Annotated in this window: 39 protein-coding genes and 2 pseudogenes; 25 read left to right on the top strand and 16 right to left on the bottom strand. The window is 74.4% G+C overall.

All coding sequences use genetic code 11. The features are described from left to right. Positions 1-363: pseudogene (locus tag FVA95_RS15685) on the top strand (DNA polymerase Y family protein); the annotation flags it as partial. A gap of 88 nt (positions 364-451) precedes the next feature. On the opposite strand, the gene FVA95_RS15680 reads toward FVA95_RS15685, so the two are convergent. After that, positions 452-1963 (bottom strand): M28 family peptidase, encoded by a 1512-nt coding sequence (locus FVA95_RS15680; protein WP_149664896.1) that lies wholly within the window; start codon positions 1961-1963, stop codon positions 452-454. Positions 1964-2451: 488 nt separating this feature from the next. On the opposite strand from FVA95_RS15680, the gene FVA95_RS15675 reads away from it, so the two are divergent. Continuing rightward, positions 2452-5793 carry an error-prone DNA polymerase gene (locus tag FVA95_RS15675; protein WP_149664895.1) on the top strand — a complete coding sequence of 1114 codons (3342 nt, stop codon included), beginning with the start codon at positions 2452-2454 and terminating at the stop codon, positions 5791-5793. 89 nt (positions 5794-5882) lie between these two features. On the opposite strand, the gene FVA95_RS15670 is transcribed toward FVA95_RS15675, so the two are convergent. Continuing rightward, on the bottom strand, positions 5883-6551 hold the full coding sequence (locus tag FVA95_RS15670) for a GPR1/FUN34/YaaH family transporter (protein ID WP_149664894.1): 669 nt from the start codon (positions 6549-6551) through the stop codon (positions 5883-5885). Between the two features lie 229 nt (positions 6552-6780). Between FVA95_RS15670 and FVA95_RS15665 the strand changes: the two genes are divergently transcribed. Beyond that, entirely contained in the window at positions 6781-7635 is an 855-nt protein-coding gene (locus tag FVA95_RS15665; RefSeq protein WP_149664893.1) for a bifunctional methylenetetrahydrofolate dehydrogenase/methenyltetrahydrofolate cyclohydrolase, read from the top strand. Between the two features lie 82 nt (positions 7636-7717). After that, a complete protein-coding gene (locus tag FVA95_RS15660) occupies positions 7718-8026 on the top strand; it encodes a DUF3017 domain-containing protein (protein WP_043276732.1) in 309 nt (102 codons plus the stop codon). 24 nt (positions 8027-8050) lie between these two features. Here the strand turns inward: FVA95_RS15660 and FVA95_RS15655 are convergent, their stop codons facing one another. Both FVA95_RS15655 and FVA95_RS15650 read right to left on the bottom strand, forming a co-directional pair. Beyond that, positions 8051-8245, bottom strand: coding sequence for a hypothetical protein (locus FVA95_RS15655; RefSeq protein ID WP_149664892.1), 195 nt, complete (start codon positions 8243-8245; stop codon positions 8051-8053). A gap of 232 nt (positions 8246-8477) precedes the next feature. After that, positions 8478-10706, bottom strand: coding sequence for an NADP-dependent isocitrate dehydrogenase (locus tag FVA95_RS15650; RefSeq protein WP_149664891.1), 2229 nt, complete (start codon positions 10704-10706; stop codon positions 8478-8480). 258 nt (positions 10707-10964) lie between these two features. Here FVA95_RS15650 and FVA95_RS15645 point away from each other — a divergent pair, with 258 nt between their 5' ends. The 9 genes from FVA95_RS15645 to yhjD all read left to right on the top strand — a co-directional run bounded on the left by FVA95_RS15645 (position 10965) and on the right by yhjD (position 19786). After that, a complete protein-coding gene (locus FVA95_RS15645) occupies positions 10965-11294 on the top strand; it encodes a hypothetical protein (protein ID WP_139318925.1) in 330 nt (109 codons plus the stop codon). Between the two features lie 43 nt (positions 11295-11337). After that, a complete protein-coding gene (locus FVA95_RS15640) occupies positions 11338-12180 on the top strand; it encodes an exodeoxyribonuclease III (protein ID WP_149664890.1) in 843 nt (280 codons plus the stop codon). Next, positions 12177-12989, top strand: a complete 813-nt coding sequence (locus FVA95_RS15635) for a protein kinase (RefSeq protein ID WP_149664889.1) — start codon at positions 12177-12179, stop codon at positions 12987-12989. Before FVA95_RS15640 ends, FVA95_RS15635 begins: the two co-directional genes overlap by 4 nt. A gap of 47 nt (positions 12990-13036) precedes the next feature. Continuing rightward, on the top strand, positions 13037-13549 hold the full coding sequence (locus FVA95_RS15630; protein ID WP_149664888.1) for a YbaK/EbsC family protein: 513 nt from the start codon (positions 13037-13039) through the stop codon (positions 13547-13549). 82 nt (positions 13550-13631) lie between these two features. After that, entirely contained in the window at positions 13632-16271 is a 2640-nt protein-coding gene (locus tag FVA95_RS15625) for a bifunctional FO biosynthesis protein CofGH (RefSeq protein WP_149664887.1), read from the top strand. A 93-nt stretch (positions 16272-16364) separates the two neighbouring features. Next, the gene (locus FVA95_RS30860) at positions 16365-16538 is read left to right on the top strand and encodes a hypothetical protein (RefSeq protein ID WP_161992322.1); all 174 of its coding nucleotides are present in this window, start codon (positions 16365-16367) and stop codon (positions 16536-16538) included. A gap of 198 nt (positions 16539-16736) precedes the next feature. Beyond that, entirely contained in the window at positions 16737-17639 is a 903-nt protein-coding gene (locus FVA95_RS15620; protein ID WP_149664886.1) for a helix-turn-helix domain-containing protein, read from the top strand. 25 nt (positions 17640-17664) lie between these two features. After that, positions 17665-18678 (top strand): tryptophan--tRNA ligase, encoded by a 1014-nt coding sequence (gene trpS / locus FVA95_RS15615; protein ID WP_075310254.1) that lies wholly within the window; start codon positions 17665-17667, stop codon positions 18676-18678. 43 nt (positions 18679-18721) lie between these two features. Further along, a complete protein-coding gene (gene yhjD, locus FVA95_RS15610; protein ID WP_149664885.1) occupies positions 18722-19786 on the top strand; it encodes an inner membrane protein YhjD in 1065 nt (354 codons plus the stop codon). Positions 19787-20165: 379 nt separating this feature from the next. Here the strand turns inward: yhjD and FVA95_RS15605 are convergent, their stop codons facing one another. Both FVA95_RS15605 and FVA95_RS15600 read right to left on the bottom strand, forming a co-directional pair. Continuing rightward, positions 20166-21575: a D-alanyl-D-alanine carboxypeptidase family protein gene (locus FVA95_RS15605; protein ID WP_240051528.1), complete on the bottom strand. Its 1410-nt coding sequence runs from the start codon at positions 21573-21575 to the stop codon at positions 20166-20168. A gap of 171 nt (positions 21576-21746) precedes the next feature. After that, positions 21747-22196: an SRPBCC family protein gene (locus FVA95_RS15600; protein ID WP_149664884.1), complete on the bottom strand. Its 450-nt coding sequence runs from the start codon at positions 22194-22196 to the stop codon at positions 21747-21749. Positions 22197-22389: 193 nt separating this feature from the next. Between FVA95_RS15600 and FVA95_RS15595 the strand changes: the two genes are divergently transcribed. The 6 genes and pseudogenes from FVA95_RS15595 (at position 22390) to FVA95_RS15570 (ending at position 29078) form a co-directional block, all read left to right on the top strand. Continuing rightward, positions 22390-23538 (top strand): BMP family protein, encoded by a 1149-nt coding sequence (locus FVA95_RS15595; protein WP_149664883.1) that lies wholly within the window; start codon positions 22390-22392, stop codon positions 23536-23538. Further along, positions 23450-25046 (top strand): annotated as a pseudogene (locus tag FVA95_RS15590) (ABC transporter ATP-binding protein). Before FVA95_RS15595 ends, FVA95_RS15590 begins: the two are co-directional and overlap by 89 nt. Continuing rightward, positions 25043-26122 (top strand): ABC transporter permease, encoded by a 1080-nt coding sequence (locus FVA95_RS15585; protein WP_149664882.1) that lies wholly within the window; start codon positions 25043-25045, stop codon positions 26120-26122. Before FVA95_RS15590 ends, FVA95_RS15585 begins: the two are co-directional and overlap by 4 nt. Further along, positions 26119-27354, top strand: a complete 1236-nt coding sequence (locus FVA95_RS15580) for an ABC transporter permease (protein ID WP_149664881.1) — start codon at positions 26119-26121, stop codon at positions 27352-27354. The genes FVA95_RS15585 and FVA95_RS15580 overlap by 4 nt, the downstream gene beginning before the upstream one ends. 39 nt (positions 27355-27393) lie before the next feature. Next, a complete protein-coding gene (locus tag FVA95_RS15575; RefSeq protein ID WP_060714343.1) occupies positions 27394-27795 on the top strand; it encodes a cytidine deaminase in 402 nt (133 codons plus the stop codon). Then, positions 27792-29078, top strand: coding sequence for a thymidine phosphorylase (locus FVA95_RS15570; protein ID WP_149664880.1), 1287 nt, complete (start codon positions 27792-27794; stop codon positions 29076-29078). The genes FVA95_RS15575 and FVA95_RS15570 overlap by 4 nt, the downstream gene beginning before the upstream one ends. 59 nt (positions 29079-29137) lie before the next feature. Here FVA95_RS15570 and FVA95_RS15565 read toward each other — a convergent pair whose 3' ends face one another. Beyond that, complete coding sequence (locus FVA95_RS15565) at positions 29138-29965, bottom strand: enoyl-CoA hydratase/isomerase family protein (protein ID WP_149664879.1); 828 nt, start codon at positions 29963-29965, stop codon at positions 29138-29140. Between the two features lie 238 nt (positions 29966-30203). Here FVA95_RS15565 and murJ point away from each other — a divergent pair, with 238 nt between their 5' ends. Beyond that, on the top strand, positions 30204-32048 hold the full coding sequence (gene murJ / locus FVA95_RS15560) for a murein biosynthesis integral membrane protein MurJ (protein WP_240051526.1): 1845 nt from the start codon (positions 30204-30206) through the stop codon (positions 32046-32048). A 293-nt stretch (positions 32049-32341) separates the two neighbouring features. Here the strand turns inward: murJ and FVA95_RS15555 are convergent, their stop codons facing one another. Then, positions 32342-33667: a PA containing protein gene (locus FVA95_RS15555; RefSeq protein WP_149664878.1), complete on the bottom strand. Its 1326-nt coding sequence runs from the start codon at positions 33665-33667 to the stop codon at positions 32342-32344. Positions 33668-33853: 186 nt separating this feature from the next. Here FVA95_RS15555 and FVA95_RS15550 point away from each other — a divergent pair, with 186 nt between their 5' ends. Continuing rightward, entirely contained in the window at positions 33854-34957 is a 1104-nt protein-coding gene (locus FVA95_RS15550) for an adenosine deaminase (protein ID WP_149664877.1), read from the top strand. On the opposite strand, the gene FVA95_RS15545 is transcribed toward FVA95_RS15550, so the two are convergent. Beyond that, a complete protein-coding gene (locus FVA95_RS15545) occupies positions 34954-36216 on the bottom strand; it encodes a primosomal protein (protein ID WP_149664876.1) in 1263 nt (420 codons plus the stop codon). The genes FVA95_RS15550 and FVA95_RS15545 overlap by 4 nt on opposite strands. 85 nt (positions 36217-36301) lie before the next feature. Continuing rightward, positions 36302-36538 carry a hypothetical protein gene (locus tag FVA95_RS15540; RefSeq protein WP_010230125.1) on the bottom strand — a complete coding sequence of 79 codons (237 nt, stop codon included), beginning with the start codon at positions 36536-36538 and terminating at the stop codon, positions 36302-36304. A gap of 523 nt (positions 36539-37061) precedes the next feature. Between FVA95_RS15540 and upp the strand changes: the two genes are divergently transcribed. Next, positions 37062-37685, top strand: a complete 624-nt coding sequence (gene upp / locus FVA95_RS15535) for a uracil phosphoribosyltransferase (RefSeq protein ID WP_020625437.1) — start codon at positions 37062-37064, stop codon at positions 37683-37685. A 50-nt stretch (positions 37686-37735) separates the two neighbouring features. Next, on the top strand, positions 37736-38443 hold the full coding sequence (locus FVA95_RS15530) for a GDSL-type esterase/lipase family protein (RefSeq protein WP_149664875.1): 708 nt from the start codon (positions 37736-37738) through the stop codon (positions 38441-38443). Positions 38444-38449: 6 nt separating this feature from the next. On the opposite strand, the gene FVA95_RS15525 is transcribed toward FVA95_RS15530, so the two are convergent. The 4 genes from FVA95_RS15525 to FVA95_RS33705 are packed head-to-tail and all read right to left on the bottom strand — an operon-like array spanning position 38450 to position 43044. Next, complete coding sequence (locus tag FVA95_RS15525; RefSeq protein WP_149664874.1) at positions 38450-38911, bottom strand: flavodoxin family protein; 462 nt, start codon at positions 38909-38911, stop codon at positions 38450-38452. Then, positions 38908-40527, bottom strand: coding sequence for a phospho-sugar mutase (locus tag FVA95_RS15520; RefSeq protein ID WP_149664873.1), 1620 nt, complete (start codon positions 40525-40527; stop codon positions 38908-38910). Before FVA95_RS15520 ends, FVA95_RS15525 begins: the two co-directional genes overlap by 4 nt. After that, positions 40527-41330 carry a purine-nucleoside phosphorylase gene (locus tag FVA95_RS15515; RefSeq protein WP_149664872.1) on the bottom strand — a complete coding sequence of 268 codons (804 nt, stop codon included), beginning with the start codon at positions 41328-41330 and terminating at the stop codon, positions 40527-40529. Before FVA95_RS15515 ends, FVA95_RS15520 begins: the two co-directional genes overlap by 1 nt. Positions 41331-41367: 37 nt before the next feature. Then, positions 41368-43044, bottom strand: a complete 1677-nt coding sequence (locus FVA95_RS33705) for a serine/threonine-protein kinase (RefSeq protein WP_304627183.1) — start codon at positions 43042-43044, stop codon at positions 41368-41370. Positions 43045-43525: 481 nt separating this feature from the next. Between FVA95_RS33705 and FVA95_RS15505 the strand changes: the two genes are divergently transcribed. Further along, a complete protein-coding gene (locus tag FVA95_RS15505) occupies positions 43526-44773 on the top strand; it encodes an amidohydrolase (protein WP_149664871.1) in 1248 nt (415 codons plus the stop codon). Between the two features lie 104 nt (positions 44774-44877). Here FVA95_RS15505 and FVA95_RS15500 read toward each other — a convergent pair whose 3' ends face one another. Further along, positions 44878-45342 (bottom strand): gamma-glutamylcyclotransferase, encoded by a 465-nt coding sequence (locus FVA95_RS15500; RefSeq protein WP_020624005.1) that lies wholly within the window; start codon positions 45340-45342, stop codon positions 44878-44880. 143 nt (positions 45343-45485) lie between these two features. Between FVA95_RS15500 and FVA95_RS15495 the strand changes: the two genes are divergently transcribed. After that, on the top strand, positions 45486-46889 hold the full coding sequence (locus FVA95_RS15495) for an NAD(P)H-quinone dehydrogenase (RefSeq protein ID WP_020624004.1): 1404 nt from the start codon (positions 45486-45488) through the stop codon (positions 46887-46889). Here FVA95_RS15495 and FVA95_RS15490 read toward each other — a convergent pair. Further along, positions 46864-47643, bottom strand: coding sequence for an ESX secretion-associated protein EspG (locus tag FVA95_RS15490; RefSeq protein WP_149664870.1), 780 nt, complete (start codon positions 47641-47643; stop codon positions 46864-46866). The genes FVA95_RS15495 and FVA95_RS15490 overlap by 26 nt on opposite strands. Between the last annotated feature and the right edge of the window lie 317 nt (positions 47644-47960).

The following is a 47960-nucleotide window of genomic DNA, read 5'->3' as shown; positions in this document are numbered from 1 at the left end:
CGCCTTAGTCGCGTGGGCTCGGAGTTGTGTATAAGAGACAGGACCTGGCCCGGCCGGCTCCCGGCACCGTCGCCGGCGACGGTGCCCCCGGACCCGGTCCCGGTCCGGTTGCTCGCCGCGGACGGCACCGAGGTGCACCCGGCCGCGCCGGACCTGCTCGACGGCATCCCGCACCGGGTCGCGGGCGGTGCCCCGGACCGGGAGGTCACCGGCTGGGCCGGGCCCTGGCCGGTGCACACCCGCTGGTGGGCCCCCGACGGCCCCGGGCCCGCGGTCCGGCTGCAGGTCGTGCTCGCCGACGGCGCGGCCCTGCTGCTCGTGCACCGCGGCGGCCGCTGGGAGGTGACCGGTGTCTACGACTGAGCCACCGGCCGCCGGCGGGCACCGTAGGCAGCACTGTCGTGCCGACAGCGCTGCCCACGCGGCCGGAGCGGGGCCCGGCGCGGGCGGGTCAGCGCTGCGGCACCCCGGTGAGGTCGACCGCGAACCGGCCGATCGCCGAGGCCATCGCCGTCACGTTCCGGTCCAGCGCGGTCCGGTCGATGTTGGTCAGCCGGTCACAGGGCGTGTGGTAGCAGGGGTCGTAGGACTGTCCCGCCGTGCCGCCCCACTTCTGCGCCTGCTCCGGGGTCTTCCGCTCCTCGGCCCCGGTGAACAGGCCACCGGCCGGGATGCCGGCCTCGATGAACGGTCCGTAGTCCGAGCGCCCGTCGAACGCGGTGCCCTCGGGGCCGTTCACGCCCGCCCCGACCAGCGCCTCGGTCAGGACGCGCTCCGCGGTGTCGGAACCGGGCGGGCCGGCCTCGCCGCCGAGGCCGTCGGAGTTGTCGCCGTCGTAGACGAGGTAGTCGGGGTTCGGCGAGCCGACCATGTCGAAGTTGAGGTACAGCGCGATCCGCGCGCGGTCGGCCTCGGACAGACCCTCGACGTACTTCGTGGAGCCGACCAGGCCGATCTCCTCGGCGCCCCACCACGCGAAGCGCACCTTCTGGCCGACCGGCGGGGAACCGCCGAGCTTCTGCGCGATCTCGAGCAGGGCGGCGCTGCCGCTGCCGTTGTCGTTGATCCCGGCGCCCTCGGGGACGCTGTCGAGGTGGGCCCCGGCGACCACGACCCTGGTCGGGTCACCGGTGGTGGTCTCGGCGATCACGTTCCGCGAGGTCTGCTGCCGGATCGTGGTGTCGAGCACGAGCGACGCCTGCTGGCCGTCGCGCAGGGCGGCCCCGGCGGACTTCGTCACGGACGCCGTCGGGACGACCCCCGGGGTGTCGCCGAGGGTGGCTGGCAGGGCCGCGTCCTCGGTGTTGATGACGATCACCGCTGCCGCACCCGCGGCCCCCGCGAGCCGGGACTTCTGGCCGAACTCGCAGGTCCCGCGCTCGACGACGGCGATGGCCCCGGCCGGCATCCCGGTGTAGTCGGCCGCCTCGCAGCCCGGTGTCGGGTCCTGCGGGGTGCGCGGGCGCAGCGACAGCGGCGCGGTCAGCCCGCCGGGCGGGGTGGCGGGGGAGAAGCCGAGCACCTCGGTCGTCACGGGGGCGCCGGCCACGGTCAGCCGCGCGTCGCCCGCGGAGAAGGTCCGCACCTCGAACGACGGCGTCGACACCGTGAACCCGCTCGCGCGCAGCGTCCCGACGACATGGTCGACGGCCGCGTCGTACCCGGGGGTGCCCACGGCGCGGTTGCCGGCGTTCGCGTCGGCGAGCTTCTCGAACTGCTGCAGGTGGGCGTAGGCGCCGTCGCCGCCGACCGCGGCCGCGAGCCGCTGCGGGAGGCCGGGGTCGCCCTGTGCGGCGGCCTGGCCCCCGCCGCCGGCGGCGCCGATCGTCGCGGAGCCCGGTGCCGCGGGGACGTCCGCGCAGGCCGCGAGCGCGACGACGGCCACCCCGGCCGCCGCGACCCTGACCAGCCGGTTCCCCAGCCGCGGCCGGTACCGGCCCCCCGTCGTGCTCGCCCGTCCCATGGAGCCACCCCTGTCGTCCGGCCCGGTGCCGGGCCTCGTCCGCGCCGGGTGTTCGGCGCTGCTCGGTGCGTGCGCGGCACCGGTCGGATGCCGCGGCGTCGGACCAGCATCCGTCATCGGGCGTGGTCGTGCGGTGAACCGACGATCACGACATGGCGTCACGAACACGACGGTACGGCCCGGCGCGACCCGGGCCGCGGTGATCCTCGGTCGATCCACACCGGGGTCTCAGTCGTTCCACAGGTTCGACTGGTGGACTCGGAGATGTCGGCGGGGCGGTCCACGAACCACCTGCCGGCACCGGATGGGTACGTCCGGGTGGCCCGCGGGCCGGCGCTGGGGAGCGGCCGGTGTGCCGCGCCGGAGCCCGGATCCGCCGTGCGGGGCCGACCGGCGCTGGGGAGCAGCCGGCCGGCCCGCACGGCGACGCCCGTCCGCGGAACCCGACACGCTCGACGTTCGAACTCATGTTCGAGTACCGTGCACGGATGGGCTGGCAGAACCCGGACGTCCCCTGGGCGGAGCTGGAGCGCGCGCTGTCGGGTCGGTCCCTGCGCGACGGCGCGAGCCTGCGCGGCGGTCCGGAGGTCGACGGCGGGGACGCCCCCGCGTGGTCCGTCCACCGCGACCCCTACGAGCCGCCCGAGGACCTGCGCCCGGCAGGGCCCGGCGTCGTGCCGTACGCGGAGCTGCACTGTCATTCGCACTTCAGCTTCCTCGACGGTGCGAGCGCTCCGGAGGAGCTGGTCGAACGCGCCGCTGAGCTGGGGCTGGAGGCGGTCGCACTCACCGACCACGACGGCATGTACGGGGTCGTGCGGTTCGCCGAGGCGGCCCGCGCGCTCGGGGTGCGCACGGTGTTCGGAGCCGAGCTGAGCACCGGGCTGACCGCGCCGCAGAACGGCGTCGCCGACCCCGAGGGCGAGCACCTGCTGCTGCTGGCCCGCGGCCCCGACGGGTACCGCGCGCTGTGTCGCACCATCTCCACCGCGCAGATGCGGGGCGGGGAGAAGGGCCGGCCGGTCTACGACCCGGACGAGGTCGTCGCCGACACCGCGGGGAAGGTCGTCGTGCTCACCGGCTGCCGCAAGGGCGCGGTGCGCCGGGCCCTGGACCGCTCGGGCCCGGCGGCCGCCGCGGCGGAGCTGGACCGGCTGGTCGCGTGCTTCGGTGCGGAGAACGTGCGGGTCGAGCTGACCGTGTACGGCGAGCCCGGCGACACCGAGCGCAACGACGCGCTGGCCGCGCTGGCCGAGCGGGCCGGGGTCGCGACGGTGGCGACGACCGGTGCGCACTACGCCACCCCCGACCGGGCCCCGCTGGCCGCGACCGTCGCCGCGGTCCGGGCCCGGCGCAGCCTCGACGAGATCGATCCCTGGCTGCCCGCGGCGGGCACCGCCCACCTGCGGTCCGGGCGGGAGATGGCCCTGCGGTTCGACGAGCGCCACCCCGGCGCGGTGGAACGCGCGGCGGAGCTGGGCCGGGAGCTGGCGTTCGAGCTGCACCTGGTGGCACCGGACCTGCCGCCGTTCGACGTCCCGGCCGGGCACACCGAGACGACGTGGCTGCGGGTGCTGACCGAACGCGGCCGGATGGAGCGTTATGGCAGCTATGACGAGAACCCGTTCGCGGCGTACACCGTGCAGCGCGAGCTGGAGATCATCGAGGCGAAGAACTTCCCCGGCTACTTCCTGATCGTCCACGGCATCGTCGACTTCTGCCGCCGGTCGGACATCTTCTGCCAGGGCCGGGGCTCGGCCACGAACTCGGCGGTCTGCTACGCGCTGGGCATCACCAACGTCGACGCCGTCCGGCACGGGCTGCTGTTCGAGCGGTTCCTGTCCCCGGAGCGCGACGGCTACCCCGACATCGACCTCGACATCGAGTCCGGTCGCCGGGAGGAGGCGATCCAGTACGTCTACCGTCGCTACGGCCGGCTGTTCGCCGCGCAGGTCGCGAACGTCATCACCTACCGGCCGCGGTCGGCGATCCGGGACACCGCCCGCGCGCTCGGGTTCTCACCCGGCCAGCAGGACGCCTGGAGCAGACGCGTCGAACGCTGGCACGCCCTGGAGGCGAGCGAGCTCCCGCAGGAGATGCCGCCGCTGCTGCTGGACCTCGCCGGGCAGCTGTTGGGCGCGCCCCGGCACCTGGGCATCCACTCCGGCGGCATGGTCATCTGTGACCGGCCGGTGTCCGAGGTCGTGCCGGTGGAGTGGGCGCGGATGGCCGACCGGACCGTCGTGCAGTGGGACAAGGAGGACTGCGCCGCGGCCGGGCTGGTGAAGTTCGACCTGCTCGGGCTGGGCATGCTCACCGCGCTGCACCTGATGGTGGACCTGGTCGAGACCGTCACCGGCGAGCGGATCGAGCTGCACGAGATCGGCGAGTCCGACCCGGAGGTCTACGCGATGCTGTCGCGCGCCGACTCGGTCGGGGTGTTCCAGGTGGAGTCCCGCGCCCAGATGGCCACCCTGCCGCGGCTGCGCCCACGCAAGTTCTACGACCTGGTCGTCGAGGTCGCGCTGATCCGGCCCGGCCCGATCCAGGGTGGCTCGGTGCATCCCTACATCCGGCGGCGCAACGAGCTCGAGACCTGGGACCACGACCATCCGCTGCTCAAGCCCGCGTTGCACAAGACCCTGGGCATTCCGCTGTTCCAGGAGCAGATGATGCAGATCGCCGTCGACGTCGCGGGGTTCACCGCGGCCGAGGCCGACGAGCTGCGCCGGGCGATGGGGTCCAAGCGGTCCACCGAGCGGATGGAGCGGCTGCGCGAGCGGTTCTACGACGGGATGGCCGCGAACGGGATCACCGGCGAGCTCGCCGAACGGATCTTCGCCAAGATGCTGGCCTTCGCGAACTTCGGGTTCCCGGAGAGCCACTCGATCAGCTTCGCCGCGCTCGTCTACTACTCGGCGTGGTTCAAGCTCTACCACCCGGCGGCGTTCTGCGCGGGCCTGCTCAACGCCCAGCCGATGGGCTTCTACTCGCCGCAGTCGCTGGTGGCCGACGCCCGCAGGCACGGCGTGCGGGTGCACCGGCCGGAGGTGAATGCCGGGCGGGCCGACGCCGTCCTCGAGCCCGACGACGACAGCACCGGCGGCCAGGCGGTCCGGCTGGGTCTGGCGGGCGTCCGCACCGTCGGTCCGGACCTCGCCGGGGTCATCGACGCCGAGCGCGACGCGGGCGGGCCGTTCGCGGACCTGCCCGATCTGGCCCGCCGGGTCCGGCTGACCGGCCCGCAGGCCGAGGCGCTGGCGACGGCCGGCGCGTTCGGCTGCTTCGGGGTGGAGCGGCGGGAGGCGCTGTGGGCGGCGGGCGTCGTCGCGGGGGTGCGGCCCGAGCACCTGCCGGGTACCGCCGTCGGGTTCGACGCGCCGGCGCTGCCGGGGATGACCGAGGCGGAGCTGACGGTCTCCGACGTCTGGGCCACCGGCGTCTCCCCGGACAGCCACCCGGTGCAACACCTGCGCGCGGACCTCGACGCGCTCGGTGCGGTCCGGATCGACCGGCTCGACGAGGTGGGCCGCCGCGCCGGCCCGGACACCCCGGCCCGGGTGCTGGTCGGGGGACTGGTCACCCACCGCCAGCGCCCGGCGACGGCAGGCGGGGTGACGTTCGTGAACCTCGAGGACGAGTCCGGGATGCTGAACGTGACCTGCTCGGAGGGGCTGTGGGCGCGCTACCGGTCGGTGGCGCTGGGGAGTGCCGCGCTGCTGGTCCGGGGCCGGCTCGAACGCAGCCCGGAGGGTGTGCTGAACCTGCTGGCCGACCGACTGCAGCGGATGCCGCTGGCGGTGAAGGTGGCGTCCCGGGACTTCCGCTGACCGTCCTGCCCGCGGCCGACACCGGGACCGGGCACACCGCGGGCCGCGCCGGAGGAACCGGCGGGGCCCGCGGGCGGGCCGCGACGGGGTCAGGACCTGACGAGCGGTCCGCCCATCGACATCGCGCGTCCGCCCAGGGTCTGGCCGAACGCGTCGAACAGGATGTAGGCGAACACGAGGCAGAACGCGAACGTCGCGATCCCGGCGATCGGGAACAGGCTCGCGTTGCCCGCGGTCACGCCGATGTAGGCCAGTACGAAGGTGATGTCGACGAGCACGAAGCCGATCGTGAACATCAGTGGCAGCCGCAGCGTCGCCAGCGTCAGCAGGACGAACACCAGGGTGAAGGAGAGCAGGTAGGTCGACTGGATCGACCCCACCTGCTCGGTGGACAGCGCCTGTCCGGTCCCGGCGTCGATGATCCAGCCGTTGTTCAGCGCCATGAGCAGCACGCCGAAGCTGGTCCAGAACGCGGAGAAGACGGCGAAGATCGCGGCGGTGACGCTGTCCCCGACGCGCAGTGCGGCCATGGCCGACAGCAACAGGAACAGGCCCGCCGAGAAGGTCAGGATCGGGATCATGCCGCCGGGCAGCGCGGTGGTGTCCAGATAGCCCACGAACCACAGGCCCAGCGTGATGCCGGACGGCAGGAAGCAGATGAGGCCCATCAGGGCCGGGTTGCCTGCCGGGGCGGCTGCTGCCGGGGCGGGCGGGGCAGCAGCGGCCTGCGCCCCCGCGGTGTCGCTCTCCACGCTCATGGAAAACTCCTCGTCGAGTTCATGACCGGCCGTGCACCGGCAGTGTGATCCTCCTCTCATGGAGATCGCTTATCGCCCCTCCGTACGGTCAGACCCCGTCCTGTACCCCGGTTGCACGCAATCGGACCGTCGTCGCAGGTCGTGGTGTCGGCGTCCCCTACCCGCTCGGCACGCGGGCGTCCTCCGGTCAGGTTCGACCGGCCCGGGCGCTGCCTGAGAGGATGCCCGGGTGAGCGCACGCGTGATGGACGGCAAGGCGACGTTGGCGGAGCTGCTCGACGACCTGCGGGGCCGTGTCGAGAAGCTGACCGCCGCCGGGGTGACCCCCGGTCTGGGTACGGTGCTGGTCGGTGACGACCCCGGGTCACATGCCTACGTGCGCGGCAAGCACCGCGACTGCGCCAAGGTCGGGATGACCTCGCTGCAGCGTGAGCTCCCCGCCGACGCGAGCCAGGCGCAGGTCGAGGACACGATCGACGAGCTGAACGCCGACCCGACCTGCACGGGCTTCATCGTGCAGCTCCCGCTCCCGGACGGCCTCGACGCCGGCGCCGCCCTGGAGCGGGTCGACCCGGGCAAGGACGCCGACGGCCTGCACCCGACGAACCTGGGTCGGCTGGTCCTCGGCGAGCCGGGGCCGCTGCCGTGCACCCCGCGCGGCATCGTCGAGCTGTGCCGCCGGTTCAGTGTCGAGCTGGACGGGGCGCGGGTCGTCGTGGTGGGGCGTGGCGTGACCGTCGGCCGCCCGCTGGGGCTGCTGCTGACCCGCCGCTCGGAGAACGCGACCGTCACCCTGTGCCACACCGGTACCCGGGACCTGACGGCGCACCTGCGGGAGGCCGACGTCGTCGTCGCCGCCGCGGGGAGGGCCGGGCTCATCACCGCCGACCAGATCAAGCCGGGCGCCGCGGTGCTCGACGTCGGGGTGACCCGGACCGACCTGGGTCTGGTCGGCGACGTGGCCCCCGAGGTCGCCGAGGTCGCCGGGCTGCTGGCGCCGATGCCGGGTGGTGTGGGGCCGATGACCCGCGGGATGCTGCTGACGAACGTCGTCGAGGCAGCCGAACGGAGCTTGTCGGAGTGAGCGTCGGTACTGGACGCAGCTTGTCGGAGTGAGCATCGGTACCGACGCAGCTCGTCGGAGTGACGGACGGCAGGGGGCAGTGATGGTGGAGACCCGCTCCGGGCACGGTCTGCGGGCCCGGCTGCGGGCGCACTGGCCGCTGCTCGTCGTCCTCGGGGTGTCCCTGGTCGGTCTGCAGCGGGTGGTGACCGAGCACTGGCGCGAGGGGTCCGCGGCGTTGGCGGTGGCGATGCTGGTCGCCGCGGGCCTGCGGGTGGCGCTGCCGCCGGACCGGGTCGGGCTGCTCGCGATCCGCGGCCGCTACGCCGACGCGCTGGTGTACGGCGGGTTCGGCGTCGTCGTCCTGCTGCTCGCGCTGACGATCACGCAGGGCTCGCTGACGATCAGCTGACCCTGCCCCCGATCCGGGCCGGGTTCAGCTGCGGCTGCCGCCGGTCGTCTCGGGCCCGGCGGGACGCCTGGTGGGTGGCCGGCGCGGGCCGGCGGGGCGCTTGCTGCCCGGACGGCCGGGCCCGGTGCTCGTCGCCCGCGGTACTCGCACCGGAGCGCCCGACGGGGCGGGGGAGCGCGGCCCGGTCGGGATGGTGCGGGGCAGGGCGATGATGATCATAGCTAACGTAATTGTACCGGCGAGTACGGTCGGACCGTGACCGGGGTTGCGCCGGACGGGTCAGTGACGTCGCCCACGGCGCCGGTCGTGATCACTCGATGATCGCAACGATCACCCTCCGGCCACCCGGACGGCGGTGTGGTGCCGCGAACGGGTCCACGGATGGTGGTCGTCCGGACACGACGACGGCCCGCCCTCCCGGCAGCGGGGGGACGGGCCGTCGTCGGTGGGGCTACTTGCCGGCGAAGGCGTCGATCGCCGCGTTGAACGTGGCGCTCGGCCGCATGATCGCGTCGGTCTTCGCGCGGTCGACGTAGTAGTAGCCGCCCAGGTCGACCGGGTCTCCCTGGACCGCGTTCAGCTCGCCGACGATCGTGTCCTCGGCGGCGGCGAGCTTCTCGGCGAGCGGGGCGAAGATCGCGGCCAGCTCGGTGTCCTCGGTCTGCGCGGCGAGGGCCTGCGCCCAGTACAGCGCGATGTAGAAGTGGCTGCCGCGGTTGTCGAGCTCCCCGACCTTGCGCGACGGCGACTTCCCGTTCTCCAGCAGCCTGCCGGTGGCCTCGTCGAGGGTCTGGCCGAGCAGCTTCGCCCGCAGCGGCTCCTCGGTCTTCGACGCCAGCATCTCCAGCGAGACGGCCAGCGCGAGGAACTCGCCGAGGGAGTCCCACCGCAGGTGGTTCTCCTTCTGCAGCTGCTGCACGTGCTTCGGCGCGGACCCGCCGGCGCCGGTCTCGAACAGGCCGCCGCCGTTCATCAGCGGGACGATCGACAGCATCTTCGCCGAGGTGCCCAGCTCCATGATCGGGAACAGGTCGGTGAGGTAGTCGCGCAGCACGTTGCCGGTGACCGAGATGGTGTCCTTGCCCTTGCGGGTCCGCTCCAGGGTGTAGCGGGTGGCCTCGGCGATCGGGAGGATCTCGATGGTCAGGCCGTCGGTGTCGTGCTCGCCCAGGTACTTCTCGACCTTCGCGATCAGCTGCGCGTCGTGGGCGCGCGCGGAGTCCAGCCAGAAGACGGCGGGGGAGCCGGTGGCCCGGGCCCGTTCGACGGCCAGCCCGACCCAGTTGCGGATCGGGGCGTCCTTGGTCTGGCAGCCGCGCCAGATGTCACCCTCGCCGACCTCGTGCGAGAGCTTCTCCTCGCCCGTGGCCGCGTCGACGACGCGCACGGTGCCGGCGTAGGCGATCTCGAAGGTCTTGTCGTGGCTGCCGTACTCCTCGGCCTTCTGCGCCATCAGGCCGACGTTCGGGACGGTGCCCATCGTCGTCGGGTCGAAGGCGCCGTTGGCCTGGCAGTGCTTGACGGTCTCGTCGTAGAGCGGGGCGTAGGACGAGTCCGGGATGACGAACTTGGTGTCCTGCAGCGCGTCGTCGGCGTTCCACATCTTCCCGGAGGAGCGGATCGCGGCCGGCATCGAGGCGTCGATGATGACGTCGCTGGGGACGTGCAGGTTGGTGATGCCGCGCGAGGAGTCGACCTGGGCCAGGGCCGGGCCGGTCTCGTAGGCGGTGGTGATGGCCTTCTCGATCGCCTCTCGCTTGTCGGCGGGCAGCTTCTCCAGCGCGGTCAGGATCGAGGCGAGACCGTCGTCGGGGTCGGCACCGACGGCGGCGAGGTCGTCGCCGTAGGAGTCGAAGACGTCGGCGAAGTAGGCGCGGACGGCGTGCCCGAAGATGATCGGGTCGGAGACCTTCATCATCGTGGCCTTGAGGTGCACCGAGAACAGCACGCCCTTGGCCTTGGCGTCGGCGACCTGCTCGGCGAGGAAGGCCTGCAGCGCCTCGCGACGCATGACGGCGCCGTCGAACACCTCGCCGTCCAGCAGCGCGATCTTCTCCTTCAGCACCGTGACGGTGCCGTCGGCGGCGACGTGCTCGATGCGGACCGCGCCGTCACCGGCGGCGGTGAACGAGGTCTCGGAGTGGCGGAAGTCGCCCTCGTCCATGGTGGCGACGTGGCTGGTGGAGTCGGGGCTCCACGCGCCCATCGAGTGCGGGTGCTTGCGGGCGAAGTTCTTCACCGACAGCGGGGCGCGGCGGTCGGAGTTGCCCTCGCGCAGCACTGGGTTGACCGCGGAGCCCTTGACCGAGTCGTAGGCGGCGCGGGCGGCCTTCTCCTGCTCGGTCTGCGGGTTCTCCGGGTAGTCCGGTACGTCGTAGCCGGCACCCTGCAGCTCGGTGATGGCCGCCTTGAGCTGCGGGATCGACGCCGAGATGTTCGGCAGCTTGATGATGTTGGCGTCCGGGGTCTTCGCCAGCTCGCCCAGCTCGGCCAGCGAGTCCGGGACGCGCTGGGCCTCGGTCAGCCGGTCCGGGAACTTCGCCAGGATCCGGGCGGCGAGGGAGATGTCGCGGGTCTCCACGTCGACCCCGGCCTGTCCGGCGAAGGCCTCGATGACCGGCAGGAAGGAGTGGGTCGCCAGCGCCGGCGCCTCGTCGGTGTACGTGTAGGTGAGCTTCATCGCGTCCTCAGGCCTGCCTCGGCTCGTCGTGTGTGCTGCCGTGTCCAGCGAGCGGGCCGCGACGGCGCCGGCGGACGGGCCCGGGACGACCGGGCGGGTCCCCGGCGCGGCGACCCGCTGACTGGGCCACACGCTATCTGTTCACCGGCTCCGCACGCCCGTAGGAGTAACCGGTCCGACACCCCCGTGATGGTCGAGCCCGCGGCCGCGGACCGGCTACCGTGGTCGGCGGCAGCGTCCGACGGGAGGGGAACCACGGTGGCGAAGGTCTTCGGGCTCACCCGGAAGTCCCTCCTGAGGGGCTGGCCGCTGGTGGGGCTCATCGGTGTCGGCCTGACGGCCGTCGCGCTTGCCTACGGCGGTGTCACGGGCGATCTGGAGACGACCGGCTGCCGTGTCGTCGTGCAGGGCGAGCAGGTCACGGTGCGCGCGGCCCCCGGCAACTCGGCGGCGCCGGTCCGCACGCTGCCGGTCGGCACCGAGGTCGCGGCCGAGACGATCGTCGACGGCGGCTTCCGCAAGCTCACCGAGCAGAACCAGTGGGTCCCGGTGGACTCCGTCGCCGCGACCCCGGGCAGCCGGTGCTGAACCCGTCGCGCAGCGTGATCATGGGTGCGGCACAGTAGACGGCGTGAACGCCCTCGCCACGGTCAACGTCAACGGGGTCCGTGCCGCCACCACCAAGGGGCTGCTGGAGTGGCTGGCCGCGACCGACGCGCGGGCGGTCTGCCTGCAGGAGGTCCGGGCCCTGCCCGACGAGCTGCCGGCCGCCTTCCTGGCCGCGCTCGACGCGGGCGGCTGGCATCTGCGGCTGGCGCCCTCGCTGACGGCGAAGGGGCGCAACGGCGTCGCCGTGCTGAGTCGTGAGGAGCCGGAGGCCGTACGGGTCGGTCTCCCGAGCGGAGCCCGCGGAGCGAGCAACAGCACCGACCCCGCGACCGACCTCGACGGCCGCTATCTCGAGGTGGACCTGCCGGGCGGGCTCACCGTGGCCTCGCTGTACCTGCCCAAGGGGGAGGCGGGCACGCCGAAACAGGACGCCAAGGACGCGTTCTGTGCCGCGTTCGGCGACCACCTGCGCACCGCGTTCGACCGGTGCGCCGCCACCGGCCGGGAGATGGTCGTCGGCGGGGACTGGAACATCGCGCCCACCGAGCTGGACCTGCGCAACTGGCGCGGGAACCGGCGCAACTCCGGTTTCCTGCCGCACGAGCGGGAGTGGTTCGCGAAGCTGCTCGAACACGGCTGGCGCGACGTGGTGCGCGAACGGCACCCGGGCGTCGACGGGCCGTACTCGTGGTGGAGCTACCGCGGGCGGGCCTTCGACAACGACACCGGGTGGCGGATCGACCACCTGCTCACCACGCCCGGGCTCGCCGACGCGGCGTACGAGGCCGTCGTGGACCGGGCACCCGCGCACGACCGGCGCTTCTCCGACCACGCCCCCGTCGTCGTCCGGCTGGGGGCCGTGTGATCGCCGGACGGATGGTCGGCGGCCGCTACCTGCTGCTCGACGAGCTGGGCCGGCGCGGCTTCGGGCCGACCCACCGCGCCGAGGACCGCATCACCGGCCGCACCGTCGCCGTCACCGAGATCGCGCTGCCCCCGGTCGCGGGGGTCCGGGAACGGCTGCTGACCGAGGTCCGGGCGGCCGGACGGCTGCGGCACCCGTCGGTCGTCGGGGTGCTGGACCTGGTCACCGACCGGTCCTCGGCCGGGGACATGCGCGAGTACCTGGTCACCGAGCACCCGGACGCACGGCCGCTGGGCGCGGTCGTCGAGGCGGAGCCGCCGTCGCCCCGGCAGGTCGCGTTCGTCGGACGGGACGTGCTGGCCGCGCTGCGGGCGGTGCACGCCGACGGCGGCACCCACGGCGGGCTCGACGCCGACGCGGTGCTGATCACCGCGGAGGGCCGCGCCCTGCTCACCGACGTCGGTCTCGCCCGCGCGGTCGGCCCGCGCCCCGGCGGGACCGGTGCGCCCGCCGCTCCCGAGGGCACCGACACCCCGGCCGCGGACCTGTGGTGTCTCGGCGTCGTCCTGCGCGAGGCGGTGGGCCCGCGCCCGCCGGCGGGCAGCGCGCTCGCGACGGTCCTGGACGGCCTCACCGCCGACGACCCGGCCGACCGCCCGACCCACGACCGGGCCGCCGAGCTGTTCGAACGCGGTGCCCGGCCCCGGTCCCAGGGCGGGGACCTCGGCCGCAACCGCTGGATCCTGCTGGGCGTGGCCGGGGTGCTGGCCGTGGTCGTCGTCGTGTTGCTGGTCCTCGCCGTCCTCTGAGATTCCTCCGAGGAACCCGGCAGCGGCCGCGGCGCGGTGCGGGCAGGATGTCCCGGGTGAGCCCGAGCGTCGAACACCCCGCCGACCACCCCCGCGTCGCCGCCGTGAAGGAGGCGTTGCGCCGGGCCGGTGCCGATCCCGCGTCGATCGCGGGCCTGGTGCTGCTGCCCGACGCGGTGACCACCGCCGCCGCGGCGGCCGCCGCACTGGAGGTCGAGGTCGGCCAGATCGCGAACTCGCTGGTCTTCGACGCCGACGGCGCCCCGCTGCTCGTCCTCACCTCCGGCGCGCACCGGGTGGACACCGACCGGGTCGCGGCCCTGGTCGGCGCGCAGCGGGTCGGACGGGCGTCGAAGGAGTTCGTGCGCGAGGCCACCGGGCAGGTCATCGGCGGGGTCGCCCCCGTCGGGCACCCGGCGCCGGTCCGCACCCTGGTCGACGTCGCGCTGGGCGAGTTCGACCGGGTCTGGGCGGCGGGCGGGGTGGCCCGCTCGGTGTTCCCGACGACGTTCGACGAGCTCGTCGACGTCACCGGCGGCACGCCCGCTGAGGTCGCCTGAGCCGTATTCCCGTACCGGGCGTGATCCATCGCCGGGAAACGGACGGTCGCTGCGGTGATCCGCGAAACCTAGTGTGGGTGGCATGGCCGATACTCCTGCCGCCCCTGTCCCGGCCGAGGCCGTCCCGCCGGTACCCCTCCCGACCCCCGCGCCCGCCGAGCCGGTCCCCTCGGACTCCGCGTTCCGCCGGGCCCTGCGCCGGGTCCGCGACGGGTCGACCCTCGACGTCACCGAGGCCGCGGTGCTGCTCGCCGCCCGCGGCGAGCACCTGGAGGAGCTGCTCGGCCACGCCGGCCGGGTCCGCGACGCCGGACTCGTCGAGGAGGGCCGCCCCGGCGTCGTCACCTACTCCCGCAACGTCTTCATCCCGCTGACCCGGCTCTGTCGCGACCGCTGCCACTACTGCACGTTCGCGACCGTCCCGCACAAGCTCGAGGACATGTACCTGGAGCGCGACGAGGTCGTCGAGATCGCCCGTCAGGGCGCCGCGCAGGGCTGCAAGGAGGCCCTGTTCACCCTCGGCGACCGCCCCGAGGACCGCTGGCCGCAGGCTCGTGAGTGGCTCGAGGCGCGGGGCTACGACTCGACGCTGGACTACGTCCGGGCGTGCGCGATCGCTGTCCTGGAGGAGACCGGGCTGCTGCCGCACCTCAACCCGGGCGTCATGAGCTGGGAGGAGCTGACCCGGCTCAAGCCGGTCGCGGCCAGCATGGGGATGATGCTGGAGACGACCTCGCAGCGGCTGTTCGAGAAGGGCGGCCCGCACTTCGGCAGCCCCGACAAGGAGCCCGCGGTCCGGCTGCGCGCCCTCACCGACGCCGGCCGTGTCGGCGTTCCGTTCACCACCGGCATCCTGATCGGCATCGGGGAGAACCGCACCGAGCGGGCCGAGTCGCTGTTCGCGATCCGCTCCGCGGCCCGCGCGCACGGGCACGTGCAGGAGGTGATCGTCCAGAACTTCCGGGCGAAGCCGGACACCGCGATGGCGAACGACCCCGACGCCGACCTGCACGATCTCGCCGCGACGATCGCCGTCGCCCGGCTGGTGCTCGGCCCGAAGGTGCGGCTGCAGGCGCCGCCGAACCTCGTCGGCGACGAGCAGGCGCTGATGCTGCGCGCCGGGATCGGCGACTGGGGCGGTGTCTCCCCGGTGACGGTGGACCACGTGTCCCCGGAGATGCCGTGGCCGGCCGTCGACGAGCTGGCCGCGATCACCGCGGCCGAGGGCTTCACGCTGCGGGAGCGGCTCACCGCCTACCCGAAGTACGTGCGGGCCGGGTCGCCGTGGATCGACGCGCGGCTGCACGGCCACGTCGCCGCGCTGTCCGGACCGGACGGGCTCGCCCGGCCCGACGCCGTCGTGGAGGGGCGGGCGTGGCAGGAGCCCGACGGCGGGTTCGCCTCGACCGGGCGCACCGACCTGAACTCCACGATCGACACGACCGGGCGCACCGAGGACCGACGCAGCGACTTCGGTGACGTCTACGGTGACTGGAACGAGGTGGCCGCCGAGCTGGAGCACCAGCGCGCCGGGCACGGGGCGGCGCCGGAGCGGCTCGACTCCGACGTCCGGGCCGGGCTGGACCTGGCCGCGTCCGACCCGGCTGCGCTGCTCGACCCGGCGCACGCCGACGCGGCGATGGCCGTGCTGACCGCCGACGGGCCCGCGCTGCGCACCCTGCTCGACCTCGCCGACGACGTGCGCCGGCAGGTCAACGGGGACGACGTCACCTACGTGGTCAACCGGAACATCAACTTCTCGAACGTCTGCTACGTCGGCTGCCGGTTCTGCGCCTTCGCCCAGCGCGAGCGCGACGCCGACGCCTTCCGGCTCTCGCTCGACGAGGTCGCCCAGCGCGCCGCCGAGGCCGCCCGCGACGGCGCCACCGAGGTCTGTGTGCAGGGCGGCATCGACCCGCAGCTGCCGGTGTCGTTCTACGCCGACCTGGTCCGCGCGGTCACCGCGGCCGTGCCCGGGATGCACGTGCACGCGTTCTCCCCGATGGAGATCGTCTCCGCCGCCGCCAAGGCCGGAGTGTCGATCCGGGAGTGGCTGACCGAGCTGAAGGCCGCCGGGCTCGGCTCGATCCCGGGCACCGCCGCCGAGATCCTCGACGACGAGGTCCGCTGGGTCCTGACCAAGGGCAAGCTGCCGGCATCGCAGTGGATCGAGGTCGTCTCGACCGCACACGAGCTGGGGATCCCGAGCAGCTCGACGATGATGTACGGCCACGTCGACGAGCCCCGGCACTGGCTCGGGCACCTGCGCACCCTGGCGTCGATCCAGGACCGCACCGGAGGGTTCACCGAGTTCGTGCCGCTGCCGTTCGTGCACCACAACGCCCCGATCTACCTGGCCGGGATCGCCCGGCCGGGTCCGACGGAGCGCGACAACCGGGCGGTGCACGCGTTCGCCCGGCTGGCCCTGCACGGACGGATCGACCACGTCCAGTGCTCCTGGGTGAAGCTCGGCGACGACCTCGCCGCGGACATCCTGGCCGGGGGCGCCGACGACATGGGCGGCACGCTGATGGAGGAGACGATCTCCCGGATGGCCGGCTCGGAGAACGGCTCCGAGCGCTCGGTCGCCGAGCTCACCGCGATCGCCGCGGCCGCCGGTCGCCCGGTCCGGCAGCGGACGACGACCTACCGCGGCGAGCCCCGCGTGCTCACCCCGGCGTCGGGGACCGGGCCGCGGATGCTGCCGCTGACCCCGGCCTGACCCCGGCCTGGGCCTGGTGTGAGCCCGGCCGGTCCCGCGCAGCCCCCGGCCGCGCGGGACCGGCCTGGCCGCCGATCGCCGTACGGTGGCGGTATGGGTGTGCTCGGAGAGATGTTCCCGCGGAAGCGGATGCACGAGGACTCGGACGCCGCGCAGGGCGGGCAGCAGTGGCGGCTGGGCCCGATCGACCTCGACAAGGGCGTTGTGAGGGTCGAGGCCGTGACGGACGAGGCAGCCCCGCAGCCCGAGGAGCAGGAGAACGGGTGACGTGCTGACCGGGACGACGCCCGCGGCTGCCGCGGCCCCCTCACCGCGCTGCCGCAGGACGTCCGTCCCGGCCGGTGGACCGACCCCCCGGCTCCGGCCCACCCCGCCGCCGGTCACACACCCGGGTGTGTGACTTCGATCGGCAGAGTGAGGCAACGGTACGATCTTGCGCAGTCCGGGGTCAAGGGAGGCGAGCGGGTGCGGCCGCAGCAGCTGGGCGCCGTCGGGCGCGGTCTCGGCCTGCTCGCCGACACCTGGACGCTGCTGATCCTCCAGCGTGCGTTCCTCGGGATCAGCCGGTACGCGGGGTGGCGGGAGACCCTCAACATCTCCGACGCGACGTTGTCGGCGCGGCTGCGCGGGCTCGTCGAGGCGGGCCTGCTCGAGACCTGCAGCTACGCCGACGGCGGCCGTGAGCGCCGCGGCTACGTCCTCACCGAGCGCGGCGGTGACATCTGGAAGCTGCTGATCTGCACCTGGGACTGGGAGAAGACCTGGGTCCCGCGCGAGGTCCCGCTCCCCGAGATCGTGCACCGCGACTGCGGGCGCCCCACCCGGGTGCGGGTGTGCTGCGCGACCTGTGGCGACGCGGTCGGCCCGCGGGACACCGAGGCCGAGCGCGAGCCGTGGGCGCAGGGGCTGGACGTGCTGGCCCGCCGGCACCCGCGGCGCACCCGCGGCACGCTGCCCGCCGACCCGCTCTCGTTCCTCCCCGGCGCCATGGAGATCATCGGGGACCGGTGGGGCGCCGCGGTCATCGGCGCCGCACTCACCGGTGTCCGGGCGTTCAGCTGCTTCGCCCACGAGCTGGCGATCTCCCCGGAGGTGCTGTCGGACCGGTTGCGCCGCTTCGTCGGGCTCGGGGTGCTCAGCCGCAGCGGCGACGGCGAGTACCGACTCACCGACAAGGGGCGCGCCTGCTTCCCGATCCACGCCTGCCTGGTCGAGTGGTCGCACCGCTGGTGCGGCGCGGACGGCGCCCCGATCGACTTCACGATCCGCCACCGGGCCTGCGGGCAGCCGCTCCGGGTGCGGCTGGACTGCGAGCAGTGCGGGCGGGCGTTCGCCAGGGACTCGGTGTCCCCGGTGCGCCCGAGATGACCGACGGTAGGGAACGATGGCGGACATGAACGACGCCCACCGTCCCCGGGTGCTGTCCGGGATCCAGCCCACGGCCGACTCGTTCCACCTCGGCAACTACCTGGGTGCGCTGCGGCAGTGGGTGGCCCTGCAGGACGACCACGAGGCGTTCTACTGCGTCGTGGACCTGCACGCGATCACGGTGGAGCACGACCCGGCCGAGCTGGCCCGGCGGACCCGGGTCGCGGCCGCGCAGCTGCTCGGGCTGGGGCTCGACCCGGACCGCTGCACGCTGTTCGTGCAGTCGCACGTCCCGGAGCACGCGCGGCTGTCCTGGATCCTGGAGTGCATCACCGGCTTCGGCGAGGCCGGCCGGATGACCCAGTTCAAGGACAAGTCCGCCAAGCAGGGCACCGACCGGGCGACGGTCGGGCTGTTCACCTACCCCATCCTGCAGGCCGCGGACATCCTGCTCTACCAGGCCGACCGCGTCCCGGTCGGCGAGGACCAGCGCCAGCACCTGGAGCTGACCCGCAACCTCGCGCAGCGGTTCAACCACCGGTTCGGCGAGACGTTCCGGGTGCCCGAGCCCCACATCCCGCAGGCCACGGCGAAGATCTACGACCTGCAGGACCCGACGGCGAAGATGAGCAAGTCGGCGTCGTCGCCCAGCGGGATCGTCGAGCTCCTCGACCCGCCGCGGACCTCGGCCAAGAAGATCCGCTCCGCGGTCACCGACAACGAGCGCGAGATCCGCTTCGACCCGGAGAACAAGCCGGGCATCGCGAACCTGCTCACCATCAACGCGGCGATGACCGACCGGAAGGTCGCCGAGGTCGAGGCCGAGTACGTCGGCCGCGGCTACGGCGACCTGAAGAAGGACCTGGGCGAGATCGTCGCCGCGTTCGCGGAGCCGTTCGCGGAGAAGGTGAACGGCTACCTGGCCGACCCGGCCGAACTCGACCGGGTGCTCGCCCGCGGTGCCACCCGTGCGCGTGAGGTGTCCGGCGCGACACTGGCCGCGGTTCACGAGAGGATCGGGTTCCTCCCGCCCGTCTGAGCCGCGCGCCCGGGGCGGGGAGTACCACCGAACCGGGGGAATGATGGCCGAGAACCGCGCCGCCACGATCGCGCACCGGCTGGAGACCGACGAGGAGGAGACCGACACCTTCCTCGACCGCCAGCGGGAGAAGCATCCGTGGCTGGACCACCTGGTGCGTGCGGGGGAGCGCTACACCGAGAACCACGGCGACCACTACGCCGCGGCGATCACCTACTTCTCGATCCTGGCGCTGGTGCCGCTGCTGATGGTGGGCTTCGCGATCGCCGGTTTCGTGCTGCGGGGGAACCCGGATCTGGTGGCGCAGCTGCGGAACGGCATCACCAGCGCCGCTCCCGGCGACCTCGGCCAGACGCTCGGTCAGGTCGTCGACACCGCGATCAACCGCGCCGGCGCGATCGGTGCGGTCGGTCTGATCGGTGCGCTGTACTCCGGCATCGGCTGGATGAGCAACCTGCGCGAGGCGCTGACCGAGCAGTGGGGTCAGCGCGACGAAGCCCCACCGATGATCAAGCGGCTCGCGTTCGACCTGCTCGCCCTGGTCGGACTCGGGCTCGCCCTGGTGGCGTCCTTCGCGATCGCCTCGGTGACCGGGGCGCTCGGCTCGTCGCTGCTCGGCCTGGTCGGTCTCGGTGACGTTGGCTGGGCCCGGTTCCTGCTCAGCGTCCTGTCGTTCCTGGTCGGCATCGGCGGGAACTGGCTGGTCTTCCTCTGGGTGATCGCGCGGCTCCCGCGCGAGCCCGTCACCCTGCGCAGCGCGGTGAAGGCGGCGCTGCTCGGCGCGATCGGGTTCGCCATCCTGCAGCGCGTCATGGTCGTCTACCTCGCGACGATCGGCGCCTCACCGGCCGGGGCCGCGTTCGGGTCGATCCTCGGTCTGCTCATCTTCATCTTCTTCACCTCCCGGTTCCTGCTGTTCGTGACCGCCTGGGCCGCCAGCGCCGAGGAGAACGACCAGGGTTCCCGGGACCTGCCCGCCCCGGCGATCATCCGGCCGCAGTACGTCGTCCGTGACGGTCCGGGCGCGCTGGCCTCGGCGGGCCTGCTGACCGCGGGCCTGATCGGTGGAGCGCTCGGCCTGCGGGCCCTGGGGCGCCGACGGCGCTGACCGGGTAGGGCGCTGATCAGGTAGGGCGCGCTGACCAGGTAGGGCGCTGACCGGGTGCTGCGCCGACCGGGCGCTGCGCTCACCGGGTGCGGCGCCGGCCCGGGCACGGCGCCGCCTGCGCCACGGCGGCCGTCGTGCGGGGGAGCAGTCGTCCGCGGGGCTGTGGGGACGGGGCCCCACGAACTCGCTTACCCGGTAAGCGACTACGCACCAGGCGCCCACGCGTCCCGCGCCCGGCTCCGGGGTGCCGGGGCGGTCGGGAGTGGGATGTCGGGCGGGGCCCGACGAACGTCCACGCGGTGATCGGCGCGCGGAGAGTCCCGGGGCCCGGGCCGCCGGGGTGGTCCGTGGGTCCGAACGCTCGGCGTCCGGGACCGGGTCAACGACGCCGGCGTAGCCGCGCGGCCACCAGCGCCCCGACGTCGGCGAGCGCGGCGACCCCGCCGACCAGCACCGCGGCCGGAACCGGCGGGGCGCCCGCGGGATCCGAGGCGTCGGTCGTCGCCGCCTCGTCGGTGCGCCCCGTCGCCCCGTCCGCGCCTTCTCCGGACGCCGTCGTCGTGCCGTCGGCGCCGCCTGCGGGGGCCGCGGCGCCCGGGGTCGTGCCCGAGCCGTCGGCGGAACCGGTGGCGCCGGGCTCGACCAGTGTCCCGATCCCGGTGGCCGGGGCGCCGAAGCCCCAGTCCAGCAGGGCCCGGGCCTGGTCGACCATCCGCACCGGCCGTTGCTCGCCGCGCACCACGGCGACGACCAGGCGTCGCCCGTCGCGCTCCATCGCGCCGACGAAGGTGTGCCGGGCGGCGTCGGTGAAGCCGTTCTTCCCGCCGAGGAAGCCGGGGGTGCCGAGCAGCCGGTCGTCGTTGCCGAGCAGGAAGCCGGGCTTGTCGGCGAACCCGGGGAAGGGGATGTTCCGGGTGGTCAGCGCGGCCGCGATCCGCGGCCGTTCCAGTGCGGCGCGCAGCAGCAGGCTCAGGTCGTAGGCCGAGGAGGCCATCCCCGGGCCGTCGAGACCGGCCGGCGTCGCGGGGCGGGTGTCGAGTGCACCCAGGTCGGCGGCCTCCTCGCGCATCGCGGCCAGCGTCGCCGGGACGCCGCCCAGCTCGCGGGCCAGGGCGTTCGCGGCGTCGTTGCCCGAGGACAGCAGCAGCCCGTGCAGCAGCTGGTCGACGGTGTAGCGCCCGCCGGGGCCGATCCCGGCCCGGCTGCCGTCGACGTTCGCGTCTTCGGTGGTGCCTACGACCACCCGGTCCATCGGCAGCCGCTCGTCGACGACCAGCGCGAGCAGCAGCTTGATCGTCGACGCCGGACGTTCCCGCGCGTGCGGGGCGCGGGCGGCGAGCACGGCACCGGAGCCGAGGTCGGCGACCACGTAGGACGCCACCCCCACGGGCGGGGGCGGCACCGGTCCGGTGTGGGCGTCACCGCAGCCGTCGAGCCCGCCGACCGCCGGCGAGGGCACGGGCAGTGGGGCGACCGGCACCGTCTCCTCCCGTGCGGGCGGGCCGGGCGGGGCGTCCTGGCCCGGACATCCTGCTGTCGCGGTGACCGGCGCGGCGCCGGGCACCCCGGTCGGGGTCGCCGCGGTCCCGGAGGCGCCGGCCCCGGCCCGGGAAGCGGCGGCCCCGGAGGCGATGTCGCGGGCCCCGGACGCGCCGGGGAGCGCGGCCCCGGGGACGCCGGCGGCCGCGGTCCCGGGCAGCCCGAGCAGCGTCAGCACCATGAGCAGCGGCACCACCACGAGGAGCGCGAGCGGCGTGGCACGGCATGCACGTCCTGGGGAGGCGGTCACCGGTGCAGCATGGCCCACCGCCGCACGTCGTCGCACCGGACCACCGGGGACCGGCACCGCGCGCCGCGGCCCCCGGACGATGATCGCCAGGAGTGGAGTGCCCTGGCGAGTGCACTGCGTCCCGCGCTCCACTCCTGGCGATCATGCCCGGCCGCCGGTCGTGCTCAGTGCTCAGTGCTCGAGGATCTCCTTGACCCGGTCCAGGCTGCGCTCCAGCCCGTCGCGCATCAGCGTCTCGCGGTCGCGGCCCAGGATCCCGCTGCGCTGCAGCAGCCGTACCGGCAGCGCCGCCTCGCCGACCTTCTCCCGCCAGGCGACGACGGTCGTCGCCCCGTCGCCCGCAGGCTCCAGGATCCAGCCCCAGGCCGTCCGAGACTCGGTCACGACGAAGGTGAACCGGTGCGGCGGCTCGCACTCGGTGACCCGGCAGTGCGTCGACCAGCGGATCCGGCCGTGCCGGTTGCCGCCGGTGAACCGCGCGCCCACCGCGGGCCCGGTCGCGTCGCCCCGCCACCGCCCCCCGGTGGCCTCCGGGCTCCACTTACCCGCCCGGGTGATGTCGGAGACCAGCTCCCACACCCGCTCCGGCGGCGCCTGCACCGTACGTTCCGCGCGATCCATCGATCCTCCTCGACGACAGCCGTCACCTCCCGGTACAAGATCGTCCGGGTGCGCGGACGGTACCGTCCGTCAACCGCTCGACGATTCCGCGTCACGGCCGTGTTTCGAGTTCTGCCGAAACCGTTGTCCAGCAGTTACGGTCCCGTCCGGACACGCGCCGCCGACCGGTGGCGCCGGAGGGGGAGGACACCTCGTGCGGATCAACCAGCGCATCGGAGGCAGGGGCCGGTACGCGACCGCGATCGCGCTCGTGGCCGCGGCGGCACTCACGCTCGCGGGCTGCGCGCGCGACACCGGCGGGGGCGGCGGGGCCCAGGCCGGGGAGTGCGAGCGCGTCGCGCCGCCGTCGGTCCCGGCCGCGTCGGCCCAGCCGGCGCCGGAGGCCCCGAAGGCCGACGCGAGCCGGCTGAAGGTCGGCCTCGCCTACGACATCGGCGGCCGCGGCGACGCCTCGTTCAACGACGCTGCCGCCGCCGGGCTCGACCGCGCCGTCGCCGAGCTGGGGCTGCAGAAGGCCAACACGCGCGAGGCGACCGCCCAGGCGGGTGAGAGCGAGGACGCCGGCACCAACCGCCTGCGTCAGCTCGCCCAGAGCGGGTTCAACCCGATCATCGCGGTCGGCTTCAACTACGCCACCGGCGTGAAGACCGTCGCGACCGAGTTCCCGAACGTCCAGTTCGCCATCGTCGACGACGACACGGTGGAGCTGCCGAACGTCAAGCCGCTGGTCTTCGCCGAGGAGCAGGGCTCGTTCCTGGTCGGTGCCGCGGCGGCGCTGAAGACCTCGACCTGCAAGGTCGGGTTCATCGGCGGCGTCGACAACCCGCTGATCCAGAAGTTCGACGTGGGTTACGCGCAGGGCGCCAAGGCCGTCGCGCCGAGCATCGACGTCGAGTCGGCCTACATCTCCCCGGCGGGCGACTTCACCGGCTTCAACGACGCCACCCGCGCCACCGAGATCGCCTCCGGCCAGTACGACGGCGGTGCCGACATCTCCTTCGCCGCGGCGGGCCAGTCGAACCAGGGTGTCTTCGCCGCGGCGCAGACCGCGCAGAAGAAGGCCATCGGCGTCGACTCCGACCAGTACAACTCGCCGCAGCTGACCCAGGTCCGCGACACGATCATGACGTCGATGATCAAGCGGGTCGACGTGGCGGTCTACGACTACGTCAACGCGGTCGCGGGCAACACCGTCGCCCAGCTCCCGGCGCGGTTCGACCTCGCCAACAACGGTGTCGGCTACTCCACCTCCGGTGGCCAGGTCGACGACATCGACCCGCAGCTCGAGGCGTACAAGGCCGCGATCATCGCCGGACAGATCGACGTCAAGTCCACGAAGTGACCGAGGAGCGCCACGCGGTCGAACTGCGCGGAATCACCAAGCGGTTCCCCGGCGTCGTCGCGAACGACGGCGTGGACCTCACCGTCACCCACGGTGAGGTCCACGCCCTCTGCGGCGAGAACGGGGCCGGCAAGTCGACCCTGATGAAGATCCTCTACGGGATGCAGACGCCCGACGAGGGCACGATCGTCGTCGACGGGACGGACACGCACTTCCGCAGCCCCGCCGACGCCATCGCCGCGGGGATCGGGATGGTCCACCAGCACTTCATGCTGGCCGACAACCTGACGGTCGCCGAGAACGTGCTGCTCGGTGCCGAGCGCCTGCACGGCATCGGGAAGGCGGCCCGCGCGCGGATCGCCGAGCTGTCCGCGACCGTCGGGCTCGCCGCCCGGCAGGACGCGCTCGTCGAGCACCTCGGCGTCGCCGACCGGCAGCGCATCGAGATCCTCAAGGTGCTCTACCGCGGTGCCCGCACGGTGATCCTCGACGAGCCGACCGCGGTGCTGGTCCCGCAGGAGGTCGACGAGCTGTTCGCGACCGTGCGCGCGATGCAGGGCGACGGCTACACGTTCCTGTTCATCTCGCACAAGCTCGACGAGGTCCGCGCGGTCGCCGACAGGATCACCGTGATCCGGCGCGGCCGCACGGTGGGCACCGCGGACCCGCGGACCGTCACCAACCGCGAGCTGGCGGAGATGATGGTCGGCTCGGAGCTGCCCTCGCCGGAGACCCGCGACTCGACCGTGACCGACCGGGAGGTGCTGCGCGTCGAGGGGCTGGGGCTGCCGAGCCCGGACGGCGGCCGTGACCTGCTCGACGGCGTCGACCTCGTCGTGCACGCCGGTGAGGTGCTGGGCATCGCCGGCGTCGAGGGCAACGGCCAGACCGAGCTCGTCGAGACGGTCATGGGCATGCGCAGGCACGCCCGTGGTCGGGTGCTGCTGAACGGCACCGATATCTCGGCGGCGTCGACGATGTCCCGCCGCGAGGCCGGCATCGGCTACGTCCCCGAGGACCGGTCCCGGCACGCCCTGCTCGGCGAGCAGCCGCTGTGGGCGAACCGGATCCTCGGGTTCCAGTCCCGGCCGCCGATCGCCCGGCGCGGGCTGCTGGACACCGCCGCCGCGCGCACCGACACCGAGCGGATCGTGCGCGACTTCGACGTCCGCACCCCCGGCATCGACGTCATGGCCGCCGCGCTGTCCGGCGGCAACCAGCAGAAGCTCGTCGTCGGACGGGAGCTGTCCGGTGACCCGGTGCTGCTCATCGCGGCCCACCCGACCCGTGGCGTCGACGTGGGTGCGCAGGCCGGGATCTGGGCCGAGCTGCGTCGGGCCAGGGCCGCCGGGCTCGCGGTGCTGCTGGTCTCGGCCGACCTGGACGAGCTGATCGGCCTGTCCGACACCCTTGCCGTCATCTCCGGCGGGCGGCTGGTCGGCACCGCCGATCCCGCGACCGTGACCCCCGAGGAGCTGGGTACCAAGATGACCGGAGCAGCCACGTGAGCCGGCTGCGGGGCGCCGTCGTCGCGCCCGTACTGGCGATCGCGGTCGCCGCCCTGCTGTGCGGGGTCGCGCTGGTGATCAGCGGGGCGTCGCCGTGGACGGCGGTCACCACCATCCTCGCGCAGGTCGGGTCGGGCACGGTCGTCGTGGACACCGTGAACTCCGCCGCCGTCTACTACCTCGCCGCGCTGGCCGTCGCGATCGGCTTCCAGATGCGGCTGTTCAACATCGGTGTGGAGGGCCAGTTCCGGGTCGCCGCCTGCGTCGCCGCGATCGTCGGCGGGACGGTGGCTCTCCCGCCGGTCCTGCACACCGTGCTGATCATGGTGGTGGCGCTGCTGACCGGTGCGGCCTGGGTCGCGATCCCGGCGCTGCTCAAGGCCTATCGCGGGGTCTCCGAGGTCATCTCGACGATCATGCTGAACGCGATCGCCACCGGGCTGATCGCCTACCTGATCCGCGCCGAGACCTTCGGCGAGCTGCGCGGCAACAACATCACCACCCCGCCGATCCCGGAGTCGGGCTGGTTCCCCGGCATCGGGGTCGGCAACGGCGAGATCTTCGGGATGGTGTTCGTCGCCGCCGCGCTGGGTGTCGGCTACTGGTTCCTGCTCGGGCGCACCCGGTTCGGCTTCGAGCTGCGTGCCTCGGGCGAGTCGGCGACGGCCGCCGCGACCGGCGGGGTGAACGCGCGCCGCACGATCGTCGTCGCGCTGCTGCTCTCCGGCGCCGTCGCCGGGCTGGTCGGGCTGCCCGAGCTGCTCGGACGCGACCACGCCTACACGCTGTCCTCGCCGCAGGGCTACGGCTTCACCGGCATCGCGATCGCGCTGCTGGGACGCAACCACCCCGTCGGCATCGCGCTGGGCGCGCTGCTGTGGGCGTTCCTGGACAAGTCCGCGGTGGCGCTCGACGTCGTCGGCATCCCGCGGGAGATCGTGCTGATCATGCAGGGCCTGATCGTGCTGTCGGTGGTCGTCGCCTACGAGATCGTCCGCCGGGTCGAGCGGCGGGCCGAGCAACGGCGGGTCGCCGCCGCGGCTCCCGCACCGCAACCCGCGGAGGTGTCGTCGTGACCGCGGTCGGAGAACGTGCGCGGACCCTGCCCGGCTGGGCCCGGTCGGCGCTGATCGCGGCCGCGCTCGTCGCGGTCCTGGCGATCACGGTAACGCTGACCGGCCAGACCCAGCTGACCTCCGGCGGCACCGCGTCCGCCGCGGTCCGGCTCGGGCTGCCGATCCTACTCGCCGGCCTGGGCGGCCTCTGGGCCGAACGCGCCGGGATCATCAACATCGGCCTCGAGGGCATGATGGTGCTCGGCACCTGGGGCGCGGCCTGGGCCGGCTACCAGTGGGGCCCGTGGGCGGCGATGCTCGGCGGGGTGGTGTTCGGCGCGCTCGGCGGGCTGCTGCACGCCGTCGCGACGGTGACGTTCAACGTCAACCACATCGTCTCCGGCGTCGCGATCACGCTGCTCGGGACGGGCCTGACGAAGTACCTGGCGACGCTGGTGTTCACGCCGGTCTCGCAGAACCCGCGCCAGTCCCCGCGGCTGCAGGGGTTCACCGAGTTCTCGATCCCCGGGGTCTCCGACGGCCTCGCGGCACTGCAGGCCCAGCAACGGGTGTTCGTCTCCGACCTCGCCGGGCTGCTGTCCGGGCTGGTCACCGGCCTGACGCCGATCCTGATCATCGGGGTCGCGCTGGTCCCGGTGAGCTACCTCGTGCTGTGGCGGACGGCGTTCGGGCTGCGGCTGCGCAGTGCGGGCGAGTCGCCGGTGGCCGCGGAGTCGCTCGGTGTGAACGTCGTGCTGCACAAGTACATCGCCGTCACGATCTCCGGCGCGCTCGCCGGGCTCGGTGGTGCGGCGCTGGTGCTCAACCCCGGCCAGCTCGGCTACCTGGAGAACCAGGTCGGCGGCCGTGGGTACATCGGCCTCGCCGCGATGATCTTCGGTAACTGGCGGCCTGCCGGGCTGCTCGTCGGCTCGGCGCTGTTCGGCTACGTCGACGGCCTGCAGCTGCGTGCCGGGGGCGAGGCGGTGCACGCGCTGCTCTACGGCGCGACGCTGGTCGCGGTCGTCGTCGCGGTGCTGTGGGCGATCCGCCGGATGTGGACCGCCGCCGCCGTCGCGCTCGTCGCGGGGCTGCTGGTGTACGCGATCTACTGGTCGGTCGACACCGTGCCGAGCGAGTTCGCCTCCTACGCCCCGCAGCTGGTGACGCTGATCGTGCTCGCGGCGGCCTCGCAACGACTACGACCACCGGCCCGGCTCGGCGAGCCGTACCGGCGCGGGGAAGGACGCTAGATGGCAGGTGGGGGACCGTCCGGAGCGGGTGCGGACATGATGCGGCCCGACGCTCCCGTCCCGGACTGGGATGCCCTGCGGGCCGCCGCGGTGCAGGCCGCGGCCTGGGCGTACGCGCCCTACTCCCGGCTGCACGTCGGCGCGGCCGCGCTCGTCGACGACGGGCGGGTCGTCACCGGCTGCAACGTCGAGAACGCCTCCTACGGCCTCGGCGTCTGCGCCGAGGTGACCCTCGCCGGGCAGCTGCGCCTGTCCGGCGGCGGACGGCTGCTCGCGGTCGCCTGCCGCTCCGGCGACGGCGACCTGCTCATGCCGTGCGGCCGCTGCCGCCAGGTGCTCCACGAGTTCGGTGGCGCCACCCTGCTGTGCGACACCCCGCGCGGGGTGCTGCCGTTCACCGAGGTGCTGCCCGACGCGTTCGGCCCGGAGGACCTGCCGTGAGCTTCTCCGCGGTCGAGGTCATCGCCGCCAAGCGCGACTGCCGCACGCTGTCGAAGGCCCAGATCGACTGGGTGGTCGACGCCTACACCCGCGGTGAGGTCGCCGACGAGCAGATGGCCGCGCTGGCCATGGCGATCCTGCTCAACGGCATGGAGCCCGGCGAGATCGCGCACTGGACCCAGGCGATGATCGACTCCGGCGAGGTCCTCGACTTCGGCGACGTCGGACGCCCGCTGGTCGACAAGCACTCCACCGGTGGCGTCGGCGACAAGATCACGCTGCCGCTGGCGCCGCTCGTCGCGGCCTGCGGGGCCGCGGTGCCGCAACTGTCCGGGCGCGGGCTCGGCCACACCGGCGGCACCCTGGACAAGCTGGAGGCCATCCCCGGCTGGCGCGCCTCGCTGACCACCGACGAGATCACCGCGCAGCTGCGCGAGGTCGGCGCGGTCGTCTGCGCGACGACGCCCACGCTCGCCCCCGCCGACCGGCGGCTCTACGCGCTGCGCGACGTCACCGGCACCGTCGAGTCCGTCCCGCTGATCGCCAGCTCGATCATGAGCAAGAAGCTCGCCGAGGGCACCGGCGGGCTGGTCCTCGACGTGAAGGTCGGGTCCGGGGCGTTCATGAAGACCCTGCCGCGGGCCGGGGAGCTCGCCGACACGATGACCGCGATCGGTGCCGCCCACGGCCTGCCGACCACCGCGCTGCTCACCGACATGTCCCGCCCGCTGGGCCGCTGCGTGGGCAACGCCCTGGAGGTCGCCGAGTCGGTCGAGGTGCTGCGCGGCGGGGGGCCCGCCGACCTGGTGTCGCTCACCGTCGCGCTGGCCACCGAGATGCTCGCCCTCGCCGGTCTGCCCGACGCAGACCCGGCCGCGGTGCTCGCCTCGGGCGCCGCCCACGACGTGTGGGAGCGGATGATCGCCGCGCAGGGCGGGGACCCGTCCGCGCCGCTGCCGGTGGCCGCGCACGTCGAGACGGTCGTCGCCGAGCGGTCCGGCACCTTCGCCGGCGCCGACGCGCTCGCCGTGGGCACCGCGGCCTGGAAGCTCGGGGCCGGGCGCGCCCGGAAGGAGGACCCGGTGCAGGCCGGGGCCGGGGTCCGGCTGCTGGTCGGCCCGGGCGACGAGGTCCGCGCCGGGACACCGCTGGCCGAACTGCACACCGACGACGCCGACCGGCTCCCCGCGGCCCGGCGGCTGCTCGCCGGCGCGGCGCTGCTGATCACCGCGGACCCGCCGCCGGAGCGGGAACTGGTGCTGGACGTCCGCCGGGGCGGCTGACCCGCCCGGCCGGGCGTCGTGCGGTCCCCGGACGGCGGCCGGGTCTCCCGGGCGGGGAGTCACCGACCCCGGTAGGTCGCCCGTCCGGGACCGTCGGCGAGGAACGAGGCCACCGCACCGCGCAGGTCCTCGCTCGCGAACAGCGGCCCGGAGACCTGGGGCAGCACCGCGTCGGCGGCGCGGACGCCGTCGCGCACCGCGGTCGACACGAGCTGCTTGGTGGCGGCGTGCGCGACCGTCGGTCCCGCGGCGAGACGACGCGCGTACTCGCGGGCGGCCTCGGCGAACCCCTCGTCGGGCAGTACCCGGTTGACCACGCCCCACTGCTCCAGCCGGGCGGCCGGATACCGCTCACCGCCGAACACCAGCTCCTTGGCCCGGGTGGGGCCGGCGCGCTCGGCGAGCCGCTGCGGGCCGCCCATCGAGGGCGTGAGCCCGACGACGATCTCGACCAGTCCGAACGACGCCTGCTCGGCGGCGGCGATCAGGTCGCAGGCCAGGGCCAGCTCGAAGGCGGCGGTCAGGGTCAGGCCGTGCGCGGCGAACACCGTCGGTACGGGCAGGTCCTCCAGGGTCCGGGCAAGCCGGATCAGCCGGGCCCACAGTGCGGTGCCCTCCCCGACCGGGTCGGGCCCCTCGGCGATGTCGCGGAACGTCTCCACCTGCACCCCGGCCGACACCACGCGGCCGCGGGCCTCCAGGAGCACGGCGCGGGCGCGGTCGGGGCGGCCGGGCGCGGTCAGCGCGACCAGCTCGGCCACGGCCCGCTCGAACCCGGCGAAGACGGACTCGTCGAACAGGTTGAGCGGCGGACGGTCGAGGACGACGACGGCGACGTCCCCGTCGCGCTCGACACGGACGGGGGCAGCGGGTGCGGGAGTGGTCACCGGGCCATCCTGCGTCGCGGCGACGCACGGCGCGGCCCCGGCCCGCCTCCGGCCGGCCTCGCGTGGGCCGCGACACGCCCGCGGCTGCGCCGTGCCGCCGGGCGGGTGCGCCCACCGGTGGGTGACGGCCCAGGACGGCACACGACGGCCCAGGACGGGACGGCACAGGACGGCGCAGGGCAGCACGGGACCGGGCGGGCGTCGGCACGACGATTCCGATCCGGCACGATGGACCACGATGCGTGAGGACCGACGAGCGGCGGAGCGGGCGCCCCACCCCGCGGTGGTACGGCACGAGCCGCTGCCCCGACCGGTGATGGGCGCGGACCCCCGGCGGACCCCGCGGACGCCTCCGGAGGGTGCCGCCGAGGTGACCCGTCCGCTCGGATCCGGCCGGGTCCCCGACCCGGGGGAGCCGACGACCCCACTGGGACCGGTGGCCGAGCCGGGGGCCCCCGCCGCCTCGACGCCGTCCGGCGGCGCGGAGCGCACCGGCTCGCTCGTCCGCTCCTCCGGCATGATCGCGATCGCCAGCCTGGTCAGCAGGATCACCGGCTTCGTCCGGAACCTCGCGCTGGTCGCGGTGCTGGGCTTCGCGGTCGTCAACGACTCCTACACGATCTCGAACACGCTGCCGAACATCGTCTACGAGCTGCTGCTCGGCGGGGTCCTGACCAGCGTGATGATCCCGGTGCTGGTCCGCGCCCAGGCCGAGGACGCCGACGGCGGCGAACGGTTCACCCGGCTGCTGTTCACCGTGGTCGGGGCCGCGTTGCTGGTCGCGACCCTGATCGCGATGGCCGCCGCCCCGCTGCTGACCAGGCTCTACCTCGGTTCGGGGGACACCGGGCAGGCCAACCCGGCGCTGGCCACGGCGTTCGCCTGGTTGCTGCTGCCGCAGATCTTCTTCTACGGCATCGGTGCGCTGCTCGGCGCGGTCCTGAACTCGAGACAGGTGTTCGGGCCGTTCGCCTGGGCGCCGGTGCTCAACAACGTCGTCATGCTGGGCGTGCTCGTGGTCTACGTCCTCGTGCCGGGGGAGATCTCGGTCGACCCGGTCCGGATGGGCGACCCGAAGCTGCTGGTGCTGGGCATCGGGACGACGCTCGGCATCGTCGTGCAGGCGCTGGTGCTGATCCCCTTCATGCGCAGCATCGGGTTCCGCTACCGCCCGGTGTGGGGCTGGGACCCGCGGCTGTCGCTGGCCGGCGGGATGGCCCTGTGGATCGTCGCCTACGTGCTGGTCGGGCAGGCCGGCTACATCGTGACCACCCGGGTCGCCGCCTCGGCGTCCGAGGGGTCGGTCGCGACCTACATGAACGCGTGGCTGCTGCTCCAGGTCCCCTACGGCGTGCTCGGTGTGTCGCTGCTGACCGCGCTCATGCCGCGGATGAGCCGGGCCGCGGCGAAGGGCGACGTCGACCAGGTCGTCACCGACCTCTCGCTCGGCGCCCGCCTGTCCACCGTCGGGCTCGTGCCGATCGCGGCCGTCATGACGGCGTTCGGCCCGGCCCTGGGCACCGCGCTGTTCTCCGTCGGTGCGGGCAGCGGGGCCGGGGCCGAACGCCTCGGCCAGGCCGTCGCATGGTCGGCGTTCGGGCTCCTGCCCTACGCGGTCACCATGCTGCAGATGCGCGTGTTCTACGCGATGACCGACTCCCGCACCCCGACCCTGATCCAGGTCGGCATGGTCGGGGTCAAGATCCCGCTGCTGCTGGCGTGCCCGCTGCTGCTCCCGCCGGAGCAGGTCGTGCTCGGCCTCGCTGCGGCGAACGGGCTCTCGTTCGTCGGCGGTGCCGTGCTCGGGCAGTGGCTGCTGCGTCGTCGCCTCGGCTGGGCCCGCTCCGGCGAGGTGCTCGCCTGCCTGGCGAGGGTGGCCCTCGCCTCGGCCGCCGCGGCCGCCGTCGCCTGGGGGATCACCCGGCTCGTGGACCCGGCGCTCGCGGACTGGCCGGACGTCGCCCGGGCCTGGACGCTGCTGGTCGGGGGCACGCTGATCGCCCTGCCGCTGGCCGTGGTCGCGATGCGTGTGCTGAGGGTCCGGGAGCTCGACGCGGTCTTCCGGCGCTTCGCCCGCCGCTGACCCGGGGGCGGAACCCCGTTCCCCGGCGCGCCGTCGTCCGCGGCGCGCGTGTCCCGGGCATGTCCTCGGCGCGTCCTCTCCAGTACGTCCCCCGTCGCGTCCCTCCGGTTCGCCTACGGCCGTGGCGCGGCACCGGGTGCCGGGCGGGGGCCGAGATCGGGGCCGGAGGACCGAGAGCCCGGCGCGATGCGGGCCGGCCGGCCGGGATGCCGGGGCCGGACGCAGCGACGCCGCGCCCCGATGCGGGGCGCGGCGTCGCCGTGGTCGTCGTGCGCGCGGACGGCGCGCGGGGCTCAGTCGTCCGGGTCGTCGCCGACCAGGTCGGCGGCGGAGGCACCGTTCTGGCTCTTCACCGCGACCTTCGCCCGCCCACGGCGCTGGGCCGGGCGGGGCGGGGGCGGCGGGGCCTGCTGGGCGTACTGCCCACCCCGACCCATGATCAGCTCCGCGAAGGTCGCCATGGCCTCGTCGAGCTGGCTGGCGTTGCGGCGCTCGGACTCGGCGTTGGCCTTGGTGACCAGGTCGGTGACCGCGCCGGTGTCCGGCCGGTCGCGCAGCACGGTGTCGAGGCCGGCCAGCCGGTCGTCGACGCCGGCGGAGAGCGTGGAGACGTCGCCCGTCAGCTTCTCCAGGCGGGTGTCGACCTCCCCGGTCAGCTTGTCGAGGCGGGTGTCGACGTCGCCGGTGAGCTTGTCGAGCTTCCCGTCGACGCTCTCGCCGAGCGCGTCGAACCGGCCGTCCACGGCCTCCGACAGCGACGTCAGCCGCTCGGTGACCGAACCGTCGAGCTCACCCAGGCGGTCCTTGAGGGACCCGCCGAGCTTGCCGACCCGCTCCTTGACCGACCCGTCCAGGTCGGTCAGCTTGCCGTCCAGCCCGGACTCGACCGAGTCGAGCCGCGTGCCGACCTCCTCCAGACGGGCGGAGAGGGCCTCCAGCCGCTCGGTGAGGGCGTCGAACGCGGGGGTCGGGTCGACGGCCGGACGCTGGGCCAGGTCCTCCAGGCGGCGGTGCAGGCCCACCGAGGTGTCGCCGAGCAGGTTGCGCAGGCCCTCGCCGGTCTCCTCGAAGGAGTGCACGGCCGCGTCGAGCTGCTCGCGCACCTGACGCTCGACGCCGTCGATGCGCTCCTTGATCGGGGAGGCGACGGCGTTCGGCATCGCGTCGAGCCGCATCTCGTGCCGGTCGAGCCGGTTGTCGAGGTCGTCGAGGCGCTTGTGCAGGCCGCCCAGGCGGTCGTCCAGGCCGTCCATCCGGCCCGAGACGCCCTCGAGGCGCCCACCCATGCCGTCCAGCCGCCCGTCGAGCTGGGCGATCGGCTTGGCCAGCTTGTCCGGCAGGGACTCGATGGCCCGGGTGATCGCGCCGAGCACGATCTCGGTGTTGTCGAGCTTGGAGACCGTCTCGTCGAGGCGCTCGGCCAGGACGTTCAGCTCGGTCCGGTCGGGGAGCTCGGTGAGTTTCTTGCGCACGGTGCCGATGGCGTCCAGGGCCGCCAGCCGGGCGTGGATCTCGTCGAGGGAGTCGAAGATCTGCTGCTGTTCGCTGTCACGGATCTCGGCCGCCCGCATGAGCATGCCGCGCATCCGGTCGAACGAGAGGTTCGAAGTGTCGCTCATGGCACCTGCTGCGCTTCCTCTGAGCCAAGTGGGGAGTGCCCAGAGGGTAGCGACCGCCGGACGAGGGTCGACGGACGGTGTTGTGTTGAGCCGTCCGGGGCATGTCTCCGCGCCCGGATCGAGTGCCGATCATGGCAGGTCCGGGCGCCGGTCGTCGCGCGCCACGCCGCTCGGTACGGTGCGCGAGTGGCAGATCCCACCGGTCCCGCCCCGGTCACCCCCGACACCGTCCGCCGCGCTCCCAAGGTGCTCCTGCACGACCATCTCGACGGCGGCCTGCGCGTCGGTACCGTGATCGACCTGGCCCGCGAGTACGGCTACGACAAGCTCCCCACCACCGACCCCGGCGAGCTCGCGGCCTGGTTCCTCGGCGCCGCCCACTCCGGCTCGCTGGTCCGCTACCTCGAGACCTTCGGGCACACCGTCGCGGTGCTCCAGACCCGCGAGGCGCTGACCCGGGTGGCGGCCGAGGCCGCCGAGGACCTGGCCGCCGACGGCGTCGTCTACGCCGAGGTCCGCTTCGCGCCCGAGCTGCACGTCGAGGCCGGGCTGGACCTCGACACCGTCATCGCCGCCGTTCTCGACGGGTTCCGGATCGGCACCGCCCGCGCCGCGGCGGCCGGCAACACCATCCGGATCGGCACCCTGCTCACCGCGATGCGGCACGCCGCGCGGTCGCGGGAGATCGCCGAGCTGGCGGTGCGGCACCGCGACGCCGGCGTCGTCGGCTTCGACATCGCCGGCGCCGAGAAGGGCTTCCCGCCCACCCGTCACCTCGACGCCTTCGAGTACGTCCGCCAGCAGAACGCGCACGTCACCATCCACGCCGGCGAGGCGTTCGGGCTGCCGTCGATCTGGGAGGCGATCCAGTGGTGCGGCGCCGACCGCCTCGGCCACGGCGTGCGCATCGTCGACGACATCGAGGTCCGCGAGGGCGAGCCGCCGCGCCTGGGCCGGCTGGCCGCCTGGGTCCGCGACAGCCGGATCCCGCTGGAGATGTGCCCGACGTCGAACGTCCACACCGGGGCCGCGACGTCGCTGGCCGAGCACCCGATCGGGCTGCTCACCGCGCTGCGGTTCCGGGTCACGGTCAACACCGACAACCGGCTGATGTCGGGCTGCACGATGACCAGCGAGATGTACGACCTGGCCGAGACCTTCGGCTACGGCTGGGACACCCTGCGCTGGTTCACCGTCAACGCGATGAAGTCGGCGTTCATCGGCTTCGACGAGCGGCTGGCGCTGATCGAGGACGTCATCAAGCCCGGGTACGACGCCCTGTCCCGCTAGTGCTCCCGCAGCCGGGCCTCGAGCCCGGCGACGAGCTCGCCCCAGGCCTGCGCCTCCTGGGTGAACGGCGGGCTGGGTGCCATCCGGGTCGGGTCCGGCCGCACGACGAACGAGACGAGCCAGCCGAGGCTGCTGGACTCGGCGAGGGCCTCGGCGGGCTCGGGGTCCCCGGCCCACTCACCGACGTCGGTCAGCAGCTCCGAGGCCAGGTCGAGCTGGACCGGGTCGAGGTCGAGCACGCCGTCGGCGAGGTCCTGCCCGATCCCGGTGAGCACGTAGGTGTTCATGTCCTCGACGCCGCCGTCGAGCTCGCCGACGGCGGCCGCGTCGAGCACCTCGGCGAAGGTGACGGCCGCGGTCAGGTCGGTCCCGGCGACGGCGGGGTGCTCCCGGTCGGCCAGCGCCCGGAACAGCGCGCGCTCGGAGTCGAACACGTCGATCCGGCCGTCGGAGCCGAGGAAGACCGGCTTGTCGTCGAGGTAGCAGCGCAGGCTGACCACGGAGCGGTCGCCGGTCTCGATGCGGATCGGGTCGATGCCGACCTCGGCCCAGAAGCCGGTCGGCTCGTCCTCGGCGGCGTCGGCGTCGTCGGTGCCCGCGGCGAGTGCGGCGGCCTCGAGGGCCTCGTCGTCGTCGAGGGGCTGCTCGGCGAGGCGGTCGCGGAGCTCCTGCTCCTCGGCCCGCGCCTTGTCCAGCGCACCGGCGTCGATCTCCGGAGTGGCGACGAGGTCGTCGACGGCGTCCACGATCCCGTCCCAGTGCGTCGCGATCGCCTCGGACAGCGCGGTCCAGCGCCGGGCCCCGTCACGCCCGGCGAAGGCCGGCTCGCCCTCGCGCAGCAGCGCGAACGTGGGCTCGCCGTCGAGCGCGGCGATCACGTCGGTGAGGTCGCAGACGTCGGCCAGCGACCGGACGATCGAGACGGTCTCGTGCAGCTCCTGCACGGTCGCCGCGTCGGGCTCGGCGGCGGCCAGCTCCGGCAGACCCACCAGGTCGTACCGGTGCACGGCGTCGGGGGTCAGCTCGGCGACCGCGAGACCGGGGACCGCCGACCACGCGGGGTGGTCGACCAGGTCGTGCTCGGGCGCGGTCCGGACGAACGCGGCGAGACCGGCCACCTCGTCGAAGACGAACACGTGCTCGTCGTCGCCGAGGAAGGCTTCCCACTCCTCGCCGTCCTCGCGCCAGGGGGGAGCCCACAGGGTGACCACGTCGCCCCGGGTGAGAGCGAGCCGGATCGGGACGATGTCGCTTGCCACGGGGCGAGCCTATCGTCGCGTCCTTCCGCCGGCCGGTCCCACCACCTCGGGTGTCGCCGGCCCGGCGGATCACGGTCGTGCGGGGTCAGGCCTGGGAGTGCAGTCGGACCACTCCGATGGACACGTCCTCGAGTCCACCCCGGTCGAAGTCGCGGCGCAGCTGATCGGCCTTGATGGTCGCCGTCATCCCGTCGAACGGGCCGTGTGCGTCCACCTCCCCGGTCTGCGGGTCCACCGCCAGAACGACGTATCCGTCGCACTGCGTGAGCTTCTCGGCAGCAGCGATCAACGTCTGCTCCTCGGAAGTCGTGTTCTCCGGCATCGGATCACCTCCTTGTTGTCTAGTACAGCGTCGGCGGTGCCCTCGATGTGACACCGTTTCGGCCATACCACCCGTTCGGGTCAGGTGAATCGCGAGATCGGCGACCGCGTGTGCTGATCGTGGCACTCCTCGCGGTCGATCACGCGATCCGGGGAACGAGACGTGCTCGACCGGACACCGTTGGTGATCACCGGTCCGCGCGGAGATCGGCTGTCACGCAAGGTCTGCGAGGGTGTTCCCGGCCTCACTCGGCAGGACGAGAGGGTGCATCCGGCCGGTCCTGGTGTCACTCGTCGGTGAGCGCCCGCTTCTCACGCTTCGTGAACCGTGACACGAACCAGTGTCAACGTTCGTGGATGACGTCCCGGTGTCCTTCCGGTCACGGGACGGCATCGTCGCAGGATGTGCGGCGCGTCCCGGCCGGCGGGGTCCGCCCGCCGCGGGCGACGGCACCGGATCGGTGGGCCGGGCGCCTCCGCACGGGGGATCTCCCGGGGGCCGGACCGCCGTAGGCTGTGCGCCCGTGGACACGATCGTCGTCGACCACCCGCTCGTGCGGGCCCGGCTCAGCACCATGCGGGACGCCCGCACCGACAACGCCACCTTCCGGGCGGCGTTGCGCGAGCTCACCCTGATGCTGGTCTACGAGGCCACCCGCGCGGCGCCGCTCACCGAGGACCGGATCCACACCCCGGTCTCGCGGACGGTCGGCCACCGGCTCGCCGTCCCGCCGGTGCTGGTCCCCGTGCTGCGGGCCGGGCTGGGGATGGCCGAGGCCGCGCTGAACCTGATCCCGGACTCGCAGATGGGCTTCGTCGGCATGGCCCGCGACGAGACGACCCACCAGCCGGTGCCCTACATGGAGTCGCTCCCCGACAGCCTCGTCGGCCGGCCGGTGTTCGTGCTCGACCCGATGCTGGCCACCGGCGGCTCGATGGTGCACACCGTCGAGCTCCTGACCCGCCGCGGCGCCGACGACGTGACGATCCTCTGCGCGCTGTCGGCGCCGGAGGGGGTGGAGCGGCTGCGCGCGTCCGGGCTGCCGGTCCGGATGGTGACCGCCAGCATCGACGAACGGCTCAACGACTCCGCGTTCATCGTCCCCGGCCTCGGCGACGCCGGGGACCGTCAGTTCGGCGCGGTCTGAGCCGGCCGTGAGGCCCTCCCGGCGCGTCCTCACCGGGGTCGTGGCGGCCGGTGGTGGCGGTCGCGCTGTCCGCGCTGCCCGCGGCGGACCGGCCGGAGGACGTCGAGGTGCCCGCCGCCGTCGACGATCCCGGGGTGGTGCGGGTGATGCCGCTGGGCGCGTCGTCGACGGTCGGGGTGGGGAGCCCGGCGACGGCCGGCTACCGCCTCCCGCTGTGGCAGCGCCTCACCGCCGACGGCGTCCGCGTCGACTACGTCGGCTCCCGCAGCTCCGGCCCGGACGCGCTGCCCGACACCGACCACGAGGGCCGCTCCGGCTGGACGGCGGCCCGGATGGTGCCGATGACGGGCGGCTGGGTGCTGGCCGCGCAGCCGGACGTCGTGCTCCTGCACGCCGGCACCAACGACCTGCTGCAGGGGGCCGGCGCGCGGGCGACGGCGGCGAGCCTGGACCGGCTGCTGGACCGCGTGTTCGCGGCCGCACCGCACACCCACGTGATCATGGCCGGGGTGTGGGCACCGCTGCCGAAGCAGCGGGCCGAGCGGGCGCGGCTGGCCGAGTACCTGCCCCGGGTCGCCGCGGCGCACCGCGCGGCGGGCCACTCGGTGGAGTTCGTGGACACCGCCGCCCTGTTCCCCGCCGGGCGGACCGCGGACGGCCTGCACGCCGGACCGGACGCCTACCGCACGATCGCGTCGATGTGGGCCGACCGGATCGAGGCGCACCTCGGGGTCCGGCCCGCCACCGGGCGCCGGTGACCGGGGTCAGTCCTCCGGCATGACGGTCGCGGCCAGGACGGCGTCCAGCTCGCGGCACGCGGCCCGGGCGGCGGCGTCCGGGGGACCGGCGACCTCGACCGGCGCGGCCGCCGCGGTCCAGCCCATCGCCTCGGCGATCGTCGTCACCGAGCGGGTCGCACCGGAGGTGTCCGAGCCGCCGTGCACCCACAGCCCGTAGGGCAGGCCGCGGGTGTCGTCGGCGCAGACGTAGAAGACCTGGTCGAGGAAGTGCTTGAGTGCGCCGGACATGTAGCCGATGTTCGCCGGCGTCCCGAGGACGACGGCGTCGGCGGCGAGCAGGTCGCTCGCCGTCGCGGCCAGGGCGGCGCGCGCGACGACCTCGACCCCGGTGATGTCCGGGTCGGCCGCCCCCGCGCGGACCTCGGCGAGCAGCTCCGCGGTCGCGGGGGACGGGGTGTGGTGGACCAGGAGCAGGCGGGTGCTCATCCGGCGAGCATCCCGTCGACCTCGGCGCGCACCGCGTCCAGGCGCTCCGCGGCGACGGCCCGCGACGCCGGCACCGCGGCCACGTCGCTGGTGGGGTCCAGGGCGACCTCCAGGTAGGCCTTGAGCTTCGGCTCGGTCCCCGACGGGCGGATCACCACCCGGGTCCCGGGGCGGCGCAGCCGCAGCACGTCGGGGGCCGGGCGGTCGGCCTCCCAGCCGGCCGGGGGCGCGGCGCGCAGCCGGGCGACGGCGGCGTCGCGCTCGGCGGGGGCCATCCGGATCGAGACGCCCTGGGTGGCGTGCACGCCGAACTCCGCGGCCAGCTCGTCGAGCCGCCGTGGCACCGACGACCCGGCCGCGGCGAGCCCGCGCACCAGGTCCGCGGCGACGACGGCGGCGGAGATGCCGTCCTTGTCCCGGACGCCCTCGGGGTCGACGCAGAGCCCGATCGCCTCCTCGTAGCCGAAGACCAGCCCGTCACCGGCCCGCACGATCCACTTGAATCCGGTGAGGGTCTCGGCGAACCGGGCCCCGCGGGCCCGGGCGATGCGGGCGAGCATCGACGACGACACCACGGTCGTCGCGACCAGCGGGTCCGGCGTGGTCCCGGTCCGCAGCAGGTGGTCGCCGAGCAGGACACCGGTCTCGTCGCCGGACAGCATCCGCCAGCCGTCGGGGAAGGCGACGCCGAGCGCGCACCGGTCCGCGTCCGGGTCCAGCGCGACGGCGAGGTCCGCGCCGCTGTCGGCGGCCAGCGCGAGCAGCGCGTCGGTGGCGCCCGGCTCCTCCGGGTTCGGGAAGGCCACCGTCGGGAAGTCGGGGTCGGGCACGGCCTGGCTCGCGACGACGGCGACGTCGTGCACCCCGGCCCTGGCGAGCGCGGCGACCGCGGTCGCGCCGCCGACCCCGTGCATCGGGGTGAGCGCGATCCGCGGCGCGGGAGTCCCGGTGTTCGCCGGCAGCGTCGCGATCCGGTCGAGGTAGGCGCCGGTGACCTCCGCCGGGTCCGGCAGCGGACCGAGCGGGACCGACACCGCGGGCGGTGCGGCGGTGATCGCCTCCTCGATGGCGGCGTCGTCGGGGCTCACGAGCTGCGCGCCGTCGGCGAGGTAGACCTTGTAGCCGTTGTCCGCGGGCGGGTTGTGCGAGGCGGTCACGGCGATCCCGGCGACCGCGCCGAGGTGCCGCACCGCGAACGCCACCAGCGGGGTGGGGGCGGGGCCGTCGAGCAGGGTCACGGTGAACCCGGCGCCGGTCAGCACGCGGGCGGTGGCCTCGGCGAACGCGGCGGACCCGTGCCGGGCGTCCCGGCCGACGACGACCCGGCCGGTGCCAGCGGTCCGGGTCAGGTGGGCGGCCAGCCCTGCGGTCGCCCGGGTCACGACGGCGACGTTCATCCCCGACGGCCCGGCCCGCACCGGCCCCCGCAGCCCGGCGGTGCCGAAGCGCAGCGGCCCGGACAGCCGATCGGCCAGGTCGTCGATCGCCTCCCCGGCGCCGTCGCCCCCGGCCATCGCGGTGGCCAGGATCCGCTGCAGCTCCGTGCGCGTGGCCGGGTCGGGGTCGTCGGCGATCCAGCGCAGCGCCGCGTCGCGCAGCGGTCCCGGGAGCACCATCAGACGCGGCCGACGAGGTCGCGCAGCAGCGAGCCCATCCGGGTCGCCGCGGCGGCGCCGGCGTCGAGGACCTCCTGGTGGTTCAGCGGCTGCCCGGACAGGCCCGCGGCCAGGTTGGTGACCAGCGAGATCCCGGCGACCTCCAGTCCGGCGGCGCGGGCGGCGATCGTCTCGGCGACGGTGGACATCCCGACCAGGTCCGCGCCCAGCGTGCGCAGCATCCGGATCTCGGCCGGGGTCTCGAAGTGCGGGCCGGGCAGCCCGGCGTAGACGCCCTCGACCAGCGACGGGTCCAGCTCGCGGGCGGCGGCGCGCAGCCGGGGGGAGTAGGCGTCGGTGAGGTCGACGAAGTGCGCGCCCTGCAGCGGCGAGCGCGCCAGGAGGTTGAGGTGGTCGGCGATCAGCACCGGCTGCCCGACCGACAGGCCCTCGGTGATGCCGCCCGCCGCGTTGGTCAGCACGACCGTGCGGACACCGGCCGCCGCGGCGGTGCGGACGCCGTGCACGACCGGGTCCATCCCGTGGCCCTCGTAGAGGTGGGTGCGCCCGAGCAGGACCAGCACCCGGGTGTCACCGATGCGCAGCGAGCGGGCGGTGCCGCCGTGGCCGACCGCGGACGGAGCGACGAAGCCGGGCAGCTCGGCCATCGGGACCTCGGCGTCGGGGGTGCCGAGCACGTCGGCGGCCGGACGCCAGCCGGAGCCCAGGACCACCGCCACGTCGTGGGTGTCGGTGCCGGTGCGGCGGGCGAGCTCGGCGGCGGCGTCGTGGGCGCGAGCGGTGGGGTCGGCGGTGTCGGCCATGGGCGCCAGCCTAGGGGGCGCCGGTGCCGTGGCCGGCTCAGCCCGGGGTGGCGCGGAAGCCCGAGGCGACGGCGTCGAACAGGCCCGCGACGGCGTCCTCGGCGCGCCCGGCGGGGGAGGTCAGCTGCAGGACCCAGACCCCGCCCTGCCGGTCGCGGCCGGGGACGATGCGCATCAGCGTGCTGCGCTGCGCGCTGCCGCTGCCGGTGGTGAGCGCGACCTGGCTGGAGCCGTCGGGCAGCTGCTCGACCGGCCCGGCCTCGACCGGGTCGACGCCCAGCGCCTCGGGGGTGAGCGCGTCGGTGACGGCCTGCACCGAGGTGGCCGCGCGGACCGACAGCTCCTGACGGCCGTCCGGACTGACGAAGCGGACGACGACCGACCCGTCCGGGGCGGGTGAGCGGAACTGCGTCCAGCCGTCGGGCACCGGCACGGTGAAGCCGAGCGGGTCCGGGTAGGTGGTGCGCAGCGACCGGTCGGTGGCGACGGTGACCGTCGACAGCGGTTCCTGGCCGGCCAGCGCGCGGACCCCGGTGAATCCGGCGAGTGCGCCGAGCAGCAGGAGCAGCGCGCCGCCGAGAACCAGCGGGACGGCACCGAGCACGGTGGTCGGGCCGGTCGCCGCGACGCGGGCGGGTGCGGCCCCCCGCGACGACGGCCGGGCCGGACGCGGGCGCTCCGCCGGCGGCGGTGCCGGTGCGGGCACGGGGTCGGCGACCGGGGAGCGGCCGTAGGTGCCGGTCCCGGTGGGCCCGAGCGGGCCGGGCGGTGCCGGTGCGGGCACCCGCGGCGGGGCCGCGGTCCCACCGGGCGGTGCCGGCACCCGCGCCATGACGGTCGGCACGTCCGGCGAGCCGGGGAAGATCGGGTCGTCGGGGTCGGCGAGCAGCGGGCGCAGCCGGGCCCGTACCTCGTCGAGCGGCATCCGGGCGGCGGGCTCCTTGACCATCAGCCCGGCGATGACCTCGGCGACCGGGCCGGTGACCGTCGGCACGGGGACGGGGCCGTCGACGACCTCGGTGATGGTGCGGACCGGGTCGCCGTCGACGTCGTAGGGCGGGCGGCCCTCGACGGCGGCCCAGAGCGTCGCGCCGAGGCCCCACAGGTCCGCGGCCGGGGTGACCGGCTGGCCCGCGGCGACCTCGGGGGCGATGTAGGCGGGCGAGCCGAGCACGAGGCCCGCGGAGGTCATCGGTGCGTCGGACTCGTTGCGGGCGATGCCGAAGTCGGTGAGCTTGATCCGGCCGTCGTCGGAGATCAGGACGTTGCCGGGCTTCACGTCGCGGTGGGTGATCCCGGCCCGGTGCGCGGCCCGCAGCGCCGCCGCGGTGCCGTGCCCGACGACGCCGGCCTGCGCGGCGTCGAGCCTGCCCAGCTCGGTGATCGCCGCGGCCAGGTTCTTCGACGGCACCAGCTCCATGACCACCAGCGGCTCGTCGCCGCCGGAGTCCAGCACGTCGAAGACGGTCACGACGTTGGGGTGCGACAGCCCGGCCAGCGCCCGGGCCTCCCGCATGATGCGTTCACGCAGTTCCAGCTTCTCCCCGGCCGGGATGCCGTCGGGGATCTTCAGCTCCTTGAGCGCGACGCGGCGGTGCAGGACCTCGTCGAAACCCGACCAGACGGTGCCCATCGCGCCGCTCCCGAGCGGACCGTCGACGCGGTACCGCCCGGCGAACTGTCGGCGCTGGACCTCGCCCTCGGGAACGGACACGGCGCCGATTGTTCCATCGTGCCCGCGCGGCCCGTCCCCGCACACCGCCTCCGGCCGTGATCGTCACCGCCGGTGCGCAGGAGTGACGGTAGGTGACGGCACCGGCCGGTCCGGACGGCGGACGGCGGCCACGGCGGGCCGGGCGTGCCGACGGTCACGGTCCGGTGCCGTTCCGGCCGCGGTCCGGTGTCGTCGCCGGCCGCACGTCCCGTGACGGGCGTCCGAACCGCCGGTGAACGGCGAGGACGCCCGTTCGCCGACGGGAGGAACGGTCGCCCGCGCCCGTTCACCTGGGGAGGTGAACCCGCTGGCAGCACCCCGTCGACCCCTTGCCGCGCGGAGGCGTGAACGGACGATTTCGACTGGAACACCGCCGGACGGGTGAGCACCATCATGAGTGGTGGGACACGACCGATCGCCGTCCGCGTCGACCGCGGGCAGGCGGGCCGTTCCGGCCGGAGGCCAGTACGAGGAGGACAAGGTGACTGCGCTGCAGACCCGCACCGAGCTCCCGGAGATCACCGATCTCGCGGTCGACGATCTCGGCGTCGGCACGGGTCCGGCCTGGCTGGAGTCGTGGATGCGGGCGCACAAGGGCGAGATCGTGGGCTGGCGCCGCGCGATCCACGCCCAGCCCGAGCTGGCCCGTCGCGAGCACCTCACGACCGCGCGGGTCGCGGAGACCCTGATGCGGGCGGGTCTGGAGCCGCGCACCCTCGCCGACGGCACCGGCGTCGTCTGCGAGGTGGGGTACGGCGAGCCGCTGGTCGCCCTGCGCGCGGACATGGACGCGCTGCCGCTGCAGGAGCAGACCGGTCTCCCGTTCGCCTCCGAGGTGCCCGGTGTCATGCACGCCTGCGGGCACGACGCGCACACCGCGATGCTGCTGGGGGCGGCCCTGGTGCTGCAGGCCGCGCCGTCGCTGCCCGGCCGGGTCCGGCTGGTGTTCCAGCCGGCCGAGGAGGTGCAGCCGGGCGGCGCGCTCGACGCCGTCGGCCAGGGCGTGATGGAGGGCGTGCAGCGGATCTTCGCGCTGCACTGCGACCCGCGCCTGGAGGTCGGGCGGCTCGGCACCCGGGTCGGCCCGATCACCTCGGCCTGTGACCTCATCGAGGTCCGGCTGACCTCACCGGGCGGGCACACCTCCCGCCCGCACCTGACCGCCGACCTCGTGCAGGCGCTCGGGCTGCTGGCCACCCAGGTGCCGCTGCTGCTGACCCGCCACGTCGACCCGCGCTCGGGCACCGTCCTGACCTGGGGTGCGGTGCACGCCGGGGACGCGGCGAACGCGATCCCGCAGTCCGGGCTGCTGCGCGGCACCCTGCGCACCGCCGACCACGCGACCTGGACGGAGCTCGAGGAGAAGCTGCGGGCGCTCGTGGCGGCCGTGCTGGCCCCCACCGGTGTCGGCTACGTGCTCGACCACGTCCGCGGTGTCCCGCCGGTCGTCAACGACGAGGTGTCCACCGGGATGCTGCGCGACGCCGCGGTGACCGTCGGCGGCGAGGCCGCCGACGCCTCCACCGAGCAGTCCTCCGGCGGCGAGGACTTCGCCTGGTACCTGGAGCACTCCGCGGGCGCCATGGCGCGGCTCGGGGTGTGGTCGGGCACCGGCAAGCAGCGCGACATCCACCAGCCGACCTTCGACCTCGACGAGCGGGCCCTGCCGTTCGGCTCGCGGGTGCTGGTGCAGGCCGCGCTGTCCGCGCTGGCGCAGGCGGCCTCCTGAGCCACTGACACACTCACCGACCCGCCGCCTCCCGCGGTGAACGACGACGGCCCGGCCCCCGCACGTGCGGAGGCCGGGCCGTTCTCGTCGGACGGTGGGTCCGGTCAGGAGTGGTTGCCGGGCGAGGACTTGCGGCTGGGCCTGCTGCGCAGCTCGTTCACGTAGTCGTCCGGGGCACCCGCGGTCTCCGCGGCGTCGGCGATCACGCCCAGGTAGCGGGCCGAGGGCTCTCCGCCCTCGTAGGCGTTCAGCACGTAGATGAACGCGAGGACGCTGCCGTCGAGGGTGGCGACGCGCAGCCGGAGCTTCTTGTGCATGCCCAGCTCACCGCCCTCCCAGCGGTCGAGCTGACGTTCGTCGTGCTCGGGGACGTCGTAGAGCACGACGAACACCTGCGAGCCCGGCTCCTCCACCACGGTGGCGAGCGCGCCCTCCCAGGTGTAGTCCTCGCCGCCGAACGTCAGCCGCCAGCCCTGGAGCCACCCGGTCCCGGCCATCGGCGAGTGCGGGGCGCGCTCCTTCATCTGCTCGGGGTCCATGTTCGACCCGTACGCGGCATACAGCGGCACGCATGCAGGGTAGTGGTGAGCCCGACGGGGCCTCGACCCGCCCGGTCGTAACGATGGGACACGCGTACTGTGAGCCCCGTCGACGCTGGCGGGCGGGACCGCCTGCCGGTCCACCACCACCGACTTCTCCAGGGGGATCTCCCGTGACCCGCATCGTCATCATGGGCGGCGGACCGGCCGGCTACGAGGCCGCACTCGTCGCGGCACAGCACGGCAGCGAGGTGACCGTCGTCGAGCGGGACGGCATGGGCGGCGCCTGCGTCGTCTACGACTGCGTCCCCTCGAAGACCTTCATCTCCTCCGCGGCCGTCCGGGTCGACCTGCACCGTGCCGAGGACCTCGGCGTACTGGTGGACCGCGGCAACTCCGCGGTCGACCTGCCCGCGGTCAACGAGCGGGTCAAGTCCCTCGCCCTCGCCCAGTCCGCCGACGTGCGGGCCCGGCTGGAGAACGAGGGCGTCCGGATCATCGCCGGCACCGCGCGGTTCGCCGGGCCCGCCGAGGCCCGCGCCGCGCACGAGGTGACCGCCACGCACGCCGACGGGACCGTCGAGGACCTCGTCGCCGACGTCGTCCTCATCGCGACCGGGGCCACCCCGCGAGTGCTGGACTCGGCTCGTCCGGACGGCGACCGGATCCTCGACTGGCGTCAGCTCTACGACCTCGACGAGCTGCCCGAGCACCTGATCGTCGTCGGCTCCGGCGTGACCGGCGCCGAGTTCTGCTCCGCCTACGTCGAGCTCGGCTGCCGGGTCAGCCTGGTCTCCAGCCGCGACCGGGTCCTCCCGCACGAGGACGCCGACGCCGCCGCCGTGCTGGAGGAGGTGTTCGCCGACCGGGGGGTGGAGATCCTCGCCCACGCGCGCGCCGACTCCGTCGAGAACACCGGCGACGGCGTCCGGGTCACCCTGTCCGACGGTCGCGTCGTGGAGGGCTCGCACGCCCTGATGACCGTCGGGTCGATCCCCAACACCGCCGAGCTCGGCCTGGAGAAGATCGGCGTCGAGACCGACCGGGGCGGGTTCGTCCCGGTCGACAAGGTCTCGCGCACCTCCGAGCCGGGTGTGTACGCGGCGGGCGACTGCACCGGCGTGCTCATGCTCGCCTCGGTCGCGGCCATGCAGGGTCGGATCGCGATGTGGCACGCGCTCGGCGAGGGCGTGTCCCCGATCCGGCTGCGGACGGTCGCGGCGAACGTGTTCACCCGCCCCGAGATCGCGACCGTCGGGATCAGCCAGAACGCGATCGACTCCGGCGAGGTCCCGGCCCGCACCGTGATGCTGCCGTTGTCGACCAACCCGCGCGCCAAGATGCGCGGGCTGCGCCGCGGCTTCGTCAAGCTGTTCTGCCGCCCGGCGTCCGGCGTGGTCATCGGCGGTGTCGTGGTCGCGCCGGTCGCGAGCGAGCTGATCCTGCCGATCGCGATGGCGGTCCAGAACGGGCTCGGGGTGGACGACCTGGCCCACACCTTCTCGGTGTACCCGTCGCTGTCCGGGTCGATCACCGAGGCGGGCCGTCAGCTCATGCAGCACTCCGACCTGGACTGAACAGCTCGGCGAACCGGTCGCGCAGCTCGCCGTCGCCCGCGGGGGCGAGGGTGGACCACTCGGGTCCGCCGTGCGCGCCGGTCCCGCGGGTCAGGCGGTAGCGGCCCCGCGGCGTGTCGACGACGGCGACGTGCCCCGGCAGCCGCGCCGGGCTGCCCCAGTGGTCGTGCCGGACGGCGCAGATCTGCGCACGGTGCGCGGGCCCGGCGAGCAGGGAGGCGAGCCGGGCCCGCTGCTCGTCGTCCCCGGCGGTGCCGGGGTCGGTGCGAGCGTCCCCGTCGAGGACGCGGGCCAGCTCGGCGGTGGGCAGGGTCACGGCGGGCCCGGGTCCCGGCGCGCGCCGGGGCAGGGCCGACACCGCGGCGAACGCCGGTGATCCCGCCGCGGTCACGGTGACGGCCGCTCCGGTGTGGACGGCGAGGACGCCGTCGCCGTCGCGTTCGGCGGCGACCGCGCGCAGTGGGCCGTCGTCGAACCGGCCGCGCACCTCCAGGTGACGGTCGGGGCGGGCGAGCAGGGTCAGCAGCCGTACCAGCGCGGGGTCGGGTCCGGCCGGACCGGCGAGGCCGCGGGCGCGTAGCCCGGCGACGCCGGCCGCCACGACCCGGCGCCGCTCCTCGCGGGTGCGCCCGGGGGAGGGGAGCCGCAGCGCCACCGGGGTGGCGCCGAGTCCCAGGTGCTCCCAGACGACGTCGAACTCGGTGCCGGTGAGCACGAACGGCACCGACGGGATCCAGGGCGCGGGCTCAGCCACGGCCCCGCCACCGGGCCTCGGGACGCAGGACGCCGGGGTCGGGCATCGGGCTGCTCCAGGGGGTCGTCGGGGACGGCGTGCTGGTCGGCGACGAGGCGCCAGGCCGGGACCCGGGGGTCGGCGGGCGCGCCGACGGCCGCCGCGACCGGCGGCGGGGCGGCCGGAACCCCGCCCATCGGCACGCCGGCCGGAGTGACGGCCGGGTCGCCGTGCGGCGGCACCGGCGGCGGGGTGTAGCGGCCGTGGGTGGCGGCACCGTGGGTGGCGGCACCGTGGGTGGCGGCACCGTGGGGGGCCTGTCGCTGATACACATCTCC

The sequence above is a fragment of the Pseudonocardia sp. EV170527-09 genome, assembly GCF_008369905.1.
Lineage (GTDB): Bacteria > Actinomycetota > Actinomycetes > Mycobacteriales > Pseudonocardiaceae > Pseudonocardia.
Note: the sequence above shows the minus strand (reverse complement) of the source record. Positions and strands in the feature narration are given on the sequence as shown.

Excerpts from the sequence above, each read along its gene's own strand:
- FVA95_RS15680 (WP_149664896.1), bottom strand. The coding sequence starts at position 1,963 with ATGGGACGGGCGAGCACGACGGGGGGCCGGTACCGGCCGCGGCTGGGG.
- FVA95_RS15675 (WP_149664895.1), top strand. The coding sequence starts at position 2,452 with ATGGGCTGGCAGAACCCGGACGTCCCCTGGGCGGAGCTGGAGCGCGCG.
- FVA95_RS15670 (WP_149664894.1), bottom strand. The coding sequence starts at position 6,551 with ATGAGCGTGGAGAGCGACACCGCGGGGGCGCAGGCCGCTGCTGCCCCG.
- FVA95_RS15660 (WP_043276732.1), top strand. The coding sequence starts at position 7,718 with ATGGTGGAGACCCGCTCCGGGCACGGTCTGCGGGCCCGGCTGCGGGCG.
- FVA95_RS15655 (WP_149664892.1), bottom strand. The coding sequence starts at position 8,245 with ATGATCATCATCGCCCTGCCCCGCACCATCCCGACCGGGCCGCGCTCC.
- FVA95_RS15650 (WP_149664891.1), bottom strand. The coding sequence starts at position 10,706 with ATGAAGCTCACCTACACGTACACCGACGAGGCGCCGGCGCTGGCGACC.
- FVA95_RS15630 (WP_149664888.1), top strand. The coding sequence starts at position 13,037 with ATGTCCCGGGTGAGCCCGAGCGTCGAACACCCCGCCGACCACCCCCGC.
- FVA95_RS15625 (WP_149664887.1), top strand. The coding sequence starts at position 13,632 with ATGGCCGATACTCCTGCCGCCCCTGTCCCGGCCGAGGCCGTCCCGCCG.
- FVA95_RS30860 (WP_161992322.1), top strand. The coding sequence starts at position 16,365 with ATGGGTGTGCTCGGAGAGATGTTCCCGCGGAAGCGGATGCACGAGGAC.
- trpS (WP_075310254.1), top strand. The coding sequence starts at position 17,665 with ATGAACGACGCCCACCGTCCCCGGGTGCTGTCCGGGATCCAGCCCACG.
- yhjD (WP_149664885.1), top strand. The coding sequence starts at position 18,722 with ATGGCCGAGAACCGCGCCGCCACGATCGCGCACCGGCTGGAGACCGAC.
- FVA95_RS15600 (WP_149664884.1), bottom strand. The coding sequence starts at position 22,196 with ATGGATCGCGCGGAACGTACGGTGCAGGCGCCGCCGGAGCGGGTGTGG.
- FVA95_RS15575 (WP_060714343.1), top strand. The coding sequence starts at position 27,394 with ATGCGGCCCGACGCTCCCGTCCCGGACTGGGATGCCCTGCGGGCCGCC.
- murJ (WP_240051526.1), top strand. The coding sequence starts at position 30,204 with ATGCGTGAGGACCGACGAGCGGCGGAGCGGGCGCCCCACCCCGCGGTG.
- FVA95_RS15555 (WP_149664878.1), bottom strand. The coding sequence starts at position 33,667 with ATGAGCGACACTTCGAACCTCTCGTTCGACCGGATGCGCGGCATGCTC.
- FVA95_RS15540 (WP_010230125.1), bottom strand. The coding sequence starts at position 36,538 with ATGCCGGAGAACACGACTTCCGAGGAGCAGACGTTGATCGCTGCTGCC.
- FVA95_RS15525 (WP_149664874.1), bottom strand. The coding sequence starts at position 38,911 with ATGAGCACCCGCCTGCTCCTGGTCCACCACACCCCGTCCCCCGCGACC.
- FVA95_RS15520 (WP_149664873.1), bottom strand. The coding sequence starts at position 40,527 with ATGGTGCTCCCGGGACCGCTGCGCGACGCGGCGCTGCGCTGGATCGCC.
- FVA95_RS15515 (WP_149664872.1), bottom strand. The coding sequence starts at position 41,330 with ATGGCCGACACCGCCGACCCCACCGCTCGCGCCCACGACGCCGCCGCC.